Raw genomic sequence first — 57,671 nt, forward strand, 5'->3', positions numbered from 1 at the left:
TCAATTGAAATTTATCAAAAAATTCAAAGACATCATTGAACGTTTCCTCAGGGCTTCTTGTAGGAAAGGCGATCCTTTCTACGATTGTTAAGTCATCATTAGCTACTGCACAAACAAATTTAGTTCCACCTGCTTCAATTCCACCTAGCATCATTATCCCCCTATTATCATTACGATCTTTTTTAGAAAATGAGTGTCACATCGTATTAATGGTGTGGTTTCACCTCTTAAAATGATAGGACACTACGTTTCATTCTATCATTTCTAATAGACCATTTTCAGAAAAATAATGCATTTTTCTTTAAAATAATGTGAAATGATTTTAAGCGATCTGTTAAACCTATACGGTTCTTTTTTCAAGCAAAAGGCCACTTTTCACAACGACACAGATAGAAGAGAGTGATACGCTGGATCAATGATATTATTAAGTTAGACAGCTTTAAACACCACGTTTATTCCCCCACATTAATGTGTGCAATTGCGGAAGAACTCGCGCGTCATTCAGCTCACGATCTGCCACCGTTTTTTCAGTGAGCCACTCATATTTTTCTAGAAGGTGTGTCGTTAAGGACGACTTATTTTCTGTAACAGGATCACTATTTCCCACTTGTAAATAGAATGACACATGGGGATAACGCTTATGCACCTTTTTAGCATAATCAAAATCACGATCATCAAATACTACAACTTTTACACTGATATTCGCCACCCTATCGGCTTCCGTTAATCGTGTCATAATGTCATCAAGGACATCAAAATCGGTTGACATCATTGAACTAGGGGGTTTTGGAGAGAGTGTTAAATCATCTATCCTATAAAACCAGTCCTGCCACTTGCTCCCTTGTGTTTCAAGGGCAATGTTTATTTGATAATCTTTTAATAAATCGATAAAGTCACTCATGTTTTTAAACAGGGCTGGATTGCCACCTGAAATGGTCACGTGTGAGAAATTGTTTGGTGCCAACGCTTGTAAGCTATTCCATATCTCAGTAGCGGTCATCTGTCTAATATCGTCCTTTGCAGAACCGTCCCACGTAAATGCTGAATCACACCAAGCACAGGAATAATCACATCCTGCTGTACGCACAAACATCGTTTTCTTCCCCACGACCATGCCTTCACCTTGGATTGTCGGACCAAAAATCTCCAATACAGGAAGCTTACTCACCGTTCATCCACTCCCGTCTTGCTTCCGCATAACTCGTCGGCGTTTCATATAAACGAACAAATTCCACTCTTGCTCCTTGTTCCTTCACTAACGTTTTATGAGTGGCAAGAGACTCGGCCATTTTTTCATAAATCCATACGACCATGTTTTCAGCGGTGGTATTCATATTTGGTAACGTTTCATTTAAATAACGATGATCGAGATACACTTCAATATCGTTTTTCCAAATCGTTTTTATCTCCCCGAAGTCTATCATAAGACCTGTGTCGTCAACGAACCCACTGATGCCAAAAATAACTTTATACGTATGGCCGTGAAGGTTTTTACACTTACCTTCGTAACAGTGGAGGTGGTGGGCTGCATCGAACGTAAACTCCTTACTGACAAGAACCCTTTTTGTATGGTATTTCAGCTCCTTGCGGGAAATATCTTCATCTATCTTCTCAAGCTTATCGACAATTCTGAACTCCATTACTGTGCCTCCTTTCTTGCCACATATTCTTCTAATCCTTTTTGCCTTAACACACATGCTGGACATTCTCCGCAACCGTCTGCGATGATGCCGTTATAGCACGTTAACGTTTTCGTTCTAACATAATCAAACGCTTTTAGTTTATCAGCTAGCTCCCACGTATCTGCCTTATCAAGCCACATAAGAGGTGTATGAATGACAAATTGATGATCCATTGATAGATTTAACGTGACGTTCAGTGACTTTACAAAAACATCTCGACAGTCTGGATAACCACTAAAGTCTGTTTCACACACACCCGTCACAATGTGATCGGCCCCTACTTGCTTGCCAGCTATAGCGGCAAACGTTAAAAACAATAAATTTCGCCCTTCAACAAACGTAGATGGTAGCTCGCCTTCTTTTTGTTCAATGTCAATGTTATCTCTCGTTAAAGCATTAGGAGCTAATTGGTTTAACAGCGCCATATCTAATACGGTATGTTTAACACCTAATTCCTCAGCAATGGACTTAGCCACTTCAATCTCTAATTGGTGACGCTGGTTATAATTAAATGTGACAGTTTCAACTTCTTTAAAACGCTCTAACGCCCAAAACAAACAAGTGGTGCTGTCTTGTCCACCACTAAAAACAACGATAGCTTTTTCATGTTTCATATTATCTTTCTCCTTATTAAATGATTCTCGTAATATAACGAACCTTCAATCAGTGAGGGTTTTTGTTCTTCTCACACTGATTGGTAGTTGAGTCAATCCCACTTAAATAGATGTGGCTCTCCTCTCTATTTTGAGCGAGGTCAAAAACCGAATAATGAATGTGACCTTCACTTCAGATGCCGCTTTATCAAGGGCATGTCTTCAGCTACCTTTTTCTCGGTAAATCCGCGCAAAAGTGGACCTTCAGACTGCGATTTAACCTCTAGGAGTCGCTGTCTTACGTTTCAGCCACTTTTTATTATCCACATATTAAAATCCTATGAAAAACAAAAAAACCACGCCCCCTAAGGACATGGCAATACATCATTTTCCTTAGTTTTTTATAGAGGGTTGAGCTAGAACCTCTTTCCAGCATAAGCTGGTATTCATTTATCACTCGTGAGACACTTATGTATTATATCATAGATCCCATTAACGCCACTACATATGTTCATTAATCTAAAACAGCGATAATTATGATGACACATCACCACTATGAGACGCGTGTGTTTTTCTTGAAATGCTTGTAAGACCGGCTGCAATAAGTACCGTTGCTGGGAAGATGCCCAAAGCATTGTAAAAACAGCTAGTGATAAAAATTGCAATGCCACTGCCAATCATTATCCATCCGCCTACTTTGGCATAAGGTTTTACTATACTGCCACCGATAACAGCTATGATACTAAATACTAAACTAGTTTGTCCAAGTCTAAGTATCGCCAAAATATACTTTCTTAAAGTGCTCCTAACAGCATCGTAATTAAAGATCCGCCAACACTGATTAACCCACCGATAATACCTAAAACTTTTTCTGTCGTTTGACCCATTTTTCAAGCTCCTCTAGATTGTTTTCTAAGTATTACTGTATTTTAGCATATAATGGGATCCTGTCCTCTCTTTCAATTTACCTAAATTATTTACGAATGTTAGTGAGACTTTAAACCTTATACTTATATTTACGCTATATAAGAACCATTTTCATAGAAAACCATTAAAAAAGACCCTTTCAGAGACAATGCTCTAAAAAGGTCTGCTTAATTGTGTTTATGCAGCTGGTGCTTCAGAAGTTTTAGGCTTTCTTAAGATCCCCATTAAACCTGCTGAAATTAGGAATAAAGCAGGAACGACGCCAAACATACTAATAGAAATTAAAATAGCCACACCGCTAATCACCATTAGCCATCCACCTAGTTTAGCTTTAAACTTCACGATGATTGCGCCTATAATAGCAAGAATACTAAATAAAAATGCAGATGTTCCAAGCGAAGATATTTGACTGCTTCCGCTTACTGCTTCATCAACTGTGCCGATGAACAATGCAAAGAAAGCCCCTCCAAAACCAATTAATCCACCTAAAATTCCTAAAATCATTTCTGTTGTACGACTCATGTTAAATATGTACCCCTTCCAAAAATTAATTTATAACAACAGCTATATTTTAGCACATTATTCCACAAATAGAAACTAAATAACTAAAACTTTAGACTCAAATAACCGGATAAATCTATTAAAACATTGGAAAAATACAGGTGTTTTGGCAAATGCACTTTAAAATACCTAGGATGAAGCATTATATTTGGTTCATTAATCATCCAGTCATCTCAAGCCCCCTAGAAGGCCTCGAGTAGTTCACTCTTCGAAATATTCATTTTTTTAAGATCACCGTTGAAAAAGAAACTTCCAAATGAGCATAATCGGTTGTCAAAGATGTTTTCCCCTCTCTATCCAAATAACTTAATAGAAAAACGAAATAATCAAAAGCACCTCTAAATGTAATCTTGTATTATTTAGAGGTGCAAGTAGTATTATTATAATGGTTTTGCTTTATTTGAGATCGATACGGTAGCCGCTTCTTCCGTCTAGTTCCGCATTAGATTTAGGGACAGTTAGTTCAAGTAACCCATTCTTAAACTTTCCGTTTATTTGTGTTTCATCAATATCTCCAACATAAAATTTTCTTTGGATTGTACCCGTTGTTCGTTCCCGCCGGATAAAGTGATCATCATCTTTCATCTCTTCTGTTGCTTCTTTTTTTCCATCAATGAAAAGATAGTTATCTTTGTACTCAACGGTGATGTCATCTTTTGAGAAACCAGGAAGTTCCGCTTCAATCACATAGTAATTCTTTTCGTCCTTCACATCCACACGTGGTTGAAGCCCAAAATGGTCATCAAATAAACTCGTTATCCCATCCTTCGAGAATAGACTTGGTAGCCCTTCAAACAACTCACGATCTTTTTTTGGAAATAAGTTTACCATGCTAACCACCTCCAAAAAAATTTATTAACTTTCATAAATGGTATTACCACGTAAATTATATATAAACCTATTTTCATAAGTGTTGCCTGAATTTAATAGCACCAGTTTTGTAACTAGAATGCGCCATATTTACTCGGGTCTTAGTCTTACCGCCTATTTCTCTTCTACGTGGCACTGATGCCCTCTTTTCACGACACTCACTTCGCTTTTCACCTCTGAGTGGCACTCGTTTTCCCTTTTTTGCGACACTCACGACGCTTCTCACCTCTGAGTGGCGCTCTTCCTCTCTTTTCACGACACTCACAACGCTCCACACACCTGAGTGGCGCTCTTCCTCCTTTTTCACGCCACTCACGACGCTCCACACGCCTGAGTGGCGCTCTTCCTCTCTTTTCACGACACTCACTACACTTCCACCTTCTGAGTGGCGCTGGTTTCCACAAATCCAGACGCTTTGCGAAGATCCCCTCTTACGCCCTTTTTAAAATGACTCTGTGATATAGACTATTTAGCACAGTTGGCTTGTTCGTGTTGGAAAAACAATTTTGAACTCTAACTGTAACAAATTAAAGCTTTATCCTTTGTCTTTTTTTGTTCTCGCTCCCTATTCAAAAAAGCTATCCTTGTTAGAGGACAGCTTTATTATAAAATGACGATGGATTTTTAATTAGTTGTCTTTAAAGGTAGCCAATCTAGGGCACGGGCGATCATTCTATCCCAATAAGCCCATTCATGACCACCAGGACCTTCTTCATAAGTTAAATTGGCATTCACTTGTCGTGCATAATCTCTAAATCTCACATTATCTTCATATAAAAAGTCCTCTGTCCCACACGCTTGAAAAAGGGCTGGTTTAGCCCCTTCATATACCCCCAACTTTTTAATTAAATGAAAAAGATCAAGATCTGTCCCTGCGATTTTCGTCCCTTCACCAAAGGCATTTACAAATAGGGAGTCTGGTTGACTTGCTTCTCTCATATCAACTGCACCAGATAATGACACAGCTGCAGCGAAGCGTTCCGGTTGCCGCAGCGCCAATTTAAAAGCCCCGTATCCTCCCATAGACAGACCAGCTGCAAAGGTGTCTTCACGGTGCTGAGAAATAGGAAAAGTTGCTCTCATAAACTCAGGCAGCACCTTACTAATATACGTCCAGTAACGATGGCCATGTACCATATCCGTATACGCACTCATATCAGCATTTGGCATGACGACCGCCAATTTTTTTTCTTCAGCATATCGTTCAATAGAGGACAGACGTAGCCATGCTGAATAATCATCAGTTGCACCATGCAAAAGATATAGGACAGGAAAAGGGTCAGTAACATAAGAAAAATCATCACTTGGTGTAAAATCTACAGCATTCATTCCCACCGGTAATAAAACATTGACAGAGGTTTGCAACATTAATGCTCGTGATTTAAAGCTTAATTGAATTAAAGCCATCGAACCCACTCCTCTTTTATGATGTCAGCCATCTTACTAAATAGCACCGCCAAAATGACGTTCCAAGGCGTAATTAAAGTATAACAAACGAGCCCATTTCCATCTCTTGAAAACCCTTTCTTTTTATCAAGAAGGTACTTTAATCCAATACGTTGGCATTATCCCCTTCCCCTCGGGGACTAGGCTCACTTCTTTTTAACTATGTTTATTCGTCAGAGACTATATGCATTCATAGAACGTTAGATAACTTGACACCTCCTGAATAAAAATTGGTGACTGTTGATAGAGGATTGCTTCTCCTCATGTCTTAAAAAACACCGTCACTTCTAAAGTTCTAAAGCACGGTGTTGGTAAGATGAGATTCGTTTGCCTTCTTCCAAAAACGATAGGTAGGCTGTTTTATCTATTAATTAAAATCATGTTACCGTCTACCTTGAACATAATTGCCATTTTTACGTAAGGTATATTCCACCGTCTCTCCGCTCCAAAAATGAAATGTTAAATGGATATCATCATCCCGTACCGCGTTAAAGAAGGCTTCTGATATAATAATTTCCCCTGTGGCGTAATTAGGAGAAAACGCCTCGCCAAATTCTTTAAATGACGTCCAATCTTGCGGCCCAGCATATTCTCCGTTTGCATAAACAGCTTCCATCGTCGCAAGACTATCACCATTAAAATGGGTAGGGATCGCAAAATGCCATGTTGAGCCATCTGTATTTTCGACCGTTGGCACGTCCACATTCTGTAATTGAAAACGCCAGTCTGCTCCAGAATTAAATTGTGCTGTGATGACTGCATTGGTTCCTAATTGACCAGGGGTAATTAGTCTTGTGAGGGTGTCCGCTTTTAGCGTTAATACGCCTCCTGCTAGTTCATAATCCTCTCCTAGAACAAGCGATTCCTCCCCTGCCTGTAAGGCTGTTAGCTCATTTCCGTTTAAGTAAAGCTGTATATCTTGATCTCTAATTGGCTTTCCGTCCTTCACATGAATCAAATTAGACTCTGCTGTAGCAGAACGCCCCTCCCAACTCGCTTTTAATATGTCATGAAATTCTTGATCATACCATGCATAAGTTTCTCGATTTAAATGCTGGCCGTTATCCCATAACATATGGGTTATATCACGTTCATTGAGATGATGGATGAGAAACTCAAAAAACTTTAATTTCTCCCCTTGCTGAATCACATCCGTACTTTTGTCAAAGCCTAACAAACCGAATTCGCCTAATACAACTGGGACACCACGCGCTGTAAATGTGTTATGAACACGGTCAAAGGTGTCTATAATATCTTGTTGTGTTTCCTGTTCAAAATGAGTGTACCCTGCTATATTGACACTAAATGGCCAGAAGCCATAATAATGCACCGTGGCAATTAAATAAGGATCATCCAAGTCTTCCATTGTTTGATACAAGCGATCTAGTAAATCCTGAGACGTGGCTGTTTCTATCGTAGGCAATACTAAAGGGCGCTCCACATTATTGCCTCCTGACTCTCTGACAATATAATAGAACGTCTTATTTAAATCTTCTAAGTAAGCATGATGATTTTCTTGAATCTCTCCCCACTCCTGCGTAAACCTAGGCTCATTGACACTCTCAAACATCAACTTATGGGAGTGGCTTTTGAATTTTTCCGACAATTGTTCCCAAATAGCTGTATATCTTGCCATGACCTCATCATAGTTATGTTCCATATCATACATCCACAGCCATGAGTCATGATGCACATTTAACATCACATATAAGTCTTCCTCCAACGCCCAATCTATCGCTTGCTCCACCCGATTGATATAATCTTCATTTATCGTATAATCTGGAGAACCACCCATTTGATTTTGCCATGTCACTGGGATACGAATGCTTTTATACCCTTCATCAGCAATCGTTTTTATTAACTCTCTTGTTACACGAGGATTCCCCCACGCTGTTTCATCATCTCCAACAGCGTCAAACGTATTTCCTAAATTCCAGCCAGGCTGCATGTCAGCTACATAGGAGTGAATATCCAACTGTGACGAAGTGACATCTTCAGCTGATGTCATTGGAACAAACATTGACACACTTAAACAGAGAATTAAACCAAACAAGACAGTTTTTTTCAACGTACACTTCGCTTTGGTATAACCCATGTGTCCTCTCCACCTTTCAAATTTTTTAATGCGATACTACCAGGTTTGAAAGAGTCTTCTTATATGGTCAATCACCACCTTCTACATCGTTACTAGTTTATAATCTAGCATATATTTCTATTAAAAAATACCGTCAAAATTAGTGATTATTAACAAAAAAGGAACCAATTTATATAGGTGAAAGTAGGAGTGGAAGACTGGTAGTCAAAAACTTGATGAGGTAAGAGCTTAACTGCCACTTGGCTATTTGTATAGATAGTAGCTCAGAAAAACCTTATATGTTTCTTTTTTGCTGTCGCAACGCTTGCTTAGAGTGAATGACGTTCCTTTAATCCCCATCCACTTCTATATACGTTAACTTTTATGCGGGTGCAGACTAATCTGCACCACGCTCACTGACATCACGTTGACTTATAATTTCTTGCCCGTTTAACGCTTGTGTAGCCAGTTGATCTGCTTCACGGTTTTCTTTACGGGGGATTAACTTATAAGTAGCGGTCATGCCTAATTTAGCTAAATGCTGATCAATACGGTCAGCCCATTTATTTAACACCTCCTCCATACACGCCCATTCTCCTTTTAACTGATTGATCACAACTTGAGAATCACCGTAAATAGTGATAGGTAGATGATGCGCACCGATCCCTTCAAGTTCTTTAAGTCCTAAATGTAAAGCGGCATATTCTGCTTCGTTATTCGATGTCAATGACGCCACGGTAGCGTTTCTTCTCACCCGATAAGACGTGTCATTTTGTTCATAATAAATCACACCCAAGACCAGATCGTTGTGTCTCCAAATCAAATCCCCCATCAAAATACACAGAGAGATGATGCGGCTCCGTTTTAATCTCTTCTAAAAATCTTTTAAGTTCTTTTAACGTCCACGGACTATCACGCTCATCTCTAAAGACGATCTGTTTTATCCGTCCTGTCCGCTGAAAATCTTCTGCGATGGTAATTGCTTTTTCGGCCTCCATACCTTCTGAATGAAAGGTTGTTCGAATACCTTTAGTCGTGCAGTATGTCACTTCAAGTGTTACGTTCATTGTTTGTTCTCCTCTCTGTAATAGCCTCTTTCTAATTTAACCATTTTTTTCGTTTCCCTTTCTTTTAAATACACAATAACACCAAGTTCACCATATAAAAACGAGTCCTACAGTGATCTTCCGCTCCAAAGTGATAAAACCTCTCGCATCATTAGATCTTCAAACGTCGCTTATGGGTGTTGAAAACTTAATGGTGACTGAGTCATTCAATTATTTAAAATAACAGTCTAGAAATTTATAAGGGACTCATATACTAACTCACTCTATAAAAAAGAAAAGAAACGTTACTCATCTTGTTTAGCTTTGATCTTCATTTAACACCCTTTCTTGTCACAAAAAAAGTTCACCCTCTTTCAAAAGAGTGGCGAACTTTGAACGTGTTCATCTTTCGTTATCTATGCTAGAACCATTAAGTGATTCGTTCCACATTCGTCAGTTTAACTTTACTTTGTGGCACAGTAGGTATTTCAGTCAAACTAAATGAGAGATCTTGCTCTGGAAGTGTATAAGATAGGTGATTGACTAAATAGTCTAGACTTTCTTTCATAACATCTATTGTTATCCATTCTCCTGCACAGCGGTGTCCAATATCAAATTCACCGCCCCCTTGTGGAATAAAATCAAATGGACTCTTATCCCATTCGGCAAAGCGCTCCGGTTCAAAACGATCTGGATTTTCCCAATCATCTGGGTGATGATTTGTGCCATATAAATCTAGCAATGTTAACGTATCTTTCTCAAATTCATAGCCGTTCCACGTAAACGATTCTTTCACTTTTGCTGCGGTAAAAGGAAAGAATGGATAGTAACGACGTACTTCTTGACTAAACCATTGTAACTGAACATTATCCCCGCCTTTTAAAGACTCGGCCTTCTCAGGATACTCATGAACAGCTAACGCAGTAAAGGCTATATAAACAGAAATAGCCACGATAGGACGCAATAAATTTAATAACTCAACAGCTACAATGTTCTCATCCAATAATTCCCCATTATGATCTTTATGCCATGAAAAGGCATGAAGAGCCCGAGATTTGGCTACTTCCCGTTCATTGTTTCTTACCTCTTTAACAAGTTCTTCTATCCAATTCTCTGCTTTTGACCTCGCTCGCCACCCTTTAAAATGGCTTAGACTCACATCAGCCGGTGTTTCGAACATGTCACTCAATTGCTCTGCTCGGTGCGCCACTTCATTTTCATCTAAAGGGACCCCAGTCCATTCACAGGCTACACGTGTTAATATTTTTTTCACTTCTTCATACAAGACAATTTCCTTTTGAGCTTCCCATTCAGTAGCTGCTAGTTCCCAATATTTTTTAGTTAATCGACGAATTTCCTGCAAATCATCTTTAGACATTAACGACATGAACATCGCCTTTCGATGTTTGTGTGCTTCACCATCAAGGCCTTGCACGCCGCCTTCACCAAATAGCGTCTTCTGAACAGGTTTCGGCGCGGCTCCCTCTCGCTTAAATTTATCATTGTCGTAAAAAATCTTCGCCGCTTCACTTCCTGATAGACAAATGGCTTTATCTCCTAATAATCTCGTTTCAAATACGTTCGATTGCATTGTATGCCGTCGATTAATAATAAACTGATAACCCTCTTTTAATAACTTTAAGCTATGATCAAGACCTTCCTCTTTAGGCATTTGACGATTTTGACCCATTCTATCCCTCCTGTAAAGTAGTGATCTTCTACTATCAGTCTTCCTCTCCTGTCATGCTTTATAAACCTTATTTTCACAAAGAGAACCCATTTCATCATACAAAATTCATCTAAAAAGAACGCCCCTTTCAATGATCTGCCGTTACAAACAGACGTTTTCCAAAAGCTCGACTTTTCCTAGAAGCCATTAAAAAAAACGACGACATGTGATAAAGACTCTTTCTCATTGTCCGCTTGTTCATATTGAAAATGATTTTAACGATCTTTCTCCTAATATAGAGTTAGCTCTCCTCTCTATTTTGAAGCAGGAGTTTTATGGACGAATATCTGTGAAAAAAATTCCTATAGACATGTGGCATCGTTTATTCCTTAACATGAAACGGACATTTTCCTTTAATAGGCTCGGCGTCATCGCCGATAAAAAATTGTTTCCATTCATTATGTTCAGGATCACCATAATGACTTATATCCGGATGTTTCGGAAGGTTATCCCATATTTCCACCCGTTCTCTCACTTTTTCCCGAGACATCGCCCCGCCAGGCTCCGTACCTTCCAACCCTTTAAATATTCGGCGCGGTTGAAATCCGAGTATTAAAGAATTTCCTAAATCCCTCGTTTTACGCTGTTTATATGCTGGCGCGTTGCCAAATACAAAAATGGGCTCTTGATTAAAATGAAAATCCCACAAATAGTGGTCAGGGTCTTTAGGCTGGTTCTTTGGCCAATTCTCAGGATCGTGTTCATGAAGATACTGTAATACCTCCCAAAAATAAGCCCTGTAATAGTTAAGGGTTTTCTCCTCTTGCTCTGGTTCAACAAACACAAATAATCCGTGGCGAGTCAATTGAGGCTGATTAAACAAGCTCAAAAAATCAGTTAATGTATGAGGCAGACTAGACCAGTCATCATGATTTATAAATGAATAGCGTAATTCTCCACGCTTTTCTCCCTGTTGACCAAAGTAGCACGGAAAATCTTTGCGCGTCACGATGCTTCGAAACGTGGCATATTCTTTACAAAACCAATCTGGCTGCTTGTCTTCATTTATATGTGATTGGGTCAATAAACGGCTATGTGTGACGGTCATACGTGAAAACCTCCTTAAATGGCATCCTTTTTCCTGTCTATTCCCAGCCTCTTGTAGTTTCAAACAGTTCCCTTTTCAATCGTCTTTTTTAACACTTTTCTCATAGTAAACCAATGTCATTATACAAAATACCTCTGTAAAAATGACTCATACATGGCTCTTTCCCTATAGACGAACACTTTCCCGAGAGCTCGTCTTCAGCTAAATGATGAAATAAAATCTCTTTCCTCATTTTATCTTCAGAATAGATCGTTAGTCTTTCCTTCAACTAAAGTATAATCTCTTAGTAGAGACTGCTTTATGTCATATTGATCAACTAGTTCGGAAAAATCCCTCGCTGGTAATGTTAAATCATACAATTGAAAGTTAGAATGTGGTAATGAATTAAGACAATATTCTTTATAAAAAACTATTTTTTGTCACATTTTGTCCTATTCATACTAAATTAAGCGATTCTCTTTTCAAATAAAGAGGAATAAAGTCTTATTTTCGACTTTAACCGACATAAATTTACTCCCCCCAACTTCTCCTCATTTGAGAAAGTCGCGCCTTTCACCTCTTTTTACCTATTAAAAATCACATCTCTGTAACTAGCTTTTTTATGACATAATTAAAGCTGTTATTTATTTTTTTGCAGATAAGGATGGTTCATGTAAGAAAATAATATAAATATATGACATTAAATAAAATGAAACCATAAAAAATGAGAGAGGGTCACGATATCATGAAGGGAAAAATATTTTTGGGTGTTATAGCATTAATAGCCGCTATTAGCGGTCTCTTACTATATTCATCACTCTCTTCTCCTGAGGCTAAACTATTTAGCGCCTTTAACGCATTAATGGATGAAGAGTCCGTGCAAGTAGAAAGCGAATTTACACTGAATCATGAATTTGATTTTGATTCAAACACCTTCTATTCATATGAAGAGGAAGTAGTAACGATGATGCTAACTGACATAATGGAGGAAGTGACAGGAACCAGTTCCGTTATTTATGACAAAAAGGAAAAAGTCATGGAGATCGGGGGAAATTATGACCTCTCAGGAGACATTCATGGTGATGAAGTGTCACTTAGTATGCCATTTCGGCTTTACTTAGATGAAAATAAAAATGAAATTGTGATTGATTTAGACGCTTATTCTAATTTTAGCTTAGATATGATAGACGTCTTATCTTATAATATTTTCCCTCACCTACCAGAGGTTAAAGAGACGTTAGCTCTATCACAAGATAGCGAGTATTCAGGCACCTCTACCGCTTATGAATTAGAATCTTATTTCATGCCGATTATTAAAAATTATTTTGAAGGAAAAGCATACATCATTGACTGGGAATTAGAAGACAGTTTATTTGAATTTGAGATGGGTGAGGAAGAAGCCCAGTTGGCTGAATTTATTCTTACAAACATAATAGAAAACATCGAGTCACAAGGTGATGACAATCAACTCATTCAAGAAGAAGATGGCTGGATCATCATCACATTTGACGATCACGAACTAGTCGATGCCATCCTTTATGCCTTTGAAGAGGTTGAAAATAACGATGACATGGCTGATTTATATGAGAATATTGCATCAGAAGACCTTGACGACTTAATTGAGGAGTTAGAGCTAACATTTAAAGAATTTAAAGAATACTCGATTGGCGAAACGACCATCAGCTTTGAAATTGAACAAAATAAAATTGTCACCATGAAAACGGAAATGACGTCAACTTATGGTGAAAATGGCATAACAGCTGAAAGCACATCGTCAAGTATTAGTACATTCACTTATGGTGATGAAGCAGCATTTGTGTTATATGGAGAAGATCGCCAAAAAACGAACCTCGATGGCTTCTTTTACGACTTAGATAAGGAATTAGACAATTATCTCATAGAGCTTTATGGTGATTGGAGTGACTCGTATTATACACCAGGCTACAGCTCTTACTATGACCATGACTATGATTATGACTACGACTGGGATTGGTGGGATGATGAAGACTACGATTATGATGAGTGGTTTAATGAAGAGTGGGATGACGATTATGACTATGATTATGATTGGCATTACGCTCCAGAAGATTACGCGTATTATTATGACTATTATGACGTAACAGAAGACCAACTAGAGGCCATCGAAAATCAAGACGTCACTCACCTAGATTTCGGCCTTTCGGAAGAGGATATGTATAGCTGGGTACTTGAACTTGAATTCGCTAGACTAGTAGAACCGGGAACGGCGGCTCATTATTTACCGCGTCTCTAGTTTCATATGTGTTAGAAAGGTAAGCTCCTAATAGAGGCTCTTACCTTTTTCTTTTTAGACATTTCAGCTCATAAATCTATTATCCATAAGATAATCCTTTGTCGTAATTTGTAATATTTAAGGGGCTAACATAGAAGAAAAGGGATATTTAAGGGCATAATGACTGCATTAATTACCATTTACTACCTTAAAATAACCCCATCCCACCTCCTATCATCCATTTCGTGACCAAACTCCTGTTTAAAAACGCATCTAAGTAACTAGTTAAAATATGGCATAATAAGGCGGTATGTTTATTATTATTTTACAGATAAGGTGGATTGTATCTCATGAACGGAAAAGGAAAGTTTATTTTAAGTATTGTCGGATTAGCCGTCATTATCGTTGGCGGTGTTTATCTTTATTCTCTACTATCTAGCCCAGAAGCGAAACTGGCTAAAGCATTTGAAAATCTCCTCGAAGAAGATGTTGTTCAAATTGACAGTGAGTTTTCAGTAGCTTACGACTTTGACTTCACGCCGGAAGATATGGACATTTACGGTGAAGAGGCCATTTATTTCGATATTTTCAAAGACATTATGGAAAATATTACAGGAACAAGCTCAGTTATTCTTGATACCGAAAACAAGGTTATGGAAGCTGGAGTAAACTACGGTGTGTCTGGAGATATTCAAGGTAGTCCTATTTCCTTGCAAATTCCATTGAAATTTTACATGGACCAAGGCGCAGAAGAGATTGCTTGGGACTTAGATCCATACGTAGGCTTTACAGAAGATGCGGTAAGTACTGCTGCCCATCATATTATTCCTCATATACCAGAAGCTAAAGAAACACTCGCTTTACTTAATGATGGCACTTACTCCGCAGAATGGGCCACTGAAGAATTTACTGACGTCATTACACCGATTGCGGAGGAGATTTTAGGTGGCAAAAAAATAACTGAATCTCTCGATACACAAGAGAGTATATTCGACTCAGAGATTTCTGATGACGTAACCGAACTTGGGTCATTTATAGCTATCAACATGTTCGACTATTTAAATGCTGAAGAAGAGTCCTTTTTAACTGAAGAAGACGATTGGATCTATCTTTCTTCTGAGATTAATACTTTTTACGACGCGCTCATTTATAGCCTTAAAGAAGTTAAAAACGATGACCACATGTTAAGGGTATATGATGACATCCTTTACCATTACAGTAACGAAAAAATTGATGATATAAAAGAAAAATTGACTGAGGATATAGAGGGAATGGAAGAAGAACTTGATGATATAAAAGAAGGTCTGAACGGCGACTTCACGTTCGGTTTTAACATTAAAGGTGGCGTTATCACATCAATCACACAAGAGGCAGAAGTACAGGTAAATCCATCAGTCTTTGATGAAGGAGATCCAATGCTAGATGATGTTACCATGTCAGCTACTATGTCGATGACTAGTCAATTATTGTACGGAGACGATGCTGAATTTACTTTCTACGGGCAAGATCGAGAAGAATTTGATGAGGCAGAAGCCCAAAGTATAATTGAAAATCACGTAGCCTTATATATGATGGAGAATTATGAGGCATTTGAAGGTATCATGGCGCCAGATGACATGTCAGCATCACCTGATCAAAACGATGCCACGTCTTATCAAGACTATGAACTCACGGACGACGATTTAGCCTTTTTTGCAGCTATTGAAGATGGAGAAGTCACAGCTGAAGATGTGGGAATGGATGAAACTGAGTTTTACTTAGAAGTACTGGCTTTAGAAGCTGAGGGTCTTGTGGCACCTGGCACGGCAGATCAGTACTTACCGTAACTTAATATAACGAATCTTCAATCAGTGGGAGTTTTCGTTCTTCTCCCTCTGATTGATCGTTGAGTGAACCAAGACATTAGCAGCCGTTAACTGACGCTCAACACACGTTAAACAGACACTAGGACATAACCTTGTGAAGAAAAATAGCCCTCACGTTATGTGAGAGCTATTTTTTATTTCTACATCTATGTTGAGATGAGGTCACATTATTGGTCCATCACATTCCTTTTTCGATAACTAAGTGACTGGTTTCTTCTCATTAGCTTAATGCTTCCCTCATATTCTTATTAACTATCTTTTAATCTAGCTCTCTAATTAAAAGGTGATAATGCCCATCACAATTGCAATGACAATGAGTACAAGGCTAAACGCCCACATCCAGAAAAATGAGTAACGGATATGCTTCCCCATTTCTAATCCAGCAAGCCCAAGCCCAAGCCACAATGCAGGTGAAAAGGGACTTATAAATGTACCAATAATATTACCGATCATCATCGCATAAGCCGCCGAGACAGCATCAACACCAAAACCAGTAACAATTTGCTCTACCACAGGTAAAAGCGCAAAATAATAGGCATCAGTATTTAATATGAGTTCAAACGGCACACCAAGAACCCCGATAATTAAATGTAAATAAGGAACAACACTATTCGGTAGAAACGTCACCAAGTCCACCGCTAATGAATCCAACATGCCAGTACCACTTAATATGCCTAAAAAAGAACCAGCAGCTAAAATAATCGACGCCATTAGAAGGGCGTTCGGTGCATGTGCTCTTATTCTTTCCATTTGAATGTCGACTTTCGGATAATTCAATGTGAGAGCAATACTTAAACCTATCATAAAGACAAATCCGGCTGGAATAAGTCCCCAAACGAGTAAACCAACTAAACCCATTGTTAACGTTAAGTTTAGCCATAAGAGTTTAGGTCTTCGCAAATCAGCACTCTCTTCTTGCGAATCACTTCTTTCATAAGGCATCTCTTCTGTTGCTGCATCTTCCGTACCATAATATCTAGAAATTCTTCTCTTTTCTCGAATTCCTAACAGAACGCCTAACAATATAAGCAATAAAATCGCAATAATTTGCAGTGGAATAAGGGGACGCCATAAAATATTTGGATCTACCCCCAATACTGCAGCCGTTCTTCCTAACGGGCCTCCCCACGGAACCATGTTGATAATACTCGCACTCGTTCCAACTAACAACAACAGTAAATACGGACTCATTTTCAGCCGTTGATAAAGAGGTAGTAACGCCGGAATCGTTATAAGAAAAGTTGACGCTCCTGATCCATCAAAATGGGCGATTGCCCCGATGACCACTGTTCCTGCTGCAACCGCAACCACATTTCCCCGACAGAGCTTTACCATTTTATTAATAATAGGATCAAATAAGCCAGTATCTTGCATGACACCAAAATAAAGAATGGCAAAAATAAACATGATGACTATCCCCATCACACTATCTATACCATCATTAAAAAAGAGCCCTATTTCTTCAAATCCGAATCCAGCGAATAGTGCCCCTAAAATCGGAATAATCACAAGCCCAATAATAGGGCTGACCTTTCCCTTAATCAATAAAATAACAATGGTCATAATCGTGATAAATCCTATAATACTCAGCATTCATATCCTCCTTTGTCTTTCTACTAGTTTTTTCTGAAAGCGCATTCATTTTAACTAAAAAAAAGAATTTTTTAACTGTGGTAATTTCACCATGTCAGACAACTTAGAAGATTAAACATCTGAATTTTCAACTAATTTAGAAATGTTTGAATTCAAAAGACAAAAAGAGCCGTTAAGGATGCAAGGCAATGATGTTTTTTTCTTTTTTAAAAAACGCTCCTTTCGCCCCTATTTCTAAAAATAACACTCTTAAAAAGATAGTGTCAATAGTGACATTTTTTAGGCACTATTGTCTTAGGTAAAAGACACAGATTATTATGTTTTTACTTACAACCACTTATAATCAATTATTTATACTTGATATCCCTTATCCTTTATGTTAAATTACTTATAAATCATCAATTAAAAAGACATTAACTTAAAAATACCTTACGATCACTTACAGAAGGTGATGACATGTATCAAGAAGAGCGATTAATCGCGATTATTTCTTACCTTAAACAGCATAAACGTATTTCTGTCGAACAAATTTGCACCTTGTTCGATGTTTCTAGAGATACTGCCCGCCGTGATCTTGTGAAGCTAGAAGAAGAAAAATCCATCGTCCGTACACGCGGAGGGGCACTCCTTCCATCCCACGTGGAATTGAAACCCTATTTAAGCCGACTTGAAACCGTTTCTGAAGAAAAAAAGAAGATAGGAAAATTAGCTGCTTCTCTCATTTATGAAGGAGATCGTGTCATTTTAGATACGTCGACAACGGTTCAGGCGTGTGCGGAGCAGTTAGCCAATGTCAATTGTACGATCATTACAAACTCTATCAACCAAGCTGATGTTCTTTCGAGCAAAAGTAATATTAATATTCAGCTTCTTGGTGGGACCTTAGAAAAAGATCACCGTTTCTTATACGGGGCCTCCGTTGTGAATAAACTATCTGAGTATTATGCGGACAAAGTATTCATTGGTGTTATAGGTATTTCACAGGAGGGACTTACCATTGCTCATGAAGAAGATGGTGTTGTGATGCGTAAGATGATGCAACAAGCTAAGCAAGTGATTGTATTAGCTGATCACACTAAGCTTGGTAATACTGACTTCTTCAAATACGCCCATTTATCTGACGTTGATCTACTTATTACTGATAAAATCCCCCCTAAGCCTTTTCGTGAGTTATTACAACAATATGATGTCGAACTACTTACAGCCGACGAAGAACAGACAGGAGATGATTGAATGGTCAAGATGATTGCAATTGATTTAGATGGTACGTTACTTAATGAAAGAAAACAGCTAAGTGAAGAAAACCTCCATGCTATTAAATTAGCTCAGTCACAAGGAGTTGAAGTGGTGATCGCCACGGGAAGAGCTTACTTTGATGTCAAAGCTATTTTTGAGCATACTGGCTTAAAAACGTGGGTTATCAGTGCTAATGGTGCATGTATTCATACGCCTTCAGGCGATCTCTTCCATCACGTGCCTATGGAGAAGAAAGACGCGTTAACCATTTTAAGATGGCTAGAACAGCATGATTTTTATTATGAGGTTTTTTCTGAAGACGCCATTCTCACCCCATTAAATGGACGACAAATACTAGATATTGAACTAGATCGTTTAACATCCGCTAACCCTGACGTAGATACCGCTTTTTTTGAGGAGATTATTCATGGGCAATTTAGCCAGACAGGATTTGTTCAAATCGACAGCGCTGAGAGCATTGCCGACGATGACATTACCGTTTATAACATCCTCGCCTTCTCATTAGATGAGGACAAATTGCTCAAAGGATGGCACCACTTTTCTGATTCCCCGGGCCTTACACTTGTAAAATCAGCTAAGCATAATTTTGAGCTGGAGCATGAGAAGGCTGCCAAAGGCATTGCCCTCGACATCCTCGCCAAAAAATTAGGAGTTCCTTTAGCTGCTACCGCTGCAGTTGGTGACAGCTTTAATGATTTATCCATGTTAAAAATCGCCGGATACAGTGCCGCCATGGGGAATGCTCCGTTAGAAATTAAACAGGCAGCTGACACTGTGACGTTACCCAATACTGAAAACGGCGTGTCTCATTTCATCCATGAGTTAGTGAAAAAGACGTGCCTTAAATAGGAGGCTCTCTTAATGGGGGCTATTCATCTCATATCCAATGTTTTTTTCAATAAATCGTATCTGCTAAGTGCTAGAGTATCTTTCAAATAGCACTTAATCCGATGCTTCTTATAACACTTAAACTGCTTCAAGCGTGACGTTTCAGGCGGCGTGATCAAAGCAGTTTGAGTTATAAATCTGCAGCCCACTGACCTCTTACCATAAGGAAAGTCAGTGGGCTGCGCTTTTTCTCATCGTGGTTTTAGTTAGGCATAATTTAATAAGCAAACGAAAAATACCGACGGATCGTACTTCCCGTCGGCATAAAACAAACTTTCAATCAATGAGCATTTTCACCTTCTTGCACTGATTGGTCGTTGCGTGAATTAGAACATGTGCGTCCGTTATCTCCCGACTAAATAGCGTTAGTTCTCCTCTCTATTTTGAGGCGGGAATTTTACGGACGCTTATCTGCCAAAAATCATCTGTCAAACTTACTTACATTTTTCACTTATCAATATTAAAGAATTTAATTCTTTCCTTCATCCCATTGGTCATGTTTCCTAAGCTCGTTGCTGAGGCGGCCACTTCTTCAGTGGACGACGCCATTTCTTCAGCAGATGCTGATATTTCTTGCGCTGAGGCCGCCACATTTTCCGCTATTTCTCCAGATTTTTCAATTTCTTTTAAAACCAGCTCTTTATCTGCCTTAATTTTTTCAGACGTCTCCTTTGTCGTCTCTACTTTTGGCCTCATACTTTCTACCGCTTCAATAATATTGTTGAAGGCTCCCATCGTGTCATCTAAATGGCCTCGTTGTGATAAGAGTTCATTATTCACTTCATTGGTGGAGCCAACCATGACCCCTGCCTCACTGGCCACACCTTTTATAATTTCATTAATAGTTTCAGACGACTCTCTACTTTGTTCAGCTAGCTTTCTTATTTCATCTGCTACAACAGCGAAGCCTTTCCCAGCTTCTCCTGCTCTCGCCGCTTCGATAGCTGCATTAAGGGCCAATAAATTGGTTTGGTCTGCGATCGCATTAATGAGATCTGTCATTTCATTCACTTGACTAATGTTCACTTCCACAGATTTAACCCGTTCAATTAATGTACTGAACGTCCCAGTTAGCGCTTCAAACGATGAGGTCATATTACTCATAACCTCACTACTCTCACTTGCGACCGTCATGATAGATGTAGAGGTGCCATCCACCTCTGTGATGGACTCGTTCATAAAATCTAAATCAGTACCGAACTGTTGAATCATTCTATCTACATTTTTTAATGCTTCATATTGATCTGTCGTACTTTCTGCCACATCTGTAATAGCGGCTGCCACATTTTCTGACGTCGCACTCATTTGTTGGGAAAAGGAGGATAACGTTTGGGCATTGTCATCTATATTAGCCGCATTTGATTGAAAGTTTTTAACGACATCAATTAAATTGTCTTGCATGGTAAAGAGCGACCTTCCGATATCTCCTAATTCGTCTTTTCGTTGTAGCTCTTTCTCTTCAAAAGTGTTGATTAGATCACCATCGGCCACTGCTTCAGCCACATCACTGTATCTTTTAGCTGTTTTACCCATGCGTGTTGAGAAAATAACGATTAACGCTGTGACTACAATTAGTGACACAACACTTGTTATAATAAACATATACATTAAACGATTTAAACTGGCATAGAGCATTGATTCTTTAACACTAATGCCAACTTTCCAGTCTGTTTCAGGAATCGTGGAATAGTAAAAGAGCGTCGTCTCGTTCCCCTCATTATACTCACTTTTCCCTGTGTCACTTCCTAGCATATTTTCTGCCGCGGTCACTAACGACGTATTACTACTTTCCTGAATATTCGCTACTGTTAATAGCTCCTCATCTACACCACCAAGGTAAACGCCATTGTCTTCTAATAACATAGCTACACCATCGTAATCAATCTCAAGATTAGCAATCATCGTTTGGATACTACTTATGTCGATGTCTACCGTCACTACACCAGCTAATTGCCCATTTGATTCGTAGAACGGATAAGCGGCTGTGACCATCGCGACGTCAGTAGATGGATCAAAATAAGATTCCGTCCATCCGCCATCAGGTTGTTTCCCAACTTCATACCACTCTGTTGTCCAAATGTTAAGGTCACCAGTCGTGTATGTATCATCAAGAATAATACTATCCCCTTCTTTAAAGGCAAATGGCGCAAACTGTTCGATCTCTTCTACAGTGTAAGGTTCAAACCAAATCCCCATTCCAAATGTCTCATCGTACATCGGTAAATATCCTTCCAACAAAGCCTTATAATCTGCTTCATTGAATTGGTCTAAATTAGCTTCAACGGTTTTTGCCATACTTTTTACCACCGCTTTTTGCGTGGTTAACACATTATCTATAGACTGAACGGTTTCCTGTATTTTCGTGTCCATTTGATTGTCTAACTGAGTTTCAATGATCGTCTTTGAAAAAAAATACCCGATCAATGAAATTACGAGTAAGACAACTAATATGACAGGAATTATAAATGAAATAATCGATTTAGCAATGGTTTTGTTCGTGATTTTCTTAAGCATATTTCTACGCCCCTTAAAGTATATTTGAGAGACATTTTGCCATACTCTCTTAATTTAACGGTAGCATAAATGGGGGCTAATAGAACTAGTCTATTTTTCATAGTCATACTTATAAGGGTATAAACATTGATATATCAATAAGGATGTAAATGTTGGTATATCAGCCTGCTTAAGAATCAATTTCATAACGTAAAATAAGATGTCAACATTTGCATAATGACTGTGATCTTCACTTCAGACGGACGCTTTATCCTCAGGGAGTCGCCGTCTCTTTTACTTCAGCTTTTTTAAAACGGCCAGATTAGACTATTTTGATTCATTCACTTATACGTGTTGGAAATTTAATTGTGACATTCATTCACCTTAGCTGCTAAAAAGAATTAACTTTCTAGTAGTTACACTTATATAGCCTTCATTTCCCATAAAAAAAGACCTCCAAATATGACTGGAGATCTTTCTCTTGCAAACAACGTCTTAACTACACATCAACTAGACCGTGGAGAATGATTATTTCCTAAAAGCACATCAAGGTCTAGAGAAACTTTGAAGCTTTCGGATCAGATAACACCCTTTGAGACTTTTCAAGTAACCTTTGTTGTTTGGTTAGTCATCTTTGATAACTCAGCACTTCTCCCTCTCATCTATTCATTTCATTGCCCTTCAAAAGCATTCCATAAGTTTTATTAGGCATTACAAGCATGAAATGACTAATTGAAAAAAACGTCAAAAAAAGCATTGCAAACACTATATATATTATATTGGGGGAATGTAGCACTATTCCAAAGAAACCTATGGTCCCCCCTAGAAACATCACATAGACTAAAAGAGATACAAGAATAATTTTATTTGATATAGGTCTAATCCTTATCTTTTCAGTCGACAATTCTTTGAGGTTAACTTGCCTATAAAACATGCGTTTGTACCTACTACTTATATAACAACGACAAATTCCCATGGCAACAGTGGCTATCAATAGAATTACTATCGTCATCATTAATGACACATTCAAATTAAAATAATCTAATACACTGTCGACGACTTTCCATAAAAAAAATGCTATGCAGCCCATTACGATACTATTGATTTTAGCTTTTTGTTCCCGGGGTGCTTGAATGTCTGCCAACAATTTTTCATCATCGCATTTATATACTGTATGTGGAACTAACCAAAAAGCAAAAGGGATAAGTGCTTTCCACACAGGTGTTTCTATATCAAAGAAATAGTGTTCTCCATTTATCGTAATGAGTCGATACCTAAAATTATTATTTACTTGTTGTATTTGTGCATCCATAACATATCCTCTGTTAATTTTAAATTTATTATAGTCCCTCTTATTTAACGAGCAATTGTGAGAATCAACAGTCAATTAGTTCATAAGTTTAATCATAAGAAAGAGTCACTCCTCAAAAAGGCTCGAATGGCCTCCCCGCCTTTCCCTCTTAACGCATCATCCAATGCGGAAAAATCACGTACTGCCCGTTGGACAGCAGAAATCTGTTCGCAAAATGATGTAATATCGTTTATCGTCACATCGATTCCAGTTTGTAGTGTGTTAACATCAAGAACTTTCACGCTTAGATCCTCCTACTAGCACGATTACTTGTCATCATTATCTTGTTTTCTAATACGGTCGTTTACTTTATAAGTCCCATCTCATGTGCTACATGCTCGTCAGTGGCTTCAATAGAGGTCACTGCCTCTTCTGTTGATTGAATATTTTTCGTCATTAAAGCCGTGAATTGCGCGATAATCTCGTCATATTCCTGTTTAATCTCATTAAACTGTGTAACGATCTCTAGCTTATTTCCTCCTTGTATCTCTTTGGAAAAGGATGTGTTTAAGTTTTGTGATGATGATTGTAACTCTTGTATGCCCTTATTTACAGGGCCCCGTTGAATTTTAATTTCGCCGCTCATGATAGATTTAACACCTCTTGTCTCTCTGTTATTAACTGTCTATGCTTTGACTCCATCGTCGCAATATTACTTTCGATACTGCCTATTTCCTGTTTAATAGCTGTCACCTGCGCAGATAAGTCACTCTCTGCCTGACTAATTTGCTCATTAGGGATGCCTACAAAACTTGCTTGTATATCTCCCTTTTTTAAGTCATCTAATTGACGTGCATTTTTGACGTGCAGTGTTTGTGCAGTGAATTCTGGATCAAGGCACATGTCTTTCTGCCCCTTAAAATCAGTCTTATTACCTTTTAAATCAGTCAACGCTTTTTCTAATCGCTCTAATTCTTCTTTTTTTCCTGCTAATCGCGAATTAGCAGAATTCATAGCGCCTTGCATGACCATTAGGTCTCGATTAATACGATACAAATCTAACATTTGACCACCCCAAACAAACGACATAACTATTTTATTATAAAAACCATTTTTGCAATCGGATTACAATTGTATAACATTTCACTTGAAGTTTATAGGGTATTTGGTAACATTTAATAGGTCATTTCACTTCAAAGCCTCCTCTTAAAAGGGACAAGAAACTAGTTCAAAAGTCACAAAATCCCTCTTAAACAGTAGTGATTATCTATCATAAAGCTTTATTTGACACCACTTTCGTTACAGTGTCATACATTTTAAACGTTACTCTTGAGCCAATTGAAAATAAAGCGATCCTTCAATGAGGACATAAACGTCCGTTATCCCCACAAAATAGAGTTAGCGCTCCTCTCTATTTTGTGGTTGGAGTTTTGCAGAAAGTTATCTGTGATAACCCACTATTCCAGAAAACATCTATATGATATGTCTCATTAACGTCCGTTTTTCAACGACTAAATTCAATTTTGCAAAAAGAACAGCATAGATGGCTGTAAAGCACAGATAGGCTAAGCCGACGATTAAACTCAGCTCTCTCGGACTAAAGATTTCTAATAAAAATCCTGCCGAGGCCATCGAAATACCGAGAGCGGTGTTTGAAATGGCTTGCATTGCTCCAAATAGTCTTCCTCGCATCGAGCTAGGAACCATCTTCATCATGACAGTATCGATACAAATATTACTAATCCCTCCTACTATCGTGATGCACATAACAATCATGAGGGCCGTTAAAAAACTTGGAACGATACTTAACAGTATGTGTCCTATGCCTTCCAATGCGATAAAGAAAACTGTTAGCATCAGTAAGCGTCTCTTTAGAAATTCAGAAAACAAAGAGCTTATCATAAAGCCAAGACCGAGAAAGGCATACGTAAATCCAACTCCTAGTTCACCCATAGCAAAGACATCCAGGGCATAAACACTCATCAGAACATTGTCAATCCCATTTGCTAGCGGCATCGTAATCGCAATAAACAAAAATGTCATCAGTACCGTTGACTGCCAGATGACTTTTTTCGGCAACGCGATTGTTGTGGACTTTTTTGAAGGTGTCGTAGTGTTTGTCGGCATCTTTATCTTCCATAGAAGGAAAGCTGACAGGAGAAACGCAACACTATTTAATAGGAAAGGAAATGATAAGCCAACATAGTGGGCAATCAGTCCGCCAGAACTTGAGCCAATGACTAAAATGCTCCCAACCAATGCTTGTTCAATTGAATTTACATGTATAAGACGGTCGCGTTTTACTAATACAGGGATTGATGACACCCTTATTGGAGCATACAACGCTTCTCCACACGCCAATAAACAGGCAATAGCATAAATCATCCATACCTCTTCTGAATGTTGGGCAAAAAGAAATGTGACAACTAACGGAGCACGTAATAAATCAAGCGTAATGAGTAATGTCTTTTTAGAAAATCGATCTGCCATTATACCACCTAATGGCGCAAAGAGAAGAAAAGGGAGCATCCTTAAAGCCAGCACAATACCAATGGCCATCCCTGAGCCTGTTAACTGAAATAATAAGGAAAAGAGCGCTACTTGTGTAAAGCGATTTCCAATCCCATTTATAATACCTGCCCAAAAGAGAAACTGATAATTCTCTTCTTTCTTCCACACCTTAAATAAAGACATTCACCAACACCTCCTTTTATACTTGTCTAATTAGATGTTTAAAAGAGATTATCTACCTGCCAGAAAAAAAAGAAGGTAGACATCCGTATAGATAACTGCGCATTTTATCTAATTAGATTATAATCTAATTAGATAATTGTAACAATAGTTTTTTATGGTCTTTTCTTTAGTAGAACATCAATCACACTAGCTTGCACAATTTTCCATATGGAAAGGACTCTCTAGCAAAGGGGGAAGAAAAACTTTTAGTCAAGGTTAAAGTGGAAAAGGGGACGTATTACTTTTTGTGGGTTAGACGGATCATGTATAAGTCACGCTGGAAGATAGAGTTATTTGTCAAATGGACGGAGCCACCTTTGTTTGTATTTATTTTTTTGGCTTTCAACAAAAAACAAACTGAAAATTACGATAAAAGACACGGCAAGGTCATGTCGAGCCAATGTCGCAATGATTCCTGCGGGTAAAAGCGAAGCTAAAAGTGTAAGTAGCGTGAAAAGGAAGGTCTGCGCCTCTCAGACTGAAATAAGCCTGTGAGTGGACCGATATGAAAGAATCTACGCCACTCAGACGAAAAAAGAACTTTGAGTGGCCCGATATGAAAGAATCCACGCTACTCAGACTGAAGAATGCCTGTGAGTGGCGCGATTTGAAAGAATACACGCCACTCAGACTGAAGAATGCCTGTGAGTGGCCCGATATGAAAGAATCCACGCCACCCAGACTGAAGAATGCCTGTGAGTGGCGCGATTTGAAAGAATACACGCCACTCAGACTGAAGAATGCCTGTGAGTGGCGCGATTTGAAAGAATACACGCCACCCAGACAGACGAAAGCCTGTGAGTGGCACGATATGAAGAAATCCACGTCACTCAGACTGAAGAAAGCCAGTGAGTGGCGCGATATGAAAGAATCTACGCTACTCAGACGAAAAAAGAACTTTGAGTGGCGCGATATGAAAGAATTCACGCCACCCAGACTGAAGAAAGCCTGTGAGTGGCACGATATGAAGAAATCCACGTCACTCAGACTGAAGAAAGCCTGTGAGTGGCGCGATATGAAAGAATCCACGCCACCCAGACTGAAGAAAGCCTGTGAGTGGTGCTATATGAAAGAATTCACGCCACTCAGACGAAAAAAGATCAGTGAGTGGCGCGATATGAAAGAATCCACGTCTCTCAGACAGAATAAGCCTGTGAGTGGCACGATAAGAAGAAATCCACGCCTCTCAGACAGACGAAAGCCAGTGAGTGGCACGATATGAAGAAATCCACGTCACTCAGACAGATAAAGCCTGTGAGTGGCGCGATATGAAAGAATCTACGCCACTCAGACGAAAAAAGAACTTTGAGTGGCACGATATGAAGAAATCCATGTCACTCAGACTGAAGAAAGTCTATGAGTGGCGCGATATGAAAGAATCTACGCTACTCAGACGAAAAAAGAACTTTGAGTGGCACGATATGAAGAAATCCACGTCACTCAGACTGAAGAAAGTCTGTGAGTGGCACGATATGAAAGAATTCACGCCACTCAGACTGAAGAAAGCCTGTGAGTGGCACGATAAGAAGAAATCCACGCCTCTCAGACAGACGAAAGCCAGTGAGTGGCGCGATATGAAAGAATCTACGCCACTCAGACGAAAACAGAACTTTGAGTGGCCCGATATGAAAGAATCCTCGCCACTCAGACTGAAGAAAGCCTGTGAGCGGCACGATAAGAAGAAATCCACGCCTCTCAAACAGACGAAAGACAGTGAGTGGCGCGATATGAAAGAATCCACGCCACTCAGACAGAAAAAAGCCAGTGAGTGGCGCGATATGAAAGAATCCACGCCACTCAGACAGAAAAAAGCCAGTGAGTGGCGCGATATGAAAGAATCCACGCCACCCAGACTGAAGAAAGCCTGTGAGTGGCACGATATGAAAGAATTCACGCCACTCAGACTGAAGAAAGCCTGTGAGTGGCACGATAAGAAGAAATCCACGCCTCTCAGACAGACGAAAGCCAGTGAGTGGCGCGATATGAAAGAATCTACGCCACTCAGACGAAAAAAGAACTTTGAGTGGCCCGATATGAAAGAATCCTCGCCACTCAGACTGAAGAAAGCCTGTGAGTGGTGCGATATGAAAGAATTCACGCCACTCAAACAGAAAAAAGACATTGAGTGGCGCGACAAGAAAGAATCCACGCTACGTAGAAGAGAAAAGGCCTGTAAGAATTGAGTAATGACTAACATGGAACAGGTCTAGTTATTAAAAAAGGGCCATTTGATTAATGCAACACTTATGAGTAAAAGGTGAGAATTTAAAAGTATCAATCAGACGCAATAAAGGAGGTAGTCGTGGTCATAAGAGAATACATGCGAAGTTCAATCGAGGAATTAGATGGGGATGTCCTTTTATGGGGCACACAAGCTCATTTTTTCTAAAATAAGAAAATATAGCGTCATTTATCTTCAAAACCCGACGTGAGTGTTTAAATGAAGAAGAGAGTGTGATCCAAAAGAAAACTCATACTGAACCAACTATGAGTTTCCACAAATCTCTGCAATCGGAGAACTTCAACCCGAAAACCGCTGTGAAATCCCCTTAAGAGTTTTTGCTTAATTCACCTCGCCTATAGAACAAGAGTTTCCCCAAATGAGTTGTATTCCGTCACTCAAACGCAAAATCCAATAGCAATTTCCTTTATTACGTGTCATCGTTTTTCCTCGCGGGCAATGGACATTTCATTTACTTTTCTTTTGGTATTATTAAACCTTCCATCATCAGAAAATTATTTCTTATAATTTTCATCACAACAAGGGCCAATTGGCCATGATGCCTGGACGGTATTTGTTCTGAAAGATCTTAATTAACGCTCTCATTTTTCTCTCTCTGTTTGATAAAAACGGTGGCGGTGATCCAAGCAGTCAAAGGGATGACGAGGGCGACGCCTATTCCTGCACTGAAGATCGTGATCATTTCCGCACTGAAAACTTTTGAATTAGCAATTTGTCCGATTGAATAGTCTAAGTCTTTAAACCAGATAAGAAGAGCTAAATAACCTCCGAAAAAGGCGAAAAACAACGTGTTGGCGCTTGTGCCGAGGAGGTCTCTCCCAATAGTTATGCCAGATAAAAACAGCTCTCGTTTTTTGATGGATGGATGATGCTTTATCATCTCATGCATAGGAGATGATATAGAAATGGCAATATCAGTGATAGCTCCGATCGTGCTCATAATAATAACAGAGGCCCCTATTTTCACAAAGTCTACCCCTAAATAAATAGAGAAGACAGCAATTTCGTTTATTTCTTCTTCACTAAATCCTTGTATCATCGCACGGTCGGTCACAAGAACAATAACCACGAGTAAAATACTAATTGTGATGATTGAAGAAACAAATGCCGTAACTGTTTTTATGTTTATCTCATTAATATAAAACAAATTTATACAGCTGATGATGACACATGCCACAACCGTTAGAATAATAGGATTAAAGTAAGGATTTATCATAAAAATAATCGTGATGAACAGGACGATAAAGTTTAAAAATAATGCGAAAAAGGAGCGCGATCCCTTTTCACCGCCAATCCACCTCATTAACACATATAAAATAATGCCAAGTAATACTAATGCATTCATAGTTTCGCCCTCTGCTTATTAACAAAATAAAGTGAAGCATAAATACCTAGTGGAATCGTTAACACGATGCCAATACCGCCCGATAAGGCCCGGGCTAATTCCAGCGATAAATTCATCGATAATGTATAGCCTAATGGTAGTCCATTTTTTAAATATAAAATAAGACTTGGAATCGAACCACTGATATACGCAAAAAATAAAATATTTGTCATCGTCCCCATGATGTCTTTCCCAATATCCAATCCAGAAGCTTTTAGTGCTTTATTTGATATCGTTTGATCTTTTTCATACAAGCTAAAGATCGACGCTGACATCGTGATAGCCACATCCATAACTGCCCCTAAAGAGCCGATAAACACACCGGCCATAAATACCATTTGCGGTGGCCGTGTTAAAAATTGCATCTCTTCATAGCGGAGTCCTCGCTCGCCTGTGATCCACATGACGAAAAAGGTGATGAGAACCGCACTAAAAGTCCCTAACAACGTAGCGACAACAGCAGCATACGTTTTTTGGTTAAATCCATTGACCAATAACAATGAAATGGCAGTAAATAATAGGACACTGAATGCACAAATAGCTAGGAGACTGATGTTCAATGTCGTGATATAAATGTCTAACGCATAAGATAGGAGGAGCGCATTGATGGCTAAGCTGACCATAGCAAAGAATCCTTGCTTCTTCCCGATGATCAATAGTGTAAAAATAAAGAGCCATGCGACGTACATAATATATTTATCACGTTTCACATCCTGGATGACCCCAGTTAATGAGGCCGTGCCTTCTGCTACCTCATCTATGTAGACAAAAACCTCATTTCCCACTTGATACTCTTGATCATACCCGCCCGATAAGGAAAACTCGTTAATTAATTCAATCGTCTCTCCCTTATGCTCGCCATTCTTTACAGCCGCTGTAATATGCTGGGTGTACAGCTCATCTTCATTCCCCGAGCTGTCAGTCATCTCCATTGCATCTACAACCTCTGTGCTCGTGACTTGGGCAATTGGTCTTTCGTACAAGGTATGATTAGTATGTACAAATATAATAGAAGCTGTAAAACAGCATACGATAATGCCACATATAAGCCATTGTTTATAAGATATATTTTCCAGTCTTCGATATAAACTCTTCAAAAAATCGCCACCTAAAGGGATGCTGTTACTCGGATAATCATCCGTCTTGTCCCCGTTCATTCTTAACACTCTGATAATAGATTATTTCACAGAATGCCCATGATTGACAAGTGTACTCTAGCATGATTTTCAGGGGCGATTAAAGACTCAAGAGTCGAATTTTTTTCAGAAGGGATGGGACGGTCGTTTTTCGGAGATTTCAAGTTAGGTTGTTCTGTTATGTGCTAACCATCTTTTTCTCTCATCAATTCCAATATATATAAAGGCCTAAACTCTCGTATAAGCTTAGGCCTCTTCTTTCATTTTAAATCCTATTTAGTTTTTACCTCTTTATAGAGGCACCTTTGATCCTCTTTAGTGTTATGGACGGTTCCGTACGCATGTTCAGGCGGTGCATAGATTGAGTAAAGTTTCAGTGGGGCATTGCCTGTGTTTGTGAGATTGTGCCATTTGCCTGCTGGAACAAAAATCGCATCATCTGCAAATGCCTGTTGCTGAAAATCTAACCGGTCTTGGCTATCTCCCATTTGGACGAGTCCTTGCCCTTCTTCAATTCGTAAAAATTGATCGTGGTCATGGTGGACTTCCAATCCGATGTCATCGCCTACGTTAATACTCATTAATGTTAATTGCAAATGCTCCCCTGTCCATAGGGCTGTGCGAAAAGTGGTGTTTTGCTTCGTGGCTTCTTCTATGTCCACCACAAAGGGTCTTGGTCCATAATCAGTTATTCGTTGTTGGTGATAAGAATGGGATGAACCTCTGTCACTGCCCTGAGGCCACTGCTGGGACTGCCAGCTGTTGTACCATGCATCATAGTCTTGCCAATTACGTGTCATAGGTTGTTGCCATTGATCGTAAGGCCATGTATTCCAGTGCATCTTATTCTCCTTTCATGCTTTTTCTCTTTATCCTATGCAGGTGACCAGCATTAGGTAAATGTCATAAGGAAGAATGGGCCATGATCATAATCTTAATAAATAACGTTCAAAAATTTTCACACATACCATGTCTCGATAATAGAAATGATTTTTCAACAAGTTATAAAAGTCTCATATATTCTTTCCTAAGCCTATGATACTATCATTCTATATGTGCCCAAAGACTATAATTTACCATTGGAGGTTTATGATGACGGCTATTGAACAATTAAACATATCTGATTATAAAAAGAAAAATACGTTATTACTCTTGACTTATTCTGTTACATTGGTGACTGTTCTTATACTTTCTATTATGACAAATGCTGTGGAAATGTTAATCATCTACAGCGCTCAACTCCTCGTAATAACGGGGGCTTATGCTGTTCAACATTATTTTAAAAAGCCATTCCCCTTTCCTTATATCGCAGTCATTGTCATGAATGTGGCAGCTATTTCTGTTATTTTCGTTATAGGGAGTCAAGAAACCATTCTGTTAATATTTCCATTTATAGCCCTTTTAGCTTCCGTTCACATGCAGCCGAAAATTTTTGTAATTGGATTCAGCTTCGGTGTCGTCGGATTGACGTTAAATAAATTAATGGCTACAGGTGAAACAAAGGTGCTCATTGATTCTTTGTTTAATTATTCAATGCTTTTATATCTTTTGCTCGGTGTTATTTTAGGTGTTGTTATTTCGTTAAATCAACGGCAATTTGCTACATTAAAAAAGTTTACAAAAGATGCTGAAGAAGAAGCGACCCGCAAAGAGCAAGAACGTGTATTATTAAAACAAAACGTCACAGCCATTATTGATCACGTGTCACAAGCTAATGAAAAAGTTCAAACGAATATGATAGCTCAAAACGAACTAAAAACAACTATTTCTGAAGTATCAAGTGGCAGTGTTGCGCAAACGGAACAAATAAACAATATATCAGAGCAAGCTTACAAAGCGTTAGAGTCTATGGAACGCCTGCATTCTTCATCCATCTCATTGTTAACAGAGTCTGAAGACGTCAAAGCGTTGTTAGATCAAAACCAGGTTCAAATGAATGACCATCATAATGAAATGCAAGCATTAAAAGAAGAAATTATGTCGTTAAATTCTACCTTCAAAGTGCTTAGCAATAAAATTACGGAAACGAATGAATTTGCAGGGACAATAAAAGGGATTACTGAACAAACAAATTTACTAGCACTTAATGCCTCAATAGAAGCTGCAAGAGCTGGAGAGGCCGGAAAGGGGTTTTCAGTTGTCGCAAGTGAAATAAGGAAGTTAGCCGAGATTACCGGAGAAACAACTGAAAAAATCACCGTTAATCTTAATGACTTAAACGAAAGTAATAATGTAGCAGTGGAAAAAATGTCCGTCAGCCGCTTAAATATCGAAAAAGGGACTGAAACAACCGAACATGTTTCTCACTCGTTTATAACAGCCACTTCTACTTTAACTGCTTTAACACGCAATATAAAAGACTTAACCCATGTGGCTGATGACGTGAAGGAAGGCTCCAACGTGATTGAAGCAGCATCAAGTGAATTAGCCACCATCATTGAAGAAGCAAGTGCGGCCTTAGAGGAAATGAATGCTACGGTAGAAGACTTAACGACAGACAATGAAAAAGTCGCTCATTATATGAATACGACCACTGAAGATGCTAAACGGCTGATCCAATAAAACGAACCTTCGTCCTCTAATCTCACGATGTTTCAGCTTGCTGTTATAATCTTGTTTTGTCTAACTACGCAGTACATTTGAATTTGTTTAACGGCCCTCATCCCTAATCAAGCTCACAACTTAAACCAAAGAGAACCAGCCTTGAATTCTCTCATTCACAGCTGGTTCTCTTTTTCTAAAAAATTTTGAGATAGCTCCCTAAAGGGACTTTGTCTTTCGTCTACAATTAGGCGTGTGAATAAATACGAAGTGTATCGCCTTGTTTCACTTCTTGAATTTCCGTATCTTCTAAATAAAGGGTACCTGGTAACTCAGGCCTTTCTAAGCCGTCGAACTTCAACGTGATATGTCCTAGAGACGTAAGGTTCGTCTCCACAGCCTCCCCTACAGACGTTATTTTATATTTGGCGTCACCGATTTGAAGCATGTCCCCTGCTTTAATCTCGCTATCTATTTCATTGACTGTAATAGATAAGCAATAATCTATAAGTTCTGCAGGTGCACTTTCTCCAAATAGCACTAACATTTTATCATCTAAAAACTCAGTTACCGAAGAACCGATTTTATTAATGTGGGTTTCATATTTTGTATGCATGACGGACGCTCCTCTTCTAATCACCGAATAAATTATTTTCCATTTTAACATGACGCATGTCTTCTCTATCTACCATAATGTTATTCATATAGGCCAAAGCTTGCTAGCCAGGCAATAAAGACTGTTGGGGCCCCCGTCAAAAATCTACCATAAAGAACAGAGGGAACACCCACTTCTACGGTTTCAGGTTCTGCTTCAGCTAAACCTAAGCCTACTGGTACAAAATCTGCTGCTGCCTGAGAGTTAATAGCAAATAGTGCTGGAAGTGCAAGGTGGGCTGGAATATTGCCTTTGCCAATTTCGACCCCAATTAATGTTCCTACAACTTGAGCTATAACCGCACCAGGTCCTAAGAAAGGTGATAACAATGGAAATGAGCAAACAAGTGCTATAAGCATTAGCCCCCATAGGCTCCCTGCAAATGGAGACAAAAATTTAGCAAAAAGATCACCGATACCTGTTTCAATAATGATACCAATTAACATGGCCACAAAAGCCATAAACGGAAGAATTGTCTTAATCACGGTATCAATGGCGTCGCGTCCCGCTTGATAAAAAACACTCACTACCGCTCCCATACCAATACCTATTTTAGCCATTAGCCCTCTTGGCTTCTGTTGTTCACTTATCTTTTTCTCTGATGTATATTTGAAATCACTTTTGGCAGCCGTTTCTTCTGGTATTGTTTGTTGAACACCACCCACATCTTCATTACTAACTATTTCTATGTTTTCACTTTTGACTCCAGACACGTAAATATCTTCTGTAATGTGTTTTGCCAATGGGCCACTTTGGCCAGTTGACATGACATTAATGGTTGGAATACGTTTTTGCGGGTATAAGCCACAACGCAATGTGCCACCGCAGTCGATAATGACACACACCATTTCATTTTCAGGTATGCTTGTCTTAAAACCATTAACGAGTTCACAACCAGTCAGCTCTGCAATACGCTCTGCAATGTGGGGCTTCTCTCCCCCCGTAATGTAAACAACTTTGTTCTTTTCAGCAGTAGGTGTTATAACGAGGGGTCCGCCAAATCCATTAGCCCCTTTTGTTATTTTTATTGAACGATATGTTGTCATTTCCTCACACCACCTTCTTATAATTTTACTACTTGGCCTAATTTTACATTTTGTTGCTTAGCAACGTACGCCGTCATATAATCTGTCACCCAACCTCTTAAGAAGTTTGTAAAAATACCTACTAAGAAATAACGAAGGGCTAATTCTGTAATATCATGGCCTAATGTGGTTATACCAGCAGCAATCCCTAAGAAAACAAAAAGTTCGCCGGGGTTGACGTGAGGGAATAACCCATTATGTGTATGACAAGAATACGAGGCGGCAGCATAATAGCTAGGTTTATGTTTCTCTGGTAAAAACCTTCCTAATGATAAAGTCATTGGATTAGCTAACACGAAGGTTCCGATAATAGGTAATATAAAATACCTTGTAAATGGATTTTTCCCTGATTTTCTTGCTAATTTCTCAACTCTTTCATCTCCTACTAAGCGAACAAGTGAGTTCATCGCAACTAGCAGCATAATTAATAACGGCACAATCCCTGTGACAAGATCAACAAATACTTCTCCACCATGCCTGAACAAATCCATAAATTTCTCTGCACCAATAATAATAATGTCCATATTATGTCTCCCCTTCTCTTTTAGCTCTTTTTAGGCATTACATAATCAATCCAGCCTTTCTTAACTTTTAATTCTCCTCCTTTTGAAATAACCTCATAACTTTTAAGAGCGTCTTCTATCGCAAACTGTGTTAATTTATTTACCTTCTTATAGTCTTTCTCTGAGATTTTAAGCAAGTTTTTCCCTTCAAATCCTTTAAGATCTTTTACTCGAGAAAAAACTGTCACTCCTTGCATTTTGGCCGCCCTCAAAATGGTATTTTGTTTGTCAATAGCAAACATCACGACTGTCCCTGCGCGAAACATACCCGTCCTTTTACCTATGGCTACTCTACCAAGAGACCTTAGTTCAGCATATTTTCTATTAAAATGTTTAATTTGCATAAAGCCAAATACACTCTGAATGAGCCATGCTAAACCCATCATAACTATCAAATGCCAAATCATGTATGTTCCCTCCCACCCTTTTTTCTTTATCAATGATCTAAAAACAATAGCGAAAGCGGTTACAAATAAGCCAACTTATCATACAAAATACTTTGAAAAAATAATTAACCCATGTATCTCTCGTTACAGCCAAACGCTTTCTCAACAGCTCGCCTTCAGCTAAATCATGTGACAAATCCTTTCACATCATTAGATCTATAGATGCTGTCCCCCTACAGAAGTCACCCTGTAGCCTTATTTAAAAACATCATTTTTTTCTTATTGAGAATTCAATTGTGACGTTCACTCATTTACTATCTCAATAAAATTTACTCACTTTTTTTAGTAGCTGAGATAATTCACCATAAGCAGCGGTAGAGGAAATGTCCGCTATTAATTGGTCATTATTGGCAAGTCGAATAATCTCATCGTAAACACTCACTAACTGGTTCTCAATGGCGTCATTTTGCTTTATTGGTAGACCTAACAAGAAAATTAGTTTTATTTCTTTTCCAGCCGATATAACTTTCTCTGGAAAAATTCCTAGTGCTAATTCAATATTATCTGAACATTCATGACTGGTATGTGGTAGAGCGATAAAGTTATCGAACACCATGGAGCCTTTTAATTCTCTTTCTTTTAAGCGTTGTTTAAAGCCACTATCTAAATACTTTTTTTCCACAAGTTCATCTACCATGTCATATAAATTCTGATGATAACCTTTTTTACCGTCCAGCTTGAAGAATTTATCTTTACTGATAAGATGGCTTAAAATAGATGGTTTAGGATTATCCGCTTTGGCATTAAAACGACGCATATAGGCGACTTCATCAATTTTTTTTGCAACTCTATGTTCATCAAAGATTTCATTGATCATAATGATAGAACTGTCTGTATCGACCTCTAACGTCACAGTGGAAAAGACGATATCGTACGCATTTAAGATAGCTTCTGTAACATCTCTTTCTGAATAAATATCTAGCTCCACATTGTCATTAAGCACGCGCTCTAGTTGATTGGTGACTAATTTAGCTGTCCCTCTTCCTGTGCCGCATACAACAGCTGCTTTTTTAATTTTTTTCATCTTCAGTTCACTCTGTGAAATAAACACTTCAAAATAAAAGGCAAGATAGCCTAATTCATCTTCTGAGACTTCTAATTCATACTCATTTTCAATAACTTGTCCTGCGATTTTAGCCATATTATAAGCAACTGGATATTTACTTTTAACATCTGCTAACATTGGATTATTGAGGCGTAAACCAAACATTAGTCGATTTAACATGAAAGATAAATGATATTGAAGGTCTTCGATAAAACAAGGATTTTCTTCTATTATTCGTTTGTTGAAACCAATTTGTTCAAAAATTAACTCTAACAGTTCTTTCACTTCGTCCGTTATTTTTATTTTTGTTGTGGTACGTTTATTTGTAGGCGTTCTCCTTCCTGCAATTGGTACAGTTAAAAATAGAATTTCATTTTCAGGGATATGAACTGGTAGTTTGTCTTCAAGAGCTTTAGCTATTTCTCTTCCAATTTGGTAATCGCTCGTATGAGAAAGTTTGCGTAAATTCTCGTTCACCTTAGAGAGCGAACGGTTTTTCAATAAACAATCTAGCATGACGATCACAAATTCTAGAAGACGTTTTTGACTAGCAGATTCAAAATCGTACTTAGTTGCGATCCGTGTGACTTCATCTACAACATCTTTATCTAACGGATATGAGCCATATAATAACTCATAAGCATTCTCTAAGATAAAAAAACGCAAATCTAATTCGTCGCCTATTAATTGCAACCCTGTATTTTGCTTCCCGTGAATCTTAAGATTATACGCATTCAAGGAAACAGATGCTTTTTTCAACTCATTAACAAGTGTCGTTCTGCCAATATTCATTTCGAAAGCGAGTTCATCTAATGTGTAAGTTTGATTATTTTCTATCAGTCGCTCGATAATAAAAGCGATCCGTTGTTTTGATGAATCGATAGTGTTTTTTCCTGATGTTAATTGGTGCATAACCGCCTTAAACGCCTCTTCATTTTCTATCACTAAGTGATAGCCTTTCCCTCTTTCGTTTTCTAGACTTGCTATTCCTTCCAATTCAATATTTAACGCTTTTATACAGTTTCTAACCGTTCGTGTTCCTACTTCTAACATGTCAGCTAAAAAATCTAGCGAGTTGTATTCCCTTTGCTTAGCAATTATTAGTATTTGAGCACTTCTATTATCTAGCATGATGTCAGGCATTATCTCACCTCATTTTTTCATGAATATCTAGACCTCTAGACATTCATTAAGGCATCTCTGACTGTCCTTTTAACCTCTCGATTTTCCACCAGATATATTGAAGGTTGTCCCTGTAATATAACTGGCCCGTTCAGAAGCTAAATAAGTAACCAGATCGCCAATTTCTGCAAGCTTACCTTCTCTTCTAAGGGGAATCGATTTACTATAGTCAGTAGATAGGCCATCAACTGTCGTTCCCCTGGTGTATGCAAGTGCTTTGTTATAGGTATCTGTTCTGAGCCCAGTTGTTTCCAAAATGCCTGGGGCGATACCTATGACACGGATGTTAAATTTCCCTAACTCTTTTGCCCAAGCACGTGTAAATGAAATGACAGCTCCCTTCGTTGCAGAGTAGCAACTTTGACCGGCTGATCCTTCTTGTCCAGCCTCAGATGTAATATTAATAATAACTCCTTTCCTTTGTTTTAGCATTACTTTTGTAGCTGATTGTGCAAATAAATATGGCCCTTTTTGATTAACTGCTACCATTAAGTCAAAGTCAGCTTCACTTAATTCATAATCTGGCCTTTCTCCTTTATCATCAACTAATAGTCTTGGTAAATTCACGCCTGCATTATTCACCAAAATATCAACCGTACCAAACCGTTTAACTGTTGTAGCCACTGTTCTCTCAACACTTTGCCGATCAGTCACATCACACTTTATAAAGAAAGACCCATCAGCTCGTGCACCTTCTTCTCCATTCACATCTGCCACAACGACCGTAACGCCATTACTTAATAGCTCCCTTGACACTTGGAGGCCAATACCTGACGCCCCCCCTGTTACGATGGCCACTTCCCCTTCTAAATTCAACCATGATTCTTTCATAGATGATTCCCTCCGATTCTTTTTCTCTTTAGGGCACTTTTTTCTAACTGCTTTTATTATAAAAAGTCGTCCACTTAAAATTAATACAGAGTTTTTCACACGAATGTGAAAAACTCTGTATTAATAACAAAACAATTAGAGGAACAAATCCTACATTTTTATAAAGTTAAGCTTCAATCAGTGGGAGTGGAGAGATCATGAGATTAATGTCCGTTAGCTCTCCTCTCTATTTTGAGCTTTGAGATTTACGCACGCTTACCTTAGAGTAGAAACGATTAATGAAGGCAGTGGATATTCTTTCTAGCATTTTAATTTACAACAGAAGAATCAAGATGACAACGTTCATTTAAACCTGTAACTATCTGATGACTTCAGAACAATCTAATTAAAAGACTCCCTTTAACCATTGCTAGTAGTTGACGACTACACTAAAAACCCGGTACTATAAACCGAAATACAGTACCAAGGAGTGAATCAGATGATAAATGATATCCAAATTGTTAAAGCTTCTGCCGAGTCAACGATTGGTGGCAAATTAAATATTATGGCGCTTTCGAGCATGGCCTCTACCATTGTCTGTTCAAACGATTTGACAATTAAAGAAGACACATTGATGAAAATGTGGCGGACACGAAATAACCGATTTAGTCATGAATTTGCGTATGAGGCGAAACAAGGTGTGAACACATTAGGGATTCTAACGTGCTACCCATCTCAGACTATGAATAAGTTGGCCTTTCCTACTCTATGGGAAATCATAAAAATTAGAGGGTTAAGTTTGGTACCGTATGCTTTAAAAAACCTTCGCTCGGTGTTTAGAATTTTAACATTAAAAGAAGTAGAGAACGGTGAATTTCACGTTGGTTCTATTGCAATGCTTCCTGAGAGTCGAGGGATGGGGATTGGAAAACAACTGTTATCCAAAGCAGAAGAACTTGCCATGAAAAAATCTCATTCTAAAATATCTCTTACAGTGAGAGAGGACAATGAAAAAGCACGACAACTATATGAGAAAATCGGGTATAAAGTGGTCAATAAACTAAATGGTGGACATGTTAATCTGTATCGTATGGTAAAGGACTTATGAGTAGATCAATTGATAAAAACATTTACTACACTATCCTTCGTCTCTTTTCAAAAAAAGGGCCAACATTTACAACAGATGACTTGGCCCGAGAATTATCCACGAGTAAACGTACCATTTACACTTTATTTAAAAATAAAAAAGATCTTATAAATAAAACAATTGACTTCATTTTTATCGATATCAAGAAAAGTGATCAGCTAATACTTACTAATAAATCTTTATCCTTAGAAGAAAAGGTGGATCAATTTTTCAAAAACATACCGACAATGTATAATGTCGGCCTCTTATTAAAACATGGAGATGACTTACGAAAATACGACCCTTCATTGTGGCAGAAAGTGAACAACCACCTGGACACTATTTGGGATGATTTATTTTTAGTTTTAGAGAAAGAGATAAGCCACTTACAGCTTATCATTTTAAAAACAATGTTAGATGAAACCTTGAGGCGTATACTTAACCAAGATTTTATTGATGAAAATAAAATAACATTTGAAGATACCATGCTTGAACTAGGACATGTCATTCTCTATGGATTTGTTAAAAATAAATAGTTTATTATCTAACATTAAGAGCCAGTACACTCAATTTGAGGTATTTGGCTTTTATATGGTCACAGCACCTCTTTTTCAAATAATCATTTAAAGTACTAGTGTTTAAAGTTGGTGACTTGTTTGTGCTAAAATTTCACTTGTGGCATTTAGTCACCTCTCAACCTAGAATAGAAAAAGTCAAGCTGACATTAATGACTACCTGATGAAAATTTAGAGTCAGCTTAATTTAGAAAGATCGTATGCTAGTATCTTCCGTTGGAGGTAAAAAGGAAAAAGAGGTAAATAAAACCTGAATAAAGCGAATTTTCTAAGAAATGTTATGTTACTTTATTAGCAAAACGCGATAAAGTATTGAAGAAAAATATGGATACTGCTAGTCTGAAATGTGTGAAAATACTCTAATACATTCAGGAGGTTTAGTTATGCACATTATACGACAAGCTCTTTTAGGACTTACTATTTTTGTACTAGTGTTTAATATCGCCATCACCTCTGACGTTCAAGCACAAGAAGCAGAAACAGCAAATATTGATTTTGATAAGCCGATTGTGCTCGTTCATGGAATAGGTGGAGCAGGTTACAATTTTTATAGTATTGAACGAAAATTAAGAAGTATTGGCTATAATAGAGCAGATATATATGCGATTGATTTTCGAGATCGTTCTGGTAATAATTTTAGAAATTCTCGTGAGTTAAGAGACTTTATTGAGACTATTCTTGAAAGTTATGATGTGGACGAAGTAAACATTATTGCTCACAGTATGGGAGGAGCAAACACGTTACGTTACCTGACGCAACTCGGTGGTGCAGATAACGTCGATAAAGTCATTACATTAGGAGGAGCCAATCGTTTGGGAGCCAGTTCAGTTCCGAATGGTGTAGATTTCACGTCCATCTATAGTAGTTCTGATCTCATCGTTGCTAATAGTTTGTCACGCATTAGCGGAGCGAACAACATTCATGTTATAGGTGTCACCCACCTTGGTCTTTTAAGTAATAACCGGGTGCAAAACTTGATTGTTGAAGCATTGGAAAATTAGTGTCTTTTAATCATCGTTTTTTCTCTACGAGCGCTTTCTTTGATAAGAAGGCGTTCTTATATATTCATAATTCTGCGAAGATTTAAATGCATTTATGCCGTATTATCCCCTTTTCTACTCTTTACAAACATATCTTTCACAATCCTCAAAACTATCTTTTACCCTCCTCCATTACAAAATAATTATCATTTATGGTTGAATGAATGTCACACTTGAATTCTCAACATGAATAAGCCTACATCCTCACTAAATTCACACCTAACTAAAGTGATTCTCAAAAAGATCTTTATATTCTCATTTATATATTAGAATGTCTTTATTAATTACGACAATATTTTCAGCAATTTTTCTCAATAAATCTATTTATTCGACACTCATATAACATAAACAAAGGCATACCTATTAACTTAATAATGAGCATAAACTGTGACATAAAGGAGAATATGTTGTATGTTTAAGTCATTCCAACGCCTACTGTTAAAGTGCCATCACCACTCAATGTTAATGTCTCTTCTTTATAGTATTTCTGTTCATAAGTCCATTTAATTTAATTATTTCTTCTTAATAGTTATTATTGCTTTCAATTCATTCTAGATTTTATTATAATAACAATATGAAAATAATTATTATATTCTAGAGTTTGAGTCTCTTATCTTTAGAAGTATAATAATTTACTATTTTAAAAATTATGTAAGGGGAGAGGAAAATATGGATTACAAAGACACTGACTTAGAAAAATGCCCGTTTCACGGAAGTACAACAAGCAATCAGCCTAAAGCTACCTCAAATAAAGACTGGTGGCCAAGTGCACTGAACTTGAATATTCTGCAACAGCACGATCTAAAACCAAATCCAATGGATGAAGACTTTGACTACACAGAAGAATTCCAAAAACTTGATTACTATGCACTGAAAGAAGACCTTAAAAAACTTATGACTGACAGCCAAGAGTGGTGGCCTGCTGATTATGGTCATTACGGACCATTTTTTATTCGTATGTCTTGGCACGCAGCTGGTACGTATCGAATTGGCGATGGCCGTGGTGGCGGTGGAAATGGGTCTCAACGCTTTGCACCCCTTAACAGCTGGCCTGACAATGCGAGCCTTGATAAAGCACGTCGATTACTATGGCCAATCAAACAGAAATACGGTAACAAAATATCTTGGGCTGACCTTCTCGTTCTAGCAGGTAATGTGGCAATTGAAGATATGGGAGGGCCAATTATCGGTTTTGGTGCTGGACGCCCTGATATTTGGCATCCAGAAGAAGACATTAATTGGGGTTCTGAAACAGAATGGCTTACTGGTGATAAGCGTTATTCAGGCGAACGTGAGCTTGAAAAACCGCTTGCTGCCGCAGAAATGGGACTTATTTATGTTAACCCTGAAGGTCCAGACGGTAAACCGGATCCAATTGCAGCTGCCCACGACATTCGTGCTACCTTTGCCCGCATGGGAATGAATGATGAAGAAACAGTGGCACTTATCGCAGGTGGACATACTTTTGGTAAGGCACACGGGGCTGGTGACGCTTCACATGTTAGTGCAGAGCCAGAAGCAGCTCCGATCGAATTACAAGGGTTAGCTTGGCAAAGCACATACGGTTCCGGTAAAGGACGAGATACTATCACAAGTGGGATTGAAGGTGCTTGGACTGCTAATCCAACTCAGTGGGATAATGGTTTCTTTGACTTATTATTTGAAAATGAGTGGTGGCTTACTAAAAGTCCAGCGGGAGCATGGCAGTGGCACATTGTAGACCCTGATGAGAAAGATCTTGCACCGGATGCCGAAGATCCTTCCAAAAAAGTACCAACGATGATGTTAACGACTGATTTAGCCTTGCGTCATGACCCAGAATATGAAAAAATCGCTCGTCGTTTCCACAAGAATCCAGATGAGTTTGCAGATGCCTTCGGTCGCGCATGGTTCAAATTATTGCACCGTGATATGGGACCTAAAGTAAGATATTTAGGACCTGAAGTACCAGAAGAAGATTTCATTTGGCAAGATCCTGTCCCAACAAGTCATTCTGATTTAACAGATAAAGATATTACGGCACTTAAAGAAAAAATCCTTGATTCAGGATTAACAGTGAGCGAGCTTGTGAAAACGGCTTGGGCGTCTGCAAGCACATTCCGTGCCTCTGACATGCGTGGTGGTGCCAATGGCGCACGCGTCCGTCTTGCCCCACAGAAAGATTGGGAGGCTAACGAGCCAGAGCAACTGGAAAAAGCGTTAACTGTGTTGGAAAATATCCAAAATCAGTTTGATAAAGAAGTGAGCTTGGCAGACCTCATCGTACTAGCTGGTAGTGCTGCAGTAGAAAAAGCTGCCCAAGATGCAGGTTTTGATGTAACAGTTCCATTCAATCCTGGTCGTGGCGATGCAACAGTAGAACAAACAGATGTAGAGAATTTTGAGGTACTTGAGCCTTATGCAGACGGCTTCCGCAACTATCAGAAGAAGCAATTCAGTGTAAGTCCAGAAGAACTTCTCGTTGATAAAGCTCAGTTATTGGATCTTACAGCACCAGAAATGACTGTTTTAATTGGTGGATTGCGTGTGCTTGGTGCTAACTATGGTGATACGAAGCACGGTGTCTTCACAAATCAAGTTGGAAGCCTTACGAACGATTTCTTTGTCAATCTTCTTGATATGGGAATTGAATGGAAAGCTGCAGGTGAAAACTTATATGAGGGACGAGACCGCAAAACAGGTGAAGTCGTTCGCACTGCAACAAGAGTGGATCTTGTGTTCGGCTCTAACGCTATCCTTCGTTCCCTTGCAGAAGTTTATGCGCAAGATGACAACAAAGAAAAATTTGTCCGTGACTTTATCGCAGCTTGGGTGAAAATAATGGATGCTGATCGTTTTGACTTAAGAGTTAACAAAAAAGCTGAATTAGCAGAAAATTAATTATCATAGATGAAACCACCGCTCCTTAGGACGGTGGTTTTTCTTATAATCAGATTCTTTCAATCATCTACTTGTCATGATCCCTTTTATATGAGAAATACGATTGGGTCTTATGTTATAAGAAACTTCAAGTGACCGAGCTCATTTCAGCAAGCTAAAACATTGAGAAATGATGGCGTCTCTACGATGGATAGTTTAGACTACGCTATCCGTTGAGACAAGTCCTTTTACAGAAGAAAATTTTTATGATGAAATGGGTTAAACTTAAAAGTTTTTACTTTTTTATAAAAACCTATTTACTTTCACGTTACGTCAAGGTGTAAAGTGACATTGTCAGGAGGTGATAAGATGGCATACACCATTAAAAAGCTCAGTACGCTGGCAGGAATAACCACGCGTACACTTCGATACTATGAAAGATTGGTCTTCTAAAGCCGGCTAGAACTAATTCATCTGGCTATCGACTATATGAGCAAGCTGAGGTGGACAAACTTCAACAAATTCTGTTTTATAAAGAGCTTGGTATGGAATTAGAACGAATCATAGCTATTCTTAATGATCCAACCTTTGATGCTACTCATGCATTAAAGGAACATCGCGTTAAGCTACTGGAAAAACGTGAGCAACTTGATGTGCTAATTGCTAATGTCACTAAAACACTCGATACGAAAGAAGGGAAAAAGATGATGTCCGATAACGAAAAATTTGATGGGTTTAAAAAGACCTTAATTGATGAGAATGAACAGGCATATGGAAAAGAAATACGAGAGAAATATGGAGATGATACAATTAATCAAGCAAATGCAAAGCTTCAACATATGACCGAGGAGGATTACGAAACAGTTACGAGCTTAGCAGAACACATTCATGAAACATTAGCAGAGGCGTTGCAATTAGGCGACCCCTCTAGTGACTTAGCACAAAAGGCCGCTGATTTGCATCGACAATGGCTATCTTTTTATTGGTCTGACTATAGTAAAGAAGCTCATGCTAGTTTGGCTCAAATGTATGTAGACGATGACCGTTTCAGAGCGTACTACGATAAAGAACAAGAAGGTATAGCAGAATTGCTTAGAGATGCCATTTACATCTATACTGGTATGAAAAAATAGAGATTGCATAAGAAAAGAATGGCGATAACAATTCGCCATTCTTTTCTTATGCAAACAAGTCTATCATCACGATTAGAAAGGCACAAATTTGCGTTTACATCATGATTTTTATAATTGCCGAACACAAATTTCAAACCAGAAGGCGTTTAGTTTCGTCTAACATAGGTGAGGAGGTGATATCTAGATGAACGAACTTGAGCAATGGGTGGCAAGAGCTGAAAATGACGTGGATGAAAGAGAACACATTATTGATCAGTTAATGCATGACTACGGCGATGCTATCTTGCACCTTGCGTATACATATGTTAAAAACCGCGCCACTGCAGAGGACTTAACACAAGAAATATTTATAAAGATTTATGAAAAATTGCCTCAGTTTAATCGAAAAGCCACCATCAAAACGTGGATTTATCGGATTGCTAGTAATCATTGTAAGGACTATTTGAGAAGTTGGCATTATCGTAAAATCACGATTAACAATAAAATATGGGATTATATACCCTGTCAATCACCATATGTTGAAGATGAGATTATGAGGAAAAGTGAAGGACATTCTTTAACCTATGCTGTCACAAATTTACCTATAAAATATAGAGAAATCGTCTTTCTTCATTACTATGAAGAGCTGCCTTTAGTAGAAATAAGCAAGATTACTAACGTCAATATGAATACAATCAAAACGAGATTAAAACGGGCAAAAGAATTATTAAAAGATAAGCTACTAAAGGAGGGGTTAAAGAATGCATGATCCATTTAATAATCTGAAACAGGTCATGAAAGAGACTGTTTTTAAAGACGTCTCCTTCTCAGATGAACGCAAAAACGCCGTGAAAGAAACGATTAACCAAAATCCGTCTCCCTTTCATTCTTGGAAGATTGAAACGATTATAGCTATATTGGTAGCCATTCAACATACACCTATGCACGGTTACGCTATTTCAACCCATCTTTTCCAGAAAAATGACCTTATTTTTCAAAATAAAGAAGGCGAGCTTTATACACTATTACATTTACTAGAGAACAAAAGCATTCTCACTTCAAAATGGGATGGGGATAAAAAATACTATACGTTAACGTCAAAAGGAAAAAAACATTTAGCTGGTTATAGACAAGATAACGTCAAACGAGACTTATCTCTTAAACAATTGATAGAGGAGGTGTCATTTTGAATTCTTCCAAATTTGAGGAGTTTTTAAATAAAGTCACATCCAAAGTGAAATCGAAGCAAGCTCATAGCCTCATAAAAAAAGAACTTACCCATCATCTCCAAGAACTAAGTCACTCCTTTCAAAAAAGTGACTCTACTAAAGAAGAGGCAGATGAAAAAGCCATAGAAGAAATGGGGAATCCATTTATCCTTGGTGAAAATTTAAATCATCTTCATAAGCCAAAAATAGATTGGGTCCTTACTAGTTTATTTGTCATTATAGGGGCTATTAGTTTTCTGCCGCTCATTGGTACTACTCATTCACTCCCAAACTACCATTTTATCGGGCGGCAAGTTATCTGGTATTTCCTTGCTGTTCTTGTCATCATTGGCTTCCTTTTCTTTGATTATAGAAAATTGAGGAATTTTTGGATGGGCTTTTATGTCAGTGGCGTAGGGATACTTTTGTATACGACTGTATTTGGTTACATGATGAATGGTGCTCAACGATGGCTGTCCATCGGAGCGATTATCATAGATGTGACACCCCTATCATTATGTCTATTTTTCCTCGCGTGGGCCGGTCTCTTTAGCAAGATTAACACATTTAACAGTTGGCCAAAACAGATGATAGTGATAGGCCTTTTTTGGATGCCCATTATTCTCTACATGGCACTTCCACACTTTATGATGAGTGTTATTTATTTTTTCTGTGTAGTAGCGATGTTTGCTTTTTCTCAGGTTCACAAAAGGCTAGCCCTTAAGTTAGTAGTAGCTAATATGATTATAGGGCTGGGCTTCCTTATGACATTGATCATTAATTTCCATAACAGTTATGTATTTACCAGACTAACTGCTTTTTTTAATCCTCATGACGCGGAGTTTAATTTTGTGGTAGACAAAATGAGAGACGTTCTTTCACAAGCAGGCTGGTTTGGTAACGGGCTTTTCAATGATAAGGATTTCTTCACATCAGCGCATACTGATTTTGCTTTTCCGTATCTCGTCTATTCGCTCGGCTGGATTTTTGGAATCGCCCTTTGTGGCATATTGTTATTATTTATTTTGCGCATCTCAAAAAATGCTTTTAAAACAAAAGACCTTTATGGGAGAACATTAGTCATTGGCGGTGCCGCATTATTTGCCGTTCCGGCTTGTTGGAACATTTTAATGGGATTTGGCATCGTACCTCTCATGGGCGTCTCCCTCCCGTTTATCAGTTATGGTGGAAGTATGCTACTCTGTTACTCAGCTATTCTAGGTCTTATTCTAAGCGTATTTCGGCAGAAAGATATTATAGAGCCTACAATAGAAGAAAATTTTAACTAAGGGGAAGGGCGAAAATTGGTGACTATAAAAATGGTTTAAATACGGGCAGTTTCATTTCCTTAAAACGTGGGAGGAAGTGTCCTCAAAAATCGGTATCTCACCGATTTTCGGGACACTTCCTTTATTACTAAATTATTGATTTTAGTAGATTCATATTAATCAATAATTCTCCAGTAAGCAGGCTTGACGCGATAATTATGATCAAAAACAAATGGTGCATCTATACCTACCCCATTATTGTACTCTCTTGCACGGTCATCAAGCCATGTATGATTATCAGCAATTCCCCAGAATGTCACACTGCTAATATCAGCGTCTAATTCTTCATATAGCTGGAATAGCTGATCATATCGGTCTGCTTGAGCTTGAAGAAGGTATTCCGGAATATCATCATAAGATGTGTATGCCCCTGTTGGTGGCCAGCCATAAAGGCTCATGTCCAACTCAGTTACCTGGTTGTCCAACCCTAAGCTAGTAAACTTGTCAAAGGAGGCTCTTGTATCTTCAAGTGAAGGCCAGCCAATTTGAATATGCGCCTGGTGTCCTACCCCGTCAATTGGTACTCCCTGGTCTAATAAGTCTTTGACAAGGTTGTAAAGGTCATCTCTCTTTGATGGAATTTCGGTGTTATAATCATTAATGTACAGCTTTGCATCTTCACCAGCATATTTTCTTGCTGTTTCAAAAGCAACCTTAATATAGTCTGTTCCCGTAATTTGATACCATTCCGAATTACGAAGTCCGCCGCCATCATCAATAACTTCATTCACCACATCCCATGATGTTACATCATCTTTATAACGTTCCACAACCGTTTTAATATGTGTTTCCATCCGCTCTAATAAAAGCTGTTTATTAGCTTCACGTTTCGCTGGATTTGTTTCATCTACCATACGATTACCGTCTTTATCGATGAAAAACCATTCAGGTACTTGGCTATGCCAAACGAGTGTGTGAAAACGAAGCTCCATGTTATGTTGTCGGGCAAAATTCACGATTCTGTCAGCGCCTCCCCAATTCCACTCACCTTCTCTCGGTTGGAGGGATACAGGTTTCATCGCATTTTCCGCTACAAGGCTATTATAATGATGCTCTAAAATCTGTGCTCTTCTTCCCTCTAAGTGCTCTGGTTCAACTGCTGCTCCAATATCAAATTGGCCATCATATCGCTCAGCAAGAGAAGCAACTTCCCACGCAAAAGGGCTATTATTGACTTGTCCATTCACACCTGCTTCCGGTCCTTCCTTAGCTGTTACGACACTACTCAAGCCACCTCCAACTAATAAAGGGATCGACAAACCCGCCACACAAAACACCTTAAAAGATTTTAACATCACAACTCCTCCTTCAAAAGAGTAAATTAAAAAGTATGACCTAAACGACACCTCCTTTAGGACATTTGGTGCAGTCGATAAAAAGAAAAGGCTTACATAAAAACGCAAAACACATAACTTTTTACCAACACCCCCATATTAAAGATATTATAACAAAAAATCCCTTAGTTTATCTAGTAATTTTTTGAATTTCTCTCTCTTTTTATAGTGAAAGTACGTAAAGTTGATAGTTTTAACCTCTCTATCTATTTCCCCCTAATAGGATTCTAGAAGGTAAAACGATATTTAGTATTCACTTGATTTGTTATCTCTAGAAGTGCCTATAACATATGAGCTTGTTTGGTGTGAATAACAATGCTCCACAGTGCCTTAAAATTAGTTATATCTAAACTTCTTTTCGCCAATTAACAAAACACCCTTCTCTTAGGAAAGGTGTTTGTTTTCTGATGTTATTGACTTGCCATAGCCACTTGATTCCTACATTTTTTTACTCACGCTTTTCTTCCTTTCTATCATCGTCCATATACACTCTACTAGGCGTGGCGCCTTCTTGAAATAAGTACTTTCCACTATAGCCTTTTGTCACTTGATCCACTTGCGCTATGACAAGCTGACAAACACGCATACCGACTTCCAACTGAACAGGGACACGGTTCGCATTAAATAATTCCAACGTGATTTGACCAGCGAAGCCTGGATCGATCCATCCAGCATTTTGAATAAAGACCCCCAGTCTTCCAATTGAGCTTCTTCCTTCCACAAAGGCCGTTAAATCGTCAGGCAAACGAATTTGCTCTAAAGTTGTTCCTAACATAAAGGTCTGAGGTGGAATCGTCATGATTTCCCCAGTTGCTACTCGCATTTCATGATAGCTTGCGGGCTCGTCGATTGATAAAAAAGGAGTAGACATGTCATCAACTAATAAGAAATTTTCTCCCAGACGCAAGTCAACAGAAGCCGGTTGGATACTATCATCCTTATATGGCGTAATCACTAGTCGCTCTTCATGTATTGATTGTTTAAGTGTCTCTCCCGATAAAATCACCTGTTATCTCTCCTTAATTATGAAATTCGCCAATTAAATGGATTTTTCAATTGTGACCAATCTTCGTTCATTTCAGCTTCACTCAATAAACAATGTTCCAAGTCGCTAGTTATTTGTTCAACATCTAAATCCATGCCAATGAACACAAGCTTTGTATGGCGATCACCGTATTCAGGATCCCATGAGTCTTGGACTTCCGGGTTATGCCTTAATATGTCCTTTCTCTGCTCCACTGGTAGTGATGCTACCCAATAGGCTAATGGTTCAACCTGCACAGAAGGACCTGCTTGTGAAAGTAATAAAGCTGTATCATGGTGTGTCGCACACCACATGACACCTTTTACCCGAACAACCTCTTTCGGTAAGCCTTGATACCAACTCATCAAACGCTCGGTATGGAATGGTAACCTTGACGTGTATACAAACGAACCAATGCCATATTCCTATGTTTCTGGTGTATGATTTTCTATCCCCTGATTGAGCTCCTTCAACCATCCAGCTGATTCACTAGCTTTTTCAAAGTCAAACAATTGAGTATTTAATATCTTGTTTGGCTCTATCTTACTGTACTGCGCACGAATGATTTTTGCTTCAGGTTGTAGCTTACGAATAACTTGCTCCAACTTTTGTAAATCCTCCTCTTTCACCAAATCTGTTTTATTCAAAACAAGAACATTACAAAATTCAATTTGGTCAATTAACAAATCGGCAATATTTCGAGTATCTTCCTCCCCAACTGCCTGTTTTCTGCTAAGTAAGCTGTCTCCAGAGCCAAAATCATGCCAGAAGCGATTGGCATCCACGACCGTAACCATCGTATCCAAGCGACAGTATGTTGTTAAATCAATCCCCATCGTTTCATCAATATAAGAAAAAGTTTGTGCAACAGGAACAGGCTCGCTAATTCCTGACGATTCAATCAAAATATAATCCACATCGCCTTTCCTCACGAGATTTTCAACCTCTACTAATAAATCTTCTCGTAATGTACAACAAATACAACCATTAGACATCTCGACTAACTTTTCTTCTGTACGTGAAAAACCACCTTGCGATTGAACTAACTCACTATCAATGTTGACTTCACTCATGTCATTGACAATGACCGCTACCTTCAAGCCATCTCGGTTATGTAAGAGATGATTCAATAATGTTGTCTTCCCAGACCCTAAATAACCACTCAGTACTGTAACAGGTATCCTTTTCATTTGTTACTCCTCCTTTTTTGTCATAAGAAATATAACCCGAGTGCAACAACAGCTGTACTTACTACACTTGTCAGCATCTGCTTCCATACAATCGACAATGACGCCTTCAAGATAAGCTCTCTACTAATCGTCAATAACATCACAAGACACGCGGATAAAGTCGAAGCCAAGTAAACTAGAATAAAAATTTTCCGAAAAAATGAGATCATCGACAGGCATGACGTTCGAGTACAACTGCTACAGCTTCTTGTCTGCATGACTGCCATGGCGTACAACCAAACCAGTAATTACAGGAAGTAACTCTCTCTCCCCGTCAAACCTATTTTACGAAGCCAATGTCGTATCTTCCCTTAAAGCAAAGTAGATATCATGCACCTTTTAAATCACAATGATTACGGATTATATAACGTTTTGCCCTAAATGTAAATAGTAATTATTACGATTTATGTTATTTGAAATAAAAACGAACCTTCAATCAGTAGGAGTTATCGTACTTCTCCCACTGATTGAAGGTTGAGTAAATCAGGACTATATTCCCCGCTTATATAGATTTTATCTGCGTTCAACCTTTTTATTTTGCAAATTTAATCATGGATAATTACATAGTGGTTGTGGAATATTACTTTTTTAAAAAATAGGAATGATTTTCTATCACGAATAATTTAGTTTACTCGGAATGCATTATTTTTTGGTAGATAAATGGATTATTCAGTTTTCTTATTAAACAAGGAGATGGAATAGTATGTTATATGGAAAAAAGAAAGTTATTTTAATATTAATTATTATTTTATTTTTCTTATGTGGGTGGGCAGGAAATATCTCTGTTTTTGCAGCAACAAGTAATCAAATTAACACCTCAGAGTCACCAAAATTAACGAATGAAAAATCAATAGAAAAAGTAATTAATGAAATGACGTTGGAAGAAAAAGCAAAAATGGTTGTTGGTAGGGGGTTCCCCATTGGAAATCCAAAAGCAGACATTGCAGGTGCTGTTGGCGTCACACTTTCCAATCGAGACTTCACTAGCATCAACTTGGAATAAGAATTTAGTCACTAAAGTTGGAAAGGCTATTGGGAATGAAGTAAAAGAATATGGGTTAGATATTTTATTGGCACCTGCATTAAATCTTCACCGCAACCCATTAGGCGGGAGAAATTTTGAATACTTTTCGGAAGATCCTTTATTAACAGGTAAGATGGCAGTTTCCTATATCAATGGGGTTCAATCAAACGATGTTGGCGCAACAATTAAACATTTTGTAGCTAATAACCAAGAAACTAATCGGACGGATATCGATACAATCGTATCACAAAGAGCTTTAAGAGAATTGTATTTAAAGGGATTTGAAATAGCTATTAAAGAAGCTAATCCGTGGGCGGTGATGAGTGCTTACAATAAAGTAAATAGTACTCATGCCTCTGAAAATAAGGAACTTTTGACAACAGTGTTAAGAGACGATTGGGATTTTAAAGGGTTTGTTATGACTGACTGGTTTGCAGGTACAGATCCTATAGCGCAAATGATTGCTGGAAATGATTTAATCATGCCTGGTGATTCAATTACTCTTACAGAGTTTATGAATGCTCTAAAAAATAGTACTATTGATGAAAAAATATTGGATCGAGATCATATTACAGAGATCATGAATGCTGTAAAAAATGGGACACTTGATGAAAGTATATTGGATCGGAACATAAGGAAAATTCTAAATATACTAGTTAAAACTCCTAGTTTTAAAAGATATCAACATTCAGATAATCCGAATCTGCAAAAAAATGCCGAAATATCACGTCGGGCTGGTAGTGAAGGTATGGTCTTACTAAAAAATATACATAAGACTTTACCGTTAGATGAAAATGCAAAAATAGGTTTATTTGGTAATTCACAAATTGAAACAATTAGAGGTGGGACAGGTAGCGGGTATGTTAATGCACCATATACAATATCGATAGCCGATGGGTTAAAAAATCGGGGATTTACCGTGAATAACGATCTTCTTCAAAGCTATAAAAGTTATATAACAACATTAAGGCATCAGGAAGAATATAAAATTAAACCTAGCGTTTTAGGAAGTGAATTTGGACTAGAGATCCCAACAATCCCTGAAAAACCTCTTAAAGCAAAAGAAATTAAAAAGACCGTAAAAGAAACAGATGTTGGAGTTGTCGTAATCGGGAGAATATCAGGTGAATTTGAAGACAGAAAGAACGAAAAAGGTGATTTTCTTTTAACTGATCGTGAACAAGATATGATTACTAACGTAACTAATGAATATCACGCTTCAGGAAAAAAAGTGATTGTTATCCTTAATATTGGCGGACCTATTGAGGTAGCCAGTTGGCGGGATAAACCCGATGCTATCCTATTAGCATGGCAACCAGGACAAGAAGCAGGTTTTGCCGTTGCTGATGTAATATCTGGTTTAGTAAATCCTTCAGGGAAACTTCCTACCACATTCCCTATGGCATACAACGACGTACCATCAGCTAAGAATTTCCCAGGTACTCCTGAGGAAAACCCAGAGAAAGTGGTCTATGAAGAAGATATATTTATGGGATATCGTTATTTTACAACCTTTGATATTGAGCCAGCCTACGAATTTGGTTATGGATTATCTTACACAACTTTTCATTTTCCTAAAGTAAAAGTTAAAAAATCCAAAGATGAAGTAAAGGTTTCTGTCACAGTTGAAAATAGTGGAGATATTTCTGGTAAAGAAGTGGTACAAGTTTATCTCTCTGCTCCTGATAATAAACTAGAAAAGCCAGCAATAGAATTGAAAGCTTTCGGGAAAACAAAACAATTAAAACCTAAAGAAAAAGACACATTAAAGTTTCAACTTGGTCTTAAAGACCTAGCATCTTTTGATGAAGAAAGATCTGCTTGGGTGGTCGAAAAAGGGCCATATCAAATAAAGGTAGGCGCTTCATCCGAAAATATTTATGAAACGGTTATATTCGAAGTGGAAGAAGATATGTTGGTTGAAAAAGTTAATGACATATTAAAACCAAAAATAGAAATTAACAAACTTTCAAAATGATATATCCTAATACAAAGCAGAAAATATCTGAATGTATCATAAACATGGGTTCCCTTTAAATCACTCGTCACTAAGTGAAAATTAGCATTGTTAGTTAGATACTGCTGAATAACTTTAAAAGTGAGAGTCACAAGGCTTCTGGCCATTTATGTTGAAGTAAGGTGCAAGATTAAGAAAAAACGTAGACTGTTACTAAAGCATTTGGAGGTCGAGAGAATATCATATTTTGTTACCTGACGTTTTTTCTGCCCTTTGTCAGTAAATGAATCCGTGATAAGAGGTGTTGATATGCCATCCACCAATCTCGGGAAAGCGTCTGTTTGAAGTGAAGGTGCACAAGCAATATTGGAATGTTGATACCTTATTTTGAATGATGACATCCAATTCAATTAAAAAACAATTATGTTGAGACCAGTTTGTGATTTAACGTCCATTCTTCTCTTCTACTTCGCTAACGAGCATTTGTAAGAAATTCTGAAGGACGGCTTTGAAGAAACTAAAATGTAAAATCTATTGATTGGGATAATACAAATTAGCATGGGTACTTCAGTTTATGTTACTCCACGTTCGTCTTTTTAGTAACTGAACGATCTCGCGGATGTTCAGCAAGCATCGCATTTCTCATTTGTTTAACAGCAGGATGGTTGGATTTGAAAAATTGATCTTTTGACTCGTAATGTGCAATGAGTGCCCCCTTTTCCAGTACCGCCAGCTTATTTGAAATGTAAAAAGCAGCTTTAATATCATGGGTAATGAACAAATAAGATAAGCCGAAATCATCCTTTAAGTCACGTAACAATTCTAAGATGAGGGTTTGTGTCACCATATCTAAACTACTAACCGATTCGTCTAGTACAATTAACTTTGGTTTAAGCGCGATGGCTCTAGCAATATTTATCCTTTGTAATTGACCGCCACTAAATTGATAAGGGTATTTCTTTAGATCACCTTCGCTTAAACCGACTTTTTCCAACAGCCAAATAACCGTTCTTTTTGTTTCACTTACGGATAGTTTTTCATAATTATCTAATGGTTCACGAATGATATGTTCAGCGGTCATACGAGGATTAAAAGATGAATATGAATCTTGAAACACAACTTGTAAATCACGGCGCAGTTTTCGCTGAGTATGCTTATCTGTCTGATAAATATCATGTCCCTGGAACAAGACCTGTCCTTGCTGAGGACGCTGTATACCGAGAATAACTTTCCCTAATGTGCTTTTACCAGCCCCACTTGCACCAAGTAATCCTAAACATGTCCCTTGTTCAATGGAAAGTGAAATATCATTAAGTACACGATTTGATTGACCTTTCCTTATTAAAAACCTCTTAGGTTGGTAGCTGTGATAGACTTCTTTTACTTCTAATAAGCTCATTGTTCTCATCCCTTATAAAATAAAATCTCATTCACTATACGGTGATAGTCTATCGTTAAACCTGTATGGTAGGCCTTGTTCTTAACAACTTTTTAGTGTATTCATGTTGTGGGTGGTCAAATAAATCAAACACATTTGCCTTTTCTACAATTTTTCCCTGCTTCATCACGGCTACATCATCCGCCATTTCTGCAATTACGCCAAGGTCATGAGAAATAAGTAAAATAGAAGTACCATATTCGGAACGAATTTTATCTAAAAGTCGAAGGACTAATAATTGATTATGAAGGTCAAGAGCAGTTGTAGGTTCATCAGCAATAATAACAGTGGGATGTAAACAAGCAGCCATCGCAATCATGACACGTTGAAGCATCCCCCCACTCAATTGAAAAGGATAGTTCTTTAATATTTTTGCAGGATCGGGCAAGTTGACATCGCGCATCACGTCAATGGCTAGTTCCTTAGCTTCCTTCTTAGTTAATGAATAGTTATGCGCTCTAATCGTTTCAACAAACTGTTGACCAACTGTAAAAACAGGGGTAAAAGCATTCATCGGGTTTTGCGTAATAAAGGCAATGTCCTTACCACGAATCTCCCGCATATTATTCAGACCATTTAATTCTTTCCCTTTTAATGTCATACTCCCTTGTATATCAACATTGTCCCGATCTAGTAATTGTAAAATTGCCATACTTGTAACCGTTTTTCCACTGCCACTTTCCCCAACAAGTCCAAGTATCTTCCCCTGATCAATTTCAAAATGAACGTTTTGAACAAGCGGCACCATACAGTCTTTTGTTTTCACTTGCACCGATAAGTCTTTGACTCGTAAAATACTTTGGTCTTTTTCTTCCATTATAGTCTCAGTCCTTTAATATCGCCGTTTAATCCCAAAACGTTCAGATAGTGATTCACCTAATAAATTAAAGGTAACGACAACTAGCATAATCATTAAACCTGGATAAATCATCAATGAGGGATGTGTCCTAATATAAGACTTTCCTTCGTGAATCATCGCTCCCCATTCTGGTGTAGGGGGTT

At 38.2% G+C, this 57,671-nt stretch carries 51 protein-coding genes, 2 pseudogenes and 1 riboswitch (2 of these 54 running past the window's edge); of the genes and pseudogenes, 17 read left to right on the forward strand and 36 right to left on the reverse strand.

Annotation, left to right across the window (positions count from 1 at the left end; genetic code table 11):
- From BK581_RS08010 to BK581_RS08065, 14 genes are all read right to left on the reverse strand, one after another.
- Positions 1 to 151: the 5' portion of an ROK family protein gene (locus BK581_RS08010; RefSeq protein WP_169837614.1), read on the reverse strand. It extends 713 nt beyond the left edge of the window; only the first 151 of its 864 coding nucleotides appear in the window; it begins with the start codon at positions 149 to 151; its stop codon lies off the left edge, out of view.
- 288 nt (positions 152 to 439) lie between these two features.
- A complete protein-coding gene (gene queE / locus BK581_RS08015) occupies positions 440 to 1,168 on the reverse strand; it encodes a 7-carboxy-7-deazaguanine synthase QueE (protein ID WP_078577681.1) in 729 nt (242 codons plus the stop codon).
- Positions 1,161 to 1,640, reverse strand: coding sequence for a 6-carboxytetrahydropterin synthase QueD (gene queD / locus BK581_RS08020; RefSeq protein WP_078577682.1), 480 nt, complete (start codon positions 1,638 to 1,640; stop codon positions 1,161 to 1,163). Before queD ends, queE begins: the two co-directional genes overlap by 8 nt.
- Positions 1,640 to 2,296, reverse strand: a complete 657-nt coding sequence (gene queC, locus BK581_RS08025) for a 7-cyano-7-deazaguanine synthase QueC (RefSeq protein WP_078577683.1) — start codon at positions 2,294 to 2,296, stop codon at positions 1,640 to 1,642. Before queC ends, queD begins: the two co-directional genes overlap by 1 nt.
- Positions 2,297 to 2,662: 366 nt before the next feature.
- Positions 2,663 to 2,707, reverse strand: a riboswitch (PreQ1 riboswitch).
- A gap of 102 nt (positions 2,708 to 2,809) precedes the next feature.
- Positions 2,810 to 3,058, reverse strand: coding sequence for a hypothetical protein (locus BK581_RS19910; RefSeq protein WP_143709646.1), 249 nt, complete (start codon positions 3,056 to 3,058; stop codon positions 2,810 to 2,812).
- A 321-nt stretch (positions 3,059 to 3,379) separates the two neighbouring features.
- Positions 3,380 to 3,724, reverse strand: coding sequence for a DUF4064 domain-containing protein (locus BK581_RS08030; protein ID WP_078577684.1), 345 nt, complete (start codon positions 3,722 to 3,724; stop codon positions 3,380 to 3,382).
- A 435-nt stretch (positions 3,725 to 4,159) separates the two neighbouring features.
- Entirely contained in the window at positions 4,160 to 4,594 is a 435-nt protein-coding gene (locus BK581_RS08035; RefSeq protein ID WP_078577685.1) for an Hsp20/alpha crystallin family protein, read from the reverse strand.
- Between the two features lie 73 nt (positions 4,595 to 4,667).
- The gene (locus BK581_RS08040) at positions 4,668 to 5,000 is read right to left on the reverse strand and encodes a hypothetical protein (protein ID WP_078577686.1); all 333 of its coding nucleotides are present in this window, start codon (positions 4,998 to 5,000) and stop codon (positions 4,668 to 4,670) included.
- A gap of 257 nt (positions 5,001 to 5,257) precedes the next feature.
- Entirely contained in the window at positions 5,258 to 6,040 is a 783-nt protein-coding gene (locus BK581_RS08045; RefSeq protein WP_078577687.1) for an alpha/beta hydrolase, read from the reverse strand.
- Between the two features lie 421 nt (positions 6,041 to 6,461).
- Complete coding sequence (locus BK581_RS08050) at positions 6,462 to 8,174, reverse strand: cellulase family glycosylhydrolase (RefSeq protein ID WP_078577688.1); 1,713 nt, start codon at positions 8,172 to 8,174, stop codon at positions 6,462 to 6,464.
- 376 nt (positions 8,175 to 8,550) lie between these two features.
- A complete protein-coding gene (locus tag BK581_RS20520; protein WP_322788425.1) occupies positions 8,551 to 8,889 on the reverse strand; it encodes a reverse transcriptase-like protein in 339 nt (112 codons plus the stop codon).
- A 40-nt stretch (positions 8,890 to 8,929) separates the two neighbouring features.
- Positions 8,930 to 9,220, reverse strand: a complete 291-nt coding sequence (locus tag BK581_RS20525; protein WP_322788426.1) for a hypothetical protein — start codon at positions 9,218 to 9,220, stop codon at positions 8,930 to 8,932.
- Positions 9,221 to 9,629: 409 nt separating this feature from the next.
- A complete protein-coding gene (locus tag BK581_RS08060; RefSeq protein ID WP_078577689.1) occupies positions 9,630 to 10,889 on the reverse strand; it encodes a cytochrome P450 in 1,260 nt (419 codons plus the stop codon).
- 361 nt (positions 10,890 to 11,250) lie between these two features.
- Positions 11,251 to 11,976: a YqcI/YcgG family protein gene (locus tag BK581_RS08065; RefSeq protein WP_078577690.1), complete on the reverse strand. Its 726-nt coding sequence runs from the start codon at positions 11,974 to 11,976 to the stop codon at positions 11,251 to 11,253.
- 724 nt (positions 11,977 to 12,700) lie between these two features.
- Between BK581_RS08065 and BK581_RS08070 the strand changes: the two genes are divergently transcribed.
- Positions 12,701 to 14,227 carry a hypothetical protein gene (locus BK581_RS08070; protein WP_078577691.1) on the forward strand — a complete coding sequence of 509 codons (1,527 nt, stop codon included), beginning with the start codon at positions 12,701 to 12,703 and terminating at the stop codon, positions 14,225 to 14,227.
- Positions 14,228 to 14,556: 329 nt separating this feature from the next.
- Positions 14,557 to 16,032 (forward strand): hypothetical protein, encoded by a 1,476-nt coding sequence (locus BK581_RS08075; RefSeq protein ID WP_078577692.1) that lies wholly within the window; start codon positions 14,557 to 14,559, stop codon positions 16,030 to 16,032.
- Positions 16,033 to 16,347: 315 nt separating this feature from the next.
- Here BK581_RS08075 and BK581_RS08080 read toward each other — a convergent pair whose 3' ends face one another.
- On the reverse strand, positions 16,348 to 17,664 hold the full coding sequence (locus BK581_RS08080) for a CitMHS family transporter (protein ID WP_078577693.1): 1,317 nt from the start codon (positions 17,662 to 17,664) through the stop codon (positions 16,348 to 16,350).
- A 456-nt stretch (positions 17,665 to 18,120) separates the two neighbouring features.
- On the opposite strand from BK581_RS08080, the gene BK581_RS08085 reads away from it, so the two are divergent.
- Complete coding sequence (locus BK581_RS08085) at positions 18,121 to 18,897, forward strand: DeoR/GlpR family DNA-binding transcription regulator (RefSeq protein ID WP_078577694.1); 777 nt, start codon at positions 18,121 to 18,123, stop codon at positions 18,895 to 18,897.
- Positions 18,898 to 19,770: a Cof-type HAD-IIB family hydrolase gene (locus BK581_RS08090; RefSeq protein WP_078577695.1), complete on the forward strand. Its 873-nt coding sequence runs from the start codon at positions 18,898 to 18,900 to the stop codon at positions 19,768 to 19,770.
- 486 nt (positions 19,771 to 20,256) lie between these two features.
- Here BK581_RS08090 and BK581_RS08095 read toward each other — a convergent pair whose 3' ends face one another.
- The 6 genes from BK581_RS08095 to BK581_RS08120 all read right to left on the reverse strand — a co-directional run bounded on the left by BK581_RS08095 (position 20,257) and on the right by BK581_RS08120 (position 26,287).
- On the reverse strand, positions 20,257 to 22,323 hold the full coding sequence (locus BK581_RS08095; RefSeq protein WP_078577696.1) for a methyl-accepting chemotaxis protein: 2,067 nt from the start codon (positions 22,321 to 22,323) through the stop codon (positions 20,257 to 20,259).
- Between the two features lie 637 nt (positions 22,324 to 22,960).
- Positions 22,961 to 23,614: a DUF443 family protein gene (locus BK581_RS08100; RefSeq protein WP_078577697.1), complete on the reverse strand. Its 654-nt coding sequence runs from the start codon at positions 23,612 to 23,614 to the stop codon at positions 22,961 to 22,963.
- Positions 23,615 to 23,706: 92 nt separating this feature from the next.
- Entirely contained in the window at positions 23,707 to 23,895 is a 189-nt protein-coding gene (locus BK581_RS08105) for a T7SS effector LXG polymorphic toxin (protein ID WP_078577698.1), read from the reverse strand.
- Between the two features lie 62 nt (positions 23,896 to 23,957).
- Entirely contained in the window at positions 23,958 to 24,239 is a 282-nt protein-coding gene (locus BK581_RS08110; RefSeq protein ID WP_078577699.1) for a YwqI/YxiC family protein, read from the reverse strand.
- Positions 24,236 to 24,658: a hypothetical protein gene (locus tag BK581_RS08115; protein WP_078577700.1), complete on the reverse strand. Its 423-nt coding sequence runs from the start codon at positions 24,656 to 24,658 to the stop codon at positions 24,236 to 24,238. The genes BK581_RS08110 and BK581_RS08115 overlap by 4 nt, the downstream gene beginning before the upstream one ends.
- A gap of 408 nt (positions 24,659 to 25,066) precedes the next feature.
- Positions 25,067 to 26,287: an MFS transporter gene (locus BK581_RS08120; RefSeq protein ID WP_078577701.1), complete on the reverse strand. Its 1,221-nt coding sequence runs from the start codon at positions 26,285 to 26,287 to the stop codon at positions 25,067 to 25,069.
- A 544-nt stretch (positions 26,288 to 26,831) separates the two neighbouring features.
- Between BK581_RS08120 and BK581_RS08125 the strand changes: the two genes are divergently transcribed.
- Positions 26,832 to 27,548 carry a hypothetical protein gene (locus tag BK581_RS08125; protein ID WP_078577702.1) on the forward strand — a complete coding sequence of 239 codons (717 nt, stop codon included), beginning with the start codon at positions 26,832 to 26,834 and terminating at the stop codon, positions 27,546 to 27,548.
- Positions 27,535 to 28,509 carry a hypothetical protein gene (locus tag BK581_RS08130; protein ID WP_143709648.1) on the forward strand — a complete coding sequence of 325 codons (975 nt, stop codon included), beginning with the start codon at positions 27,535 to 27,537 and terminating at the stop codon, positions 28,507 to 28,509. Before BK581_RS08125 ends, BK581_RS08130 begins: the two co-directional genes overlap by 14 nt.
- A 627-nt stretch (positions 28,510 to 29,136) precedes the next feature.
- Here the strand turns inward: BK581_RS08130 and BK581_RS08135 are convergent.
- The 3 genes from BK581_RS08135 to BK581_RS08145 all read right to left on the reverse strand — a co-directional run bounded on the left by BK581_RS08135 (position 29,137) and on the right by BK581_RS08145 (position 31,930).
- The gene (locus BK581_RS08135; protein WP_078577704.1) at positions 29,137 to 29,913 is read right to left on the reverse strand and encodes a YibE/F family protein; all 777 of its coding nucleotides are present in this window, start codon (positions 29,911 to 29,913) and stop codon (positions 29,137 to 29,139) included.
- Complete coding sequence (locus BK581_RS08140; RefSeq protein WP_245828951.1) at positions 29,910 to 31,049, reverse strand: YibE/F family protein; 1,140 nt, start codon at positions 31,047 to 31,049, stop codon at positions 29,910 to 29,912. Before BK581_RS08140 ends, BK581_RS08135 begins: the two co-directional genes overlap by 4 nt.
- 311 nt (positions 31,050 to 31,360) lie before the next feature.
- Positions 31,361 to 31,930: a cupin domain-containing protein gene (locus BK581_RS08145; RefSeq protein ID WP_078577706.1), complete on the reverse strand. Its 570-nt coding sequence runs from the start codon at positions 31,928 to 31,930 to the stop codon at positions 31,361 to 31,363.
- Positions 31,931 to 32,180: 250 nt separating this feature from the next.
- Here BK581_RS08145 and BK581_RS08150 point away from each other — a divergent pair, with 250 nt between their 5' ends.
- Positions 32,181 to 33,650 (forward strand): methyl-accepting chemotaxis protein, encoded by a 1,470-nt coding sequence (locus BK581_RS08150; RefSeq protein ID WP_169837616.1) that lies wholly within the window; start codon positions 32,181 to 32,183, stop codon positions 33,648 to 33,650.
- Between the two features lie 226 nt (positions 33,651 to 33,876).
- Here BK581_RS08150 and BK581_RS08155 read toward each other — a convergent pair whose 3' ends face one another.
- From BK581_RS08155 to BK581_RS08180, 6 genes are all read right to left on the reverse strand, one after another.
- The gene (locus tag BK581_RS08155; protein WP_078577708.1) at positions 33,877 to 34,245 is read right to left on the reverse strand and encodes a PTS glucitol/sorbitol transporter subunit IIA; all 369 of its coding nucleotides are present in this window, start codon (positions 34,243 to 34,245) and stop codon (positions 33,877 to 33,879) included.
- Positions 34,246 to 34,325: 80 nt separating this feature from the next.
- Positions 34,326 to 35,330: a PTS glucitol/sorbitol transporter subunit IIB gene (srlE, locus tag BK581_RS08160; protein ID WP_078577709.1), complete on the reverse strand. Its 1,005-nt coding sequence runs from the start codon at positions 35,328 to 35,330 to the stop codon at positions 34,326 to 34,328.
- A 17-nt stretch (positions 35,331 to 35,347) separates the two neighbouring features.
- A complete protein-coding gene (gene srlA / locus BK581_RS08165; protein ID WP_078577710.1) occupies positions 35,348 to 35,893 on the reverse strand; it encodes a PTS glucitol/sorbitol transporter subunit IIC in 546 nt (181 codons plus the stop codon).
- A 20-nt stretch (positions 35,894 to 35,913) separates the two neighbouring features.
- Positions 35,914 to 36,339, reverse strand: a complete 426-nt coding sequence (locus BK581_RS08170) for a transcriptional regulator GutM (protein WP_078577711.1) — start codon at positions 36,337 to 36,339, stop codon at positions 35,914 to 35,916.
- A 298-nt stretch (positions 36,340 to 36,637) separates the two neighbouring features.
- Positions 36,638 to 38,566, reverse strand: coding sequence for a BglG family transcription antiterminator (locus BK581_RS08175; RefSeq protein ID WP_078577712.1), 1,929 nt, complete (start codon positions 38,564 to 38,566; stop codon positions 36,638 to 36,640).
- Positions 38,567 to 38,635: 69 nt separating this feature from the next.
- The gene (locus tag BK581_RS08180; RefSeq protein WP_078577713.1) at positions 38,636 to 39,436 is read right to left on the reverse strand and encodes an SDR family oxidoreductase; all 801 of its coding nucleotides are present in this window, start codon (positions 39,434 to 39,436) and stop codon (positions 38,636 to 38,638) included.
- A gap of 478 nt (positions 39,437 to 39,914) precedes the next feature.
- On the opposite strand from BK581_RS08180, the gene BK581_RS08185 reads away from it, so the two are divergent.
- The 8 genes and pseudogenes from BK581_RS08185 (at position 39,915) to BK581_RS08220 (ending at position 48,624) form a co-directional block, all read left to right on the forward strand.
- On the forward strand, positions 39,915 to 40,523 hold the full coding sequence (locus BK581_RS08185; RefSeq protein WP_245828954.1) for a GNAT family N-acetyltransferase: 609 nt from the start codon (positions 39,915 to 39,917) through the stop codon (positions 40,521 to 40,523).
- Positions 40,520 to 41,077 (forward strand): TetR/AcrR family transcriptional regulator, encoded by a 558-nt coding sequence (locus BK581_RS08190; RefSeq protein WP_078577714.1) that lies wholly within the window; start codon positions 40,520 to 40,522, stop codon positions 41,075 to 41,077. Before BK581_RS08185 ends, BK581_RS08190 begins: the two co-directional genes overlap by 4 nt.
- Positions 41,078 to 41,499: 422 nt before the next feature.
- Complete coding sequence (locus tag BK581_RS08195; protein WP_078577715.1) at positions 41,500 to 42,117, forward strand: esterase/lipase family protein; 618 nt, start codon at positions 41,500 to 41,502, stop codon at positions 42,115 to 42,117.
- A gap of 708 nt (positions 42,118 to 42,825) precedes the next feature.
- On the forward strand, positions 42,826 to 45,036 hold the full coding sequence (katG, locus tag BK581_RS08200; protein ID WP_078577716.1) for a catalase/peroxidase HPI: 2,211 nt from the start codon (positions 42,826 to 42,828) through the stop codon (positions 45,034 to 45,036).
- 348 nt (positions 45,037 to 45,384) lie between these two features.
- Positions 45,385 to 46,148, forward strand: a pseudogene (locus BK581_RS08205) (MerR family transcriptional regulator).
- Between the two features lie 184 nt (positions 46,149 to 46,332).
- Positions 46,333 to 46,896 (forward strand): sigma-70 family RNA polymerase sigma factor, encoded by a 564-nt coding sequence (locus BK581_RS08210; RefSeq protein ID WP_078577717.1) that lies wholly within the window; start codon positions 46,333 to 46,335, stop codon positions 46,894 to 46,896.
- Entirely contained in the window at positions 46,889 to 47,317 is a 429-nt protein-coding gene (locus tag BK581_RS08215; RefSeq protein ID WP_078577718.1) for a PadR family transcriptional regulator, read from the forward strand. The genes BK581_RS08210 and BK581_RS08215 overlap by 8 nt, the downstream gene beginning before the upstream one ends.
- Positions 47,314 to 48,624: an FtsW/RodA/SpoVE family cell cycle protein gene (locus BK581_RS08220; protein WP_078577719.1), complete on the forward strand. Its 1,311-nt coding sequence runs from the start codon at positions 47,314 to 47,316 to the stop codon at positions 48,622 to 48,624. The genes BK581_RS08215 and BK581_RS08220 overlap by 4 nt, the downstream gene beginning before the upstream one ends.
- A 155-nt stretch (positions 48,625 to 48,779) precedes the next feature.
- Here BK581_RS08220 and BK581_RS08225 read toward each other — a convergent pair whose 3' ends face one another.
- The 3 genes and pseudogenes from BK581_RS08225 to BK581_RS08235 form a co-directional block, all read right to left on the reverse strand.
- Entirely contained in the window at positions 48,780 to 49,958 is a 1,179-nt protein-coding gene (locus BK581_RS08225; RefSeq protein WP_078577720.1) for an endo-1,4-beta-xylanase, read from the reverse strand.
- Between the two features lie 487 nt (positions 49,959 to 50,445).
- Complete coding sequence (dcd, locus tag BK581_RS08230; protein ID WP_078577721.1) at positions 50,446 to 51,003, reverse strand: dCTP deaminase; 558 nt, start codon at positions 51,001 to 51,003, stop codon at positions 50,446 to 50,448.
- A 17-nt stretch (positions 51,004 to 51,020) separates the two neighbouring features.
- Positions 51,021 to 52,211 (reverse strand): annotated as a pseudogene (locus BK581_RS08235) (GTP-binding protein).
- 742 nt (positions 52,212 to 52,953) lie between these two features.
- Between BK581_RS08235 and BK581_RS20275 the strand changes: the two are divergent.
- Positions 52,954 to 53,253 (forward strand): hypothetical protein, encoded by a 300-nt coding sequence (locus BK581_RS20275; RefSeq protein WP_245828957.1) that lies wholly within the window; start codon positions 52,954 to 52,956, stop codon positions 53,251 to 53,253.
- On the forward strand, positions 53,171 to 55,252 hold the full coding sequence (locus BK581_RS08240) for a beta-glucosidase (RefSeq protein ID WP_245828960.1): 2,082 nt from the start codon (positions 53,171 to 53,173) through the stop codon (positions 55,250 to 55,252). Before BK581_RS20275 ends, BK581_RS08240 begins: the two co-directional genes overlap by 83 nt.
- Positions 55,253 to 55,808: 556 nt before the next feature.
- Here the strand turns inward: BK581_RS08240 and nikE are convergent.
- The 3 genes in view from nikE to nikC are tightly spaced (at most 55 nt apart) and all read right to left on the reverse strand, a layout consistent with a single transcriptional unit that may run on beyond the window.
- Positions 55,809 to 56,630, reverse strand: a complete 822-nt coding sequence (gene nikE, locus BK581_RS08245; protein WP_078577722.1) for a nickel import ATP-binding protein NikE — start codon at positions 56,628 to 56,630, stop codon at positions 55,809 to 55,811.
- 55 nt (positions 56,631 to 56,685) lie between these two features.
- Positions 56,686 to 57,486, reverse strand: a complete 801-nt coding sequence (locus tag BK581_RS08250) for an ABC transporter ATP-binding protein (RefSeq protein ID WP_078577723.1) — start codon at positions 57,484 to 57,486, stop codon at positions 56,686 to 56,688.
- 15 nt (positions 57,487 to 57,501) lie between these two features.
- Positions 57,502 to 57,671, reverse strand: the end of a protein-coding gene (nikC, locus tag BK581_RS08255; RefSeq protein ID WP_078577724.1) for a nickel ABC transporter permease subunit NikC. Its footprint extends 664 nt past the window's final position; the window shows 170 of its 834 coding nt (coding positions 665-834); the start codon falls outside the window, past its right edge; the stop codon is at positions 57,502 to 57,504.

Origin of the sequence: Salipaludibacillus agaradhaerens, assembly GCF_002019735.1 — a bacterium.
GTDB classification, from domain to species: domain Bacteria; phylum Bacillota; class Bacilli; order Bacillales; family Salisediminibacteriaceae; genus Salipaludibacillus; species Salipaludibacillus agaradhaerens.

What these genes read in the sequence shown, in the direction of transcription:
- queD (WP_078577682.1), bottom strand. Translation starts at nt 1,640, where the DNA reads ATGGAGTTCAGAATTGTCGATAAGCTTGAGAAGATAGATGAAGATATT.
- queC (WP_078577683.1), bottom strand. Translation starts at nt 2,296, where the DNA reads ATGAAACATGAAAAAGCTATCGTTGTTTTTAGTGGTGGACAAGACAGC.
- BK581_RS08030 (WP_078577684.1), bottom strand. Translation starts at nt 3,724, where the DNA reads ATGAGTCGTACAACAGAAATGATTTTAGGAATTTTAGGTGGATTAATT.
- BK581_RS08035 (WP_078577685.1), bottom strand. Translation starts at nt 4,594, where the DNA reads ATGGTAAACTTATTTCCAAAAAAAGATCGTGAGTTGTTTGAAGGGCTA.
- BK581_RS08045 (WP_078577687.1), bottom strand. Translation starts at nt 6,040, where the DNA reads ATGGCTTTAATTCAATTAAGCTTTAAATCACGAGCATTAATGTTGCAA.
- BK581_RS08050 (WP_078577688.1), bottom strand. Translation starts at nt 8,174, where the DNA reads ATGGGTTATACCAAAGCGAAGTGTACGTTGAAAAAAACTGTCTTGTTT.
- BK581_RS20525 (WP_322788426.1), bottom strand. Translation starts at nt 9,220, where the DNA reads ATGAACGTAACACTTGAAGTGACATACTGCACGACTAAAGGTATTCGA.
- BK581_RS08060 (WP_078577689.1), bottom strand. Translation starts at nt 10,889, where the DNA reads ATGGGTCAAAATCGTCAAATGCCTAAAGAGGAAGGTCTTGATCATAGC.
- BK581_RS08065 (WP_078577690.1), bottom strand. Translation starts at nt 11,976, where the DNA reads ATGACCGTCACACATAGCCGTTTATTGACCCAATCACATATAAATGAA.
- BK581_RS08070 (WP_078577691.1), top strand. Translation starts at nt 12,701, where the DNA reads ATGAAGGGAAAAATATTTTTGGGTGTTATAGCATTAATAGCCGCTATT.
- BK581_RS08075 (WP_078577692.1), top strand. Translation starts at nt 14,557, where the DNA reads ATGAACGGAAAAGGAAAGTTTATTTTAAGTATTGTCGGATTAGCCGTC.
- BK581_RS08080 (WP_078577693.1), bottom strand. Translation starts at nt 17,664, where the DNA reads ATGCTGAGTATTATAGGATTTATCACGATTATGACCATTGTTATTTTA.
- BK581_RS08085 (WP_078577694.1), top strand. Translation starts at nt 18,121, where the DNA reads ATGTATCAAGAAGAGCGATTAATCGCGATTATTTCTTACCTTAAACAG.
- BK581_RS08090 (WP_078577695.1), top strand. Translation starts at nt 18,898, where the DNA reads ATGGTCAAGATGATTGCAATTGATTTAGATGGTACGTTACTTAATGAA.
- BK581_RS08095 (WP_078577696.1), bottom strand. Translation starts at nt 22,323, where the DNA reads ATGCTTAAGAAAATCACGAACAAAACCATTGCTAAATCGATTATTTCA.
- BK581_RS08100 (WP_078577697.1), bottom strand. Translation starts at nt 23,614, where the DNA reads ATGGATGCACAAATACAACAAGTAAATAATAATTTTAGGTATCGACTC.
- BK581_RS08110 (WP_078577699.1), bottom strand. Translation starts at nt 24,239, where the DNA reads ATGAGCGGCGAAATTAAAATTCAACGGGGCCCTGTAAATAAGGGCATA.
- BK581_RS08115 (WP_078577700.1), bottom strand. Translation starts at nt 24,658, where the DNA reads ATGTTAGATTTGTATCGTATTAATCGAGACCTAATGGTCATGCAAGGC.
- BK581_RS08120 (WP_078577701.1), bottom strand. Translation starts at nt 26,287, where the DNA reads ATGTCTTTATTTAAGGTGTGGAAGAAAGAAGAGAATTATCAGTTTCTC.
- BK581_RS08125 (WP_078577702.1), top strand. Translation starts at nt 26,832, where the DNA reads ATGAAAGAATCTACGCCACTCAGACGAAAAAAGAACTTTGAGTGGCCC.
- BK581_RS08135 (WP_078577704.1), bottom strand. Translation starts at nt 29,913, where the DNA reads ATGAATGCATTAGTATTACTTGGCATTATTTTATATGTGTTAATGAGG.
- BK581_RS08145 (WP_078577706.1), bottom strand. Translation starts at nt 31,930, where the DNA reads ATGCACTGGAATACATGGCCTTACGATCAATGGCAACAACCTATGACA.
- BK581_RS08150 (WP_169837616.1), top strand. Translation starts at nt 32,181, where the DNA reads ATGACGGCTATTGAACAATTAAACATATCTGATTATAAAAAGAAAAAT.
- BK581_RS08155 (WP_078577708.1), bottom strand. Translation starts at nt 34,245, where the DNA reads ATGCATACAAAATATGAAACCCACATTAATAAAATCGGTTCTTCGGTA.
- srlE (WP_078577709.1), bottom strand. Translation starts at nt 35,330, where the DNA reads ATGACAACATATCGTTCAATAAAAATAACAAAAGGGGCTAATGGATTT.
- srlA (WP_078577710.1), bottom strand. Translation starts at nt 35,893, where the DNA reads ATGGACATTATTATTATTGGTGCAGAGAAATTTATGGATTTGTTCAGG.
- BK581_RS08170 (WP_078577711.1), bottom strand. Translation starts at nt 36,339, where the DNA reads ATGATTTGGCATTTGATAGTTATGATGGGTTTAGCATGGCTCATTCAG.
- BK581_RS08175 (WP_078577712.1), bottom strand. Translation starts at nt 38,566, where the DNA reads ATGCCTGACATCATGCTAGATAATAGAAGTGCTCAAATACTAATAATT.
- BK581_RS08180 (WP_078577713.1), bottom strand. Translation starts at nt 39,436, where the DNA reads ATGAAAGAATCATGGTTGAATTTAGAAGGGGAAGTGGCCATCGTAACA.
- BK581_RS08185 (WP_245828954.1), top strand. Translation starts at nt 39,915, where the DNA reads ATGATAAATGATATCCAAATTGTTAAAGCTTCTGCCGAGTCAACGATT.
- BK581_RS08190 (WP_078577714.1), top strand. Translation starts at nt 40,520, where the DNA reads ATGAGTAGATCAATTGATAAAAACATTTACTACACTATCCTTCGTCTC.
- BK581_RS08195 (WP_078577715.1), top strand. Translation starts at nt 41,500, where the DNA reads ATGCACATTATACGACAAGCTCTTTTAGGACTTACTATTTTTGTACTA.
- katG (WP_078577716.1), top strand. Translation starts at nt 42,826, where the DNA reads ATGGATTACAAAGACACTGACTTAGAAAAATGCCCGTTTCACGGAAGT.
- BK581_RS08210 (WP_078577717.1), top strand. Translation starts at nt 46,333, where the DNA reads ATGAACGAACTTGAGCAATGGGTGGCAAGAGCTGAAAATGACGTGGAT.
- BK581_RS08215 (WP_078577718.1), top strand. Translation starts at nt 46,889, where the DNA reads ATGCATGATCCATTTAATAATCTGAAACAGGTCATGAAAGAGACTGTT.
- BK581_RS08225 (WP_078577720.1), bottom strand. Translation starts at nt 49,958, where the DNA reads ATGTTAAAATCTTTTAAGGTGTTTTGTGTGGCGGGTTTGTCGATCCCT.
- BK581_RS20275 (WP_245828957.1), top strand. Translation starts at nt 52,954, where the DNA reads ATGTTATATGGAAAAAAGAAAGTTATTTTAATATTAATTATTATTTTA.
- nikE (WP_078577722.1), bottom strand. Translation starts at nt 56,630, where the DNA reads ATGAGCTTATTAGAAGTAAAAGAAGTCTATCACAGCTACCAACCTAAG.
- BK581_RS08250 (WP_078577723.1), bottom strand. Translation starts at nt 57,486, where the DNA reads ATGGAAGAAAAAGACCAAAGTATTTTACGAGTCAAAGACTTATCGGTG.